Source organism: Rufibacter ruber, from assembly GCF_001647275.1.
Taxonomy (GTDB): domain Bacteria; phylum Bacteroidota; class Bacteroidia; order Cytophagales; family Hymenobacteraceae; genus Nibribacter; species Nibribacter ruber_C.
The window spans coordinates 1-41,780 of record NZ_LRMM01000041.1; the positions used below are offsets into that span (position 1 = coordinate 1).

Here is a 41,780-nt window from a genome sequence, read left to right on the forward strand (position 1 = left end):
CCGTGTTCGGTTTTGACAAAAGCCACTTAAATAACAAGGACAAAACAGACTGTGTCCTTAACTTCGGCAGAATCGCAGCATAAACTGTCCGAAGTATTGCTGAAAAACAGGCCTAAAACAGGAAGAGCCACCTGCTTGCAGGTGGCTCTTCCTTAGATAAGGGGTTGCAGGAAATTACTCCCCTTGGTTGTATTTACCGTTAAACTTCTGATACAGGTACTGCTGCTTATCCGTGAGGTTCAATTGGCGGCCTTGAATAAAGGCGTGGCTCACTTTGTTGGTGCGCATGTCCAGCAGGTCTCCCTCAGACACGACCAAGGTAGCCTCTTTCCCCACTTCTATGGACCCCACTTTGTCCTCAACCCCTAGAATCTTGGCGGCATTATAGCTCACTGAGGCCAGCGCCTGTTCCTTAGGCAGCCCAAAAGCCACGGCGGTTCCGGCAATGAACGGAAGGTTACGGGTCCCGTGCAGGCTGGCGTCATAGTCCAGGCAGAAGAGAATGCCGGCTTGGTGCAGAAGGCCCGGCATCTTGTACGGCAGGTAGACGTCATCTCCGGCACGGGCAGGCAAGGCATGCACACCAGAATAAATCACCGGAATGTTATTCTCCTTCAGGAAGTCAGACACCACCAGCGCATCTGCCCCGCCCACTATCACCATGTTCTTGATGCCTGCCTTCTGGGCGAACCGTACCGCTTCTACCATCTCCTTGCCGTAGTTCACATGAAGGAAGAGTTTTTTGCTGCCGTCAAACAAGCCGGTCAAAGAGGCCAGTTTCAGGTTCTCCTTCTCCCGCGCCTGCTGCTTGTACACAGAGGCATCTGCCAGAAGCGTCTCTAACTCCTGCAACCCTTGCTGCCGGGCCTGCTTGCGTTGTGCCGCCGCGGGGCTTGTATCGCCGCTCTGCAACATGGCCGGCCAGCGCAAATGCAGCCCTCCGTCTGCTTTCACCACGGCGTCTTCCCAGTTCCAGGCATCTAGCTGTACCACAGAAGAAGAACCAGAGATCAACCCTCCCACCGGGGTCACCTGCGCCAGGAGAACGCCGTTGTTGCGCAACGTAGGAACAATGTCTGAATCTGTGTTATACGCCACTACTGACCGCACATTAGGGTTCAGCAGCCCTACCTCCTGCTGGTCTAGGGTAGCCCGCACTGACTCAATCTCTACCAGGCCAATCTGGCTGTTGGGCTGAATCAGGCCTGGATAGATATGTTTACCGGCTGCGTTAATGGTTTCATAGGCGGTGCCTGCGGCTTTAAAACCAGACGCCGGGCCGGCGTAGGTGATTTTACCGTTTTCAAAAGCAACGGTAGCTTTCTCCACCACCTGCCCGTTGCCAACGTGCAGGGTGGCACCGGTTACCGCCACCGCCTTTGTTTGCTTAGCTGCTGGCACCGGAACCTGCGCCCAGGCGGTTGCCCCTGTCAGCAGCGCAGCAAAGAGCAGCGCCGCCTTTCTCATTTTATATGTTGTCTCCACGGAGTTGTATATCAAGTTCATGTGGTTGCCTCCTTATTTCTGACCGTACTCAGACTCATACAGTACTTCCTCAGCGCCATTGTCTACATCTTCACAATGCAGTACCTGCCCAAAGCGGCGGCCGGATGGGGCCGACTGCGTCTTCTCCCCTTTGGCTTTGGCGGCTAGCATCTTGTTGATCAACCGCAGACGCTCCTTCTCCTGTGCCTCCTGCAAGGCTTTGTCTGTTTCCAGGTCAAAGTAGGCAATGCCGTCTACAAAGGTCTTCTCAGGGCGCGCGTAAATAGAGAGCGGGTGTTCGTTCCAAATCACCACATCAGCGTCTTTGCCGGGTTTCAGGCTGCCTACGCGGTTGTCCAGGTGCAGCAGTTTAGCCGGGTTCAGGGTCACCATTTTCAGGGCGTCCTCTTCAGAAACACCGCCGTACTTGATGGTCTTGGCGGCTTCCTGGTTCAGGCGGCGGGCCATCTCAGCGTCATCTGAGTTAATGGCCGTGGTCACACCCACGTTGTGCATGATGGCCGCGTTGTACGGAATGGCATCTTTCACCTCCATTTTATAGGCCCACCAGTCAGAGAAGGTAGAAGCGCCTATGTTACGGGCCTTCATCTTGTCTGCCACTTTGTAGCCTTCCAGAATGTGGGTAAAGGTGTTCACCCTGAACCCCATCTGGTCTGCCACTTTCATGAGCATGTTGATCTCAGACTGCACATAGGAGTGGCACGTGATGAAGCGCTTGTCATTCAGGATCTCCACCAGCGCCTCCAGCTCCAGATCACGGCGCGGTGCGGCGGTTTTGGCTTTCTTAGATTTGGAGAGCTGGTGGTAGTCACCCCAGGCTTTCTGGTATTCCTTTGCCCGTTGGAAGGCATCTACCATCACCTGCTCCACGCCCATGCGGGTCTGCGGAAACCGCACGTTGTACACGGGAGACCGGTTGGAGTGTTTCACGTTTTCGCCCAGGGCGAATTTGATGAACGGGTCTGCGCCCTCAAACATGAGTTTCTCCGGCGCCTGCCCCCAGCGTAATTTAATAATGGCACTCTGCCCGCCAATAGGGTTGGCTGAACCGTGTAATAACTGCGACGTAGTCACGCCGCCGGCCAACTGGCGGTAGATGTTCACCTGCTCATGGTTCACCACATCAGCCATGCGCACCTCAGCGGTTACCGCCTGGGTACCTTCGTTCACGCCGTCTAAGGCAATATGGGAGTGCTCGTCAATGATACCAGGGGTGACATGTTTTCCGGTTCCGTCAATCACCTTGGCCCCGCTGGCGTTCAGGTTCTTCCCCACCTGCGCAATCTTGCCATCGCGCAGCAACACGTCTGCGTTCTCCAGCTTGCCTTCCTTCTCATTGGTCCAGACGGTGGCATTTTTGATGAGTACGGTTTCTGCTTTGGGCAGAGCTGTGCGCCCAAAGGCGGCAAATGGGTAGACCATGCTGCCCAGCTGCAACGGGTCACTGGCTTTGGTCCTGGCAGAGTCACGTTTGGCCTGCTGGGTGGCCGCCTCAGACAAAAGCGCTGTCCATTTCACCATCTGGGCGTCTGGCAGCTGCGCCTCCCCCTGAAAACTCTTACCCGTGTACCAGCCGGTCAGCCGTATGTTTTCTTTGCTGTTCTTAGCCGGGGCAAATGCAAAGGTGAGCATCTCGCCGCTCATGGTCAGAGAGCCTTTGATGGTGTCTGGGGCTACCACTTTTAAGTCTGGCTTTTCGGGCGTGCCCGAAATAATCAGTTTCCGGTCTGGCTGGGCCCCAATCTTCAAGGTGTACACGCCCCTGAAATCTGCCGGCGTCTCGCTGATTCTGTACTCCTGCCCCTGCACCCAGTTGGTGAGCAGCAAGGTAGCAGGGTCAAACAGGGAACCAGAAGTCACCACAAAGTTTGCCTGCCTGCCTTCCTGCAGCGAGCCCACATATTTCTCAGCCTTTACCAGCCGTGCCGGGGTCAAGGTCAATGCCTTTAGCGCCTCCGGCTCAGGCAGCCCGTGCTGAACCGCCTTGCGGAGGTTCGCCAAAAACTTACTTTTATCCCGCAGGTCAGCCGAGGTAAAGGCAATGGTCACGCCTTCTTTGGCCAAAATAGCCGCGTTGGCCGGGGCCATTTCCCAATGTTTGAGGTCATCCAGCTCAATGCGGCGGGTTTCATACGGGTCTTCTACATTGTAAGGGTCTGGGAAGTTCAGACTCAGAATGAACGGGGCCTTGGTGTTCTTGATCTCCGGGAGCATCTGGTACTCATCTCCGTTGCCTTTGAAGATGTACTGGTACCCAAACTCATCACCCACCTTGTCTGCCCTGACCGCATTCAACTTGTTGCTCACCTCAAAGATCTGCGGCAGGCGGTTGGCCTCTGTGAATGCTTTGAGGGAAAGGTTCTGCTCCTTGTCTGGGTTCTGCAGATTCCACTGCGCATCCAGATACGTCTGGCGCAAAAGGGCAATGGCCCCCATCAGGGAGTTAGGGTATTCTTGGGTAGAGGAGCCGCGGTCAAAAGACAGGGCACTGGCGGCTTTGTCCAGCAGGATCACCTGGTTTTCGCGCTTGTTGGCCAAGGAGACCAAAGCCGCCGTTCCGCGGGCAATTCCGTCCTGGTGCACAGAGAGTACCGCGCCGTAGCCCAGCTTTCTCAGGTCATCAGCGGCCTTGTTGTCTACCTTGAACAGCTCTACCGCGTTGATTTCTGGCCTAATGGCCTGGTTCCAGTTGTAGGCTCCCTCTTTCTTAGACTCGGCCTGCGGCGGACTGCCGTAGCTCACCGCCTGACGGCTCACGGCAGGCAGGCCATAATTGCTGTACGGGTCTACAAAGCCGGGGTAGATGGTTTTGCCTTTCAGGTCAGTGACCATGGCTCCCCTGGGAATAGACACTTTGGTGCCTACAGCCGCCACTTTGCCGTCTTTGATGACCAGCGTGGCGTTTTCAAGTTTGGTTTGGTAGTCCACATAGATGGTGGCATTGGTGAACGCCCTCAGGCCGGTGCGCTCATCATACACCCCATTGCGCGGGTACGTCTCCTGCGCCCGGCCCTGCAGCGACAGCGCCGCCACCGCCAGTACGGAGAGAACAATTTTCTTCATGGGTTTAGTAATGTTTGTAGGGTCTGGTGATAGTTTGAAGCACGGAAAGTACGAAAGCAACCGCCTAAAAAAAAGACCCTACCCCACAATCTCTGTTCTTGCCTGTTTTCAGAAAAACAGGCCAAAAACAGCCCGGTAGAATGACACAAAAAAAGCCCGCTGCCTTAGGGGCAGCGGGCTTTCAAATTACAGGTTGAGAAGAAACTACAGGTTGTTTTCCTTCCGGATCACGCTGTGCTTCTTGCCATACGTGAAGTAAATCACAACACCAATGGCCATCCAGCCCAGGAGACGGTACCAGGTTTCGGCCGGCAGACCGGCCATCATGCCCACACATACCAGAATACCCAAAATAGGCACCAACGGCACCAGCGGGGTTTTGAACGGACGCGGACGGTTAGGCTCTTTTACGCGCAGGTACCAAACCCCGGCACACACAATCACAAACGCCAGCAGGGTTCCAATAGACACCAGGTGCCCCAGTTCATCTACAGAGAACGCCCCGGCTACAATGGCACAGATGATACCGGTAAGAATAGTACTTACGTGCGGGGTTTTGAACTTAGGGTGCAGTTTCCCGAAGATAGGAGGAAGCAGGCCGTCATTGGCCATGGTAAAGAAAATACGCGGCTGGCTCATCAACATCACCAGCATGACAGATGACAGACCGGCAATGGCGCCAATCTTGATCATATCCCGCAAAAAGGTATAGCCAGTTTTCTCAATACCCACGGCAATAGGCTCAGCCACGTTCAGTTGGCTGTAGTGCACCATGGCGGTCAGGATACCAGACACCAGAATGTAGAGAATGGTACACACCACCAAAGAACCCAAAATACCGATAGGCATGTCTTTCTGCGGATTCTTCGCCTCCTGGGCAGTGGTAGAAACGGCATCAAAGCCAATGTAGGCAAAGAAAATCACCCCGGCGGCTCTGATCACCCCACTCCAGCCATACTCCCCAAAACCACCTTTGTTCTCAGGCAGGAACGGGGTCCAGTTGGCAGAAGCTTCCTCTGGGTGCCCCAGCAGGTATTTGGCACCCGCCAGAATGAACAGGATCACCACCCCTACCTTAATGATAACGGCAACGTTGTTGAATCTGGCAGATTCACTCATGCCGCGCACCAGCAAAATGGTTACCAAAGCAATAGCCACTGCCGCTACCAGGTTAAACACACCGGTGGCGTGGGGCAACGTGGCAATGTCAATGCCTTGTTCCAGCAGAGAGGCAGACAGCTGTTCTGTAATACGCACCCAGGAATTTGTGCCCGGCAGCTGCACCATCTCCACCCCGGCCGCATTTGACCACTCTGGCGGAATGTTAATATTTAGGTCCCGAAGGAAGGACACCACGTACCCAGACCACCCCACCGCCACCGTGGCGGCCCCAAAAAGGTATTCCAGAATCAGATCCCAGCCAATGATCCAGGCAATGAACTCCCCCAGTGTGGCATAGCCGTAGGTGTAGGCAGAGCCGGCAATAGGAATCATAGAGGCAAACTCAGCGTAGCAAAGACCGGCAAACGCACAGCCAATACCGGCTAAAATGAACGCCAGAATGATAGCGGGTCCGGTGTATTGGGCGGCGGCGCTACCGGTCAGCACAAAGATTCCCGTCCCAATGATAGCCCCAATTCCCAGCGCTACCAGGTTCCCGGGGCCAAGTGTGCGTTTAAGGTTATGTTCCCCCTCAAGGAAGGCGTCTGCGCTCAGTTTGTCTATGGACTTCCTGGCGAAAAGTTGGTTTGCCATAAATGCGAAAAAGTTAGGGATAGTTTGTTTTTAGTTCGTTTGTAAGAAGGCTTGAAGGGGCTAATATAAGTACTTTTCGGTAGAAGCCATGCAGGCGGCGGCTTTTGGCCGCTATTTTCTGGCACCTGCCCAACTCCCCCGCCCCCCTGTTTTTAACCTGTTATTATAAAAATAAGCCAAAAACAGAATTCCGCAGCACGGCCAGGCACCACAATTGGGAGGGCTTTTGTATCTTCGGGGAAACAAACCATGACAGCAGCGGCATGAGGGTATTACACACGGCAGATTGGCATTTGGGGCAGCGGTTGGCCAACCAGGAACGCACCGAGGAGCACCGGCTTTTCCTGAACTGGCTCTGCCAGACCATCTGTGACGAGAAAATTGACCTGCTGCTCATGGCCGGAGACGTGTTTGACACCGGCTTCCCCTCCAACACCGCCCTCAAGCTCTACTATGATTTCCTGCGCGAGGTCAAAGACACCTGCTGCCAGGAGGTAGTGATCATTGGGGGCAACCATGACTCTGTCTCTACCCTCAACGCCCCCGCAGACCTGCTGCGCCACTACAAGGTGCACGTGGTAGGCGGCGCCCCCGCTGACTGCAAAGACCAGGTCATAGCCATTGCTGGGGCAGACGGCCAACCGCAGCTGGTAGTGTGTGCCGTGCCGTTCCTGCGCGACAAGGATGTGCGGCTCTCGGTGCCGGGTGAAACAGCTGAGGAGCGCGAAGCCCGCCTCAAACAGGGCATCTGCGACCACTACGCCCAGCTGGTGCCGCTCATACAAGAGTATAAGCAGCAAGGCATTCCTGTCTTAGCCACGGGGCATTTGTTCGCCGCGGGCAGCAGCGCCTCAGACAGTGAGAAGGAGATTCATGTGGGCAACCTAGGCCAGATTGCGGGAGACCAGTTCCCGGCAGAGTTTGACTATGTGGCCTTGGGGCACCTGCACCGCCCGCAGGTGGTAAACAAGCTGCCGCACATCCGCTACAGCGGCTCCCCCATCCCATTGAGTTTTTCAGAGGTGACAGATAAGAAGCAGGTGGTGATTCTTGATATTGAAGACGGAAAACTTGCCCGCCTTCATGAGAAACCCGTTCCCTGCTGGCGTAAACTGGTGCGTTTCAAGGGTACGATTGAAGAAGTATTCCCCAAAATCCTGGCTTTTGACAACAGCGGCATGGCCTACCCGGCCTGGGCCGAAGTGCAGCTCCAGTATGAACACAACCTGCATGAACAGACGGCCAAGCTGCAGGAGGCGTTTTCCCTGCAACCCAACGTGCAGCTGCTCATTCACCGCCCACAGCGTACTATTTCCACCCAAAGCCTTGACCAGCAAATTGCGCCTGAGCAGGATTTGGCTGACCTCAAGCCCAAAGAGGTTTTCCTGAAGAAATGCGAAGAGGCGCTGGATCTGGAGACGTATCAAGATCTGCTGAGCACCTTTGATGAACTGCTGGAGCTTATGCCGCAGAAAGAAGAGGAGGAGCCCGTGCGCCATGCGCTTGCCTGACACCCTGGATTCCTGTTTTCGGGCTGTTTTTCTGAAAACAGGTCAAAAACGGCTTTCCTCAAGACACCAGAACTTTCCCGTTTACAAGCCCTCTCAGTGTCTTCCAGACCTGGGCGTGCGGCGCCAGTGCGCCATTTGCCAGAGCTCCTGGTAACCTGTTTTATCCCTCCACTCAGAAGATCATTGTGTGCCCAAACGGAGTACGGGCGCGGTGATTGCCTTTCTCTTCTTTTCTGTTTTGGGGCTGTTTTTCTGAAAACAGCCCCAAAACAGAAAAGAAGAGAATAACATGGCTATTCTTCCTTCAGCCACACATCTGCATACTCAAAGGCGTGCCGCTGGAAATGCCTTTTTACAAAGGGGCAAAAGGTGAAGACTTTGAGCTGGTGCTCACGGGCGTGGGCCACCATGGCATCAATGAGGCTGGTTCCCACGCCGCGGCCCTGGGCGCTTTCCAAAACGCCGGTGTGGTAAACAGACAGCACGCCATTCTTGATATCCACGATCATTTCAGCAATACGCTCACCGTTTTCTTCCAGGGCAAAGGCGTCTTTGTCCTGGGGAATGTATGTAATTGAGTTCATTGGCTTTATTGTTTAGCTACCCCTCCAAAGCAAAGGTATTTAATTTCCATGAAGTAGTCCATGCCATATTTAGAGCCTTCGCGCCCAAAACCGCTTTCCTTGATGCCCCCAAACGGGGCCAGCTCAGTAGAGATGAGCCCTTCATTGATGCCCACCATGCCGTATTCCAGGGCTTCGGCCACGCGCCAGCACCGGTTCACATCGCGGCTGTAAAAATAGGAGGCCAGTCCGTACTCGGTGTCATTGGCCATCTGGATGGCTTCCTCCTCGGTTTTGAACCGGAAGATAGGCGCCACCGGCCCAAACACCTCTTCGCGCGCAATGAGCATAGCTGGGGTGGCATTGGCCAGAACGGTGGGCTGGAAGAACAGCCCCTCTATCTTTTCACCGCCGGTGGTGACGGTGGCCCCTTTTTGAACGGCATCCTGGATGTGCTCCTGCACCTTTTTCAGCGCCTTCTGGTGAATCAGCGGCCCCACCTGCACCTCTTTGTCTAGCACGTTCCCGGTTTTTAAGCCCCGCACCGCCTGCGTAAACTTCTCCACAAACGCCTCATACACGCCCTCCTGCACCAGAATGCGGTTCACGCAGACGCAGGTTTGCCCGTTGTGCCGGAACTTAGACACCAGCGCCCCCTGCACCGCCGCCTCCAGGTCAGCATCTTCAAAGACAATAAACGGGGCATTGCCGCCCAGCTCCAAAGACAGTTTCTTGAGCGAAGAGGCGCTCTGCTCCATCAGGATTTTGCCTACGGGGGTAGAGCCGGTGAACGACAGTTTCCGCACCTTCTTGTTCTCACACAGCTCCTTGCCCACCTCGCTGCTGTTAGCCGAGGTCACGGTGTTGTACACGCCTTTGGGGAAGCCCGCTTGCTCAGCCAGGTACGCAATGGCCAAACCGGTCAGGGGGGTTTCTGACGGCACCTTCACCACTACCGGGCTGCCGGCGGCCAGGGCCGGCCCCACCTTTCTGGTGATCATGGCCAGCGGGAAGTTCCAGGGCGTAATGGCGGCCACCACCCCAATAGATTGTTTGATCACCACCAGGCGGCGGTCTTTGGAGTGGGCCGGAATCACATCGCCGTAGGCGCGTTTGGCCTCTTCAGAGAACCACTCAATAAAGGAGGCCCCGTACTGTACCTCACCCAGGCTCTCAGTCATCACTTTGCCAGATTCAATGGTCATCAGGTAGGCCAGTTCCTCCTTGTGCTCTACCATCAAGTCATACCACCGCCGCAGCAGGGCAGCGCGTTCTTTGGCCGTCCGGTCCCGGTAGGCAGGCCAGGCGGCAGAAGCGGCATCAATGGCTTTTTGAACATCAGAGCGGTCCAGGTCTGGTACCGTGGCAATGACTTCGCCGGTGGCGGGATTGGTGACTTCAAAAGTTTTCCCGGAGGCGGCACCGGTCCAGATGCCGTTGATGTATGCCTGGTTTTTAAGCAGATTGGTTTCTTTCATAGGTAGGTTGTCATCAAAGTTCCAGCACTTGCTCCTTTAGGAACTGGAGCGGGTTGGGTCCTAATCTAAACGGTGACAGCTAAAGTAGCGTAACGTTTTAGAGCTATTTTTTAAAAAACAGCCCCAAAACAGTATTACTGGTATAACTCTGAACGTTGAACCGCACCACTTCCCCTCAATTTCCCTTCCCTGCTTTTGCGTTCTACCGTTGTTTCCCCTATCTTACCCTAGAAGGTCAGTCTATCAGAATACATTATAGACAAAATGAATAACTATATAATCATTATTGATTTGATTGATAGTAACAAACCCCAGACCTTTGAGTATAAGAAAGAGCAGCTGGGGCAGCAACGCCCCCCATTCGTCTTTGCCAGAGCCCCCTTTCAGGACACGGCCTTTGGTTTTGCAAATGCTTAAGTCGCGTACGTAAATACACTTTCATTCATCCTCAAACACATCTATTGTATGGTGAACGACAAAAACCAACCTAACAACGGCCAGTCGCAGAACGGCAACGGCGAGGGAAACAATACCCTTACCACCCGCCAGGGCCACCCGGTAACCGACAACCAGAACATCAGGACCCTGGGGAACCGGGGCCCGGCCACGCTGGAAAACTATTCCTTCATTGAGAAGATCTCTCATTTTGACCGTGAGCGGATTCCTGAGCGCGTGGTGCACGCCCGCGGGGCCGGGGCACATGGGGTGTTTGAAGCCTACGGGAAAGTTGGGGATGAGCCTATTGCCAAGTACACCCGCGCCAAACTGTTCCAGGAGAAAGGAAAGCAGACGCCTGTGTTTGTGCGCTTCTCAACAGTTGGCCACGGCGGTCACTCCCCTGAAACCCTGCGAGACCCGCGCGGTTTGCGGTGAAATTCTACACCGAAGACGGTAACTGGGACCTGGTAGGGAACAACCTGAAGATCTTCTTCATCAGAGACGCCATGAAGTTCCCGGACCTGATCCACTCGCAGAAGCCAGACCCGGTGACCAACATCCAGAGCGGCGAGCGTATCTTTGACTTCATTGCCAACACGCCAGAGGCCACGCATATGGCCACATTCCTGTTTTCGCCGTGGGGCATTCCGGCCAACTACCGCCAGATGCAGGGTTCAGGCGTGAACACCTATAAATGGTACAACAAAGACGGGGAGTCTGTGCTGGTGAAATACCACTGGGAACCGTTACAGGGTATCAAAAACCTGACCCAGGCAGAGGCTGAGGCCATTCAGGGCAAAAACTTCAACCACGCCACCCAAGATCTGTTTGAAGCCATCAAGGAAGGAAACTATCCGGAATGGGAACTGTGCGTGCAGATCATGAGCGATGATGATCACCCTGAACTGGACTTTGACCCGCTGGATGACACCAAACTGTGGCCGGTAGATCAGTTTCCGTTCCTGCCGGTGGGCAAGATGACCCTGAACCGCAACCCGGTTGACTACTTCAATGAAGTAGAGCAGTCTGCCTTTGGAACCGGCGTTTTAGTTGACGGGCTGGCGTTCTCAGATGACAAAATGCTGCAGGGCCGTACCTTCTCCTACTCAGACACCCAGCGCTACCGCGTGGGCCCCAACTATCTGCAGTTGCCCATCAACGCGCCTAAAACGCACGTGGCCACCAACCAGAGAGGCGGCCAGATGTCGTTTCACACCGACTTCGCCGAAGGCCAAAACCCGCACATCAACTATGAGCCCACTTTCCTGGGCGGTTTGAAAGAGGCCACGCCCGCAGGCAAAGACTACGCCCCCCGCTACGAAGCCGCCAATCTGGTGCACCAGAAGATTGACCGCACCAATGACTTCAAGCAGGCCGGTGAAACCTACCGCAACTTTGAAGACTGGGAGCGGGATGACCTCATCAACAACCTGGTCAACACCCTGGCTACCGCTGATAAGCGTATTCAGGAGAAGATGATTGAGCACTTCACCCTAGCCGATGAGGACTACGGCCGCCGGGTTAGAGAAGGGTTGGCCAAGACCTCCAAGTCTATGGAGGACAAAGGCCCTAGCGGCGCCACCTCCCCTAAAGAAGGAGTGGAAGACGCCAAAAATAATTCCCACTCTGCGAAACCCTATTAATTTCTATTGGTTCCCTTCAAAAGCCACTCCTCCCGGGGTGGCTTTTTTTGTGAGATAAAGCTGTAAAAAAGAAGCCTCCTTTACATATAATCAAACTTCTGTTTTGGAGCTGTTTTTCTAAAAACAGCTCCAAAACAGAAACTGGCGCAGACGTTTGCAGGTCCTCTAGGTGCAACGAGGTCTTTGGAGCAGGCGGTAAAGTAGTAGCCTGTGTCATAGTCAGGCATGCGTAATGGAGCCCACCCCAGCCCCTCCAGGGAGGGGAGTGATCTGGCCTGCGCGGAACAGCAGGTGTCAACATCCCCCTTCGCCCCCTTCAAAGGGGGAGTATCGGAGTGAGTCCTGAGTCTTGAGTCCTGAGTCCTTTCTTTTCGCCCTAGGCACTTTAGTACGAATGAAGCAGCTACGCCTGGTCTCGCCGCCGCGCCGCGAGGGCAGCCAGAGACCGCCCATCATCAGTAGGCACGAGTCTGGAGACTCACGCCAGCGCGTGAGTATAGAAGGCACGGAAGTATCTTCCGCGCCATAGAGAGGCAGAAGAGAGAGCTATAGAAGGGCAGAGGTAATGTGAAGCTGCCGCCTCATGGAAGCTGGAAGCTTCCGCTATCATAGGTCCAAGTTGGAAACTTGAACCAGAGAAAGCGGCAAACAAGCAGCAATAAGCAAACAAGCAGCAATGAAGAATCAACACTTCTGCTCTGACTGATGTGCGCAGCACGGGCTCGTCTCAGGCTAGCGGAACTACAGCACTTACATGCAAGCAATCTACATCAAGAAAAGCAATAGAAGGAGAGGAACCTAAACCAGTCCTGGCGGTGAGCGCCTCTGTTAATACGGTGCCGCTTTAGCGGCAAGGCCGGAGGGCCTAGTTTTAACAGCAGTGCTCACCCCCAGGACGGGGCCCCGCGGCCGTGAGCGCTTACCAGAGGCAATGAAACAGCAATGGGATTTCGCTCCGGAGCAAACGCCAAAGCCTGGGGAAACAGCAGACTACGGCAGCAGCCCAGCCAAGGGAACAGCAGACCACGTATTCCTAAAATAACGGCACTGCAGCAAGCGGCAAAGGCAAGGGAAACAGCAAACCACGCATTCCTACACCTGCTGCAACAACAATAAAACAGAAAAGCTTTAGAAGCCCTGCTTTCCACCGCACGGCCAAGGCAACAGAGCAAGTTTCCTCCAAGAAAGAAGCTCCTAAAAATGAAGCAAAATCGTTTCCTTTGTACAAGAAACAGCTCCACCCATGCAAAAACAGGACCTCACCGCAACCCACCGCAGAATAAAACCCTACATCCACCGCACCCCGGTACTGACCTCCCGGCTTCTCAATGAGATTGCCGGGGCAGAACTGTATTTTAAATGTGAGAATTTCCAGCGCATGGGGGCCTTCAAAATGCGGGGAGCCGTAAACGCGGTCCTGCAGCTGTCTGAGGAGCAGAAATCCCGGGGCGTGGTGACCCATTCCTCAGGGAACTTTGCGCAGGCACTGGCCCTGGCCGCGCAAAGCATTGGCGTGAAAGCTTACATTGTCATGCCTCAGAATGCACCGCAGGTGAAAAAAGACGCCGTGCGTAGCTACGGGGGAGAGATTATTGAATGCGCCTCTACCCCCATTGCCCGGGAAGAGCGGGCGGCGCAGGTGGAACAGGAAAAAGGGGCTTACTTCCTTCATCCGTCAAACGACCGCGAGGTGATTCTGGGGCAGGGAACGGCGGCGCTGGAACTGCTGGAGGAGCAGCCAGACCTCGCCTACCTCTTCTCTCCCGTGGGCGGCGGCGGACTCATTGCCGGCACAGCCCTGGCGGCCCATTATTTTGGGAAGGACTGCCAGGTCATTGGGGGTGAACCCTTCGGCGCTGATGATGCATACCGCTCGCTCCTCAGTGGCCAGCTTGAAACGAACGATACCACTCACACCATAGCTGATGGCCTGCGCACCCAGTTGGGGGATATTAACTTTCCCGTGATCAAAGAACATGTCACCAGAATCATTCGGGTAGAGGAAGCCGAAATCACCGCTGCCATGCGCCTGCTCTGGGAACGTCTGAAGGTGATTATTGAACCTTCCAGCGCCGTGGCGTTGGCGGCCCTGCTGCGGGAGAAAGATGAGTTCAAGGGCCAGAAGATAGGCGTGCTGCTCTCCGGCGGAAATGTAGACCTGAAGAATCTTCCGTTTTGAGCCTGATTTCAAAAAAACACTTTTCAGCGCCCGTTTCACTTTTGAGTTTGCGGGCCATACTTACCAGCGGGCGGTTCTGGCAAAGAATTTTGGAGCAGAACAGCAGCGCCATGGCGACACAAATAGCAACCACAGGTTCTTCGTCAATTGATTCTGAGTGAAAAAGACAGCTAACCCCATGCTCAACACAAGACCCCACCCCACTTCACCCACCGCTGTATTTAAACCATTTTTTGCCCTTTAGGAAGGCATCTTTCGTACTACTGAATTCAACCTTGATCTAATCTAAAACACAAAACTATGATAGAAACCAAAGGATACGCCGCTTATGACCCAAACCAGCCGCTGGCTCCCTTTAATTTCAACCGCCGCGAAGTAGGGCCGCATGACGTTCTCATTGAGATCCTGTTCTGTGGCGTGTGCCACTCAGACCTGCACACGGCCAAGGCCGAATGGGGCGGTACCCAATATCCGGTAGTACCTGGCCACGAGATTGTAGGCCGCATCACCAAAGTGGGGGACCACGTGCAGAAATTCAAAGTGGGCGACCTGGCCGGGGTAGGCTGCATGGTAGACTCCTGCCAGACCTGCCCCAGCTGCCATGAGGGGCTGGAGCAGTACTGCGAGCAAGGCTTCACCGGCACCTACAACAGCCCAGAGAAAGGCATGGACACCCCCACCTACGGCGGTTACTCCAACCAGGTGGTGGTTACTGAGAACTTCGTCCTTAAGATAAGGGAAGACCAGGACCTTGCCCGGGTAGCCCCGCTCCTTTGCGCCGGCATCACCACGTATTCGCCGCTGCGACACTGGAATGTGAGCCAGGGCCACAAAGTAGCCGTGGTAGGCCTGGGCGGACTAGGCCATATGGCCGTGAAACTGGCGGCCTCTATGGGGGCTGAAGTGACCGTACTCAGCACCTCGCCCGGGAAAGAAGCCGATGCCCAATCTCTGGGAGCCCACAAATTTGTGGTTACCAAAGACCCGGAGGCTCTGAAGCAGGTGCGCGGCTACTTTGACTTCATCATCAACACCGTCTCAGCTAAAGTGAGCCTGGACATGTATGCCAGCCTGTTGCGAAGAGACGGCACCATGATCCTGTTAGGTGTTCCGCCTGAGGCCCCGGAACTGCATGCCGGCACCTTGATCTTCGGGCGGAGAAGCATTGCCGGCTCCCTCATTGGCGGCATAGCCGAGACCCAGGAGATGTTGGATTACTGCGCCGAACACGGCATTCTGTCTGATGTAGAAGTCATTGACATGCACCAGATCAACACCGCCTATGACCGCATGCTGGCCGGCGATGTGAAATACCGGTTTGTCATTGACATGGCTACCTTGGAGCATGTGAATGCTTAATTGATCAATTCATTTTTTACAGCAGCGCCTGCTTCATAAAGAAGCAGGCGCTGCTGTTTTTGGCCTGTTTTTCAGAAACTAAGCCAAAAACAGGTTAGATTTTTGGGCATAGTAGCGGAGGTTTTCTAATGGTTGAGCGAGAAGTTTGAATCTGCCGCCGCCGCAGGGGCCATGTGTAGGCTGAAGTTCCCATGGCTTGGTTGAGGCTGTCATGGCTGTTGCAGAAAGGTGTAGTCTGCTGTTTGCCTTGGCTGAGCTTTTTGATGCTGGGTTTAGTGACTAATTGCTGCTGTTGTGGCAATGCGTAGTCTGCTGCTCCCCTGGCTCTCCCGTTTGCTCCGGAGCGAAATCCCATTGCTGTTGCATTGCCTCCGGTAAGCGCTCACGGCCGCGGGGCCCCGTCCTGGCGGTGAGCACTGCTGTTAAAACTAGGCCCTCCGGCCTTGCCGCTGGTGCGGCACCGTATTAACAGAGGCGCTCACCCCCAGGACTGGTTTAGGTTCCTCTCCTGCTACTTCCTTACTTGCTCATTCTGCCTCTGCAGATAACCGCTGCTGTTCCGCTAGCCTGAGGCGAGCCCGTGCTGCGCACATCAGCCAGGGGCAGAAGTGCTAATTAACCCAGGTGCCACTAGCAGAAGTGTTGATTGTTCATTGTTGTTTGTTTGCTTACTTATTGCTGCTTGCCTGCCGCTTTCTCTGGTTCAAGTTTCCAACTTGGACCTATAATGGCGGAAGCTTTCAGCTTCCATGAGGCGGCAGCCTCACATTACTTCTGCCCTCTATGGCTTCGCTATGGCGCGGAAGTTACTTCCGTGCCTTCTAACGCTACCTGATACTCCCGCGCTGGCGTGAGTCTCCAGACGCGTGCCTACTGATGATGGGTGTTCTCAGCCTGCCCTAGCGGCGCGGCGGCGAGACCAGGCATAGCTTTTTCATTAGTACTAAAGTGCCTAGGGCGAAAAGAAAGGACTCAGAACTCAGGACTCAGGACTCACTTCAATACTCCCCCTTTGAATGGGGCGAAGGGGGATGTTGACACCTGCCGGTCCACGCAGGTTAGATCACTCCCCTCCCGGGAGGGGTTGGGGTGGGTCTCACGCATGGTAAGTTATTTCCCCAACCGAAGCCAAATCTCATGCTTGACTCAGGACTCAAGACTCAGGACAACCTCTAAACCTCCGGAGCGTCCAGAGACCAGCAAACGTCTGCGCCAACTTCTGTTTTCGGGCTACTTTTCCCAAAACAGGTCAAAACCAGAAACCGCCGACTTCAAAAGTTCAACATGGCGGCGTACACGCCTTTCACCACTTCCGCCATTCTATTAAAGTCAAGGGTATCAATGGTGTCGGTTTTCTGGTGGTAGTGGGGGTTTCTAAGGAAAGAGGTGTCATTGATCATGACCGCCTGGTACCCATGCGCCCAGTAGTTGCGGTGGTCAGACAGCGAAACGCCGGGCAAGTCGGGCGGGGCGGCAATAGACTGCACGTCAACGCGTGAATGTTCTTTCATGAACTGCTGTACCCGCTGCACTGTCTTCTCCTGCCCCTGCCGGCCCACCACCACAATAAAATTACCGGTGGTGGGGTACATTTTTTTCATAGATGCATGCTGGAACTCCTGCGAGTTGGGTTTGTCTGTAAAGTACCCTATCATTTCCAGGCACAGCATCAGCCGTACGTCAACCTCGTCCCGCTTCAGGGAAGCGGCGTGTACGGCACTGCCCATTATCTCGGTGGCAAAATACGGCGGCTCCTCAAAGTTGAAGGCCACAAAGTCAATACGGTGTTTGAGCTCCGGTTGCTCTTCATGCAACACCCGCGCCAGTTCCAGCAAACCAGCCACCGCGCTGGCATTGTCATCGGCCCCCGGGGTGTCACCGCACACGTCATAATGCGCCCCCACAATCACCCGCTCCCCTTTTTCCGGCCCCGCCGAAAGCATGATATTCTCAAAGCCCTGGTGCAGCCCCTGCTTGCTCACCCGCCCACTCAGCTTGCAAAACTCCTGTTCCACGTAGGCGGCGGCTTTCCTGAGGGAGGCCGGGTGCCCTATGCTGCGGGGCGGGTGCAGGGTGGTGAGGTAGTGCACATCTTGGTACAGGCGGTCGCGTTGAACAGGCATGGGGGAAGCGAGGTTGGTTACCTTCCTTTTACTGTTTCGCCCTAGCGGGGTTACCATGCCCAGCCACGAATAAATACTCAATATTCTCCGGTTTGCAGTTGGGGAAACAGATGGGAGTACCAACCGGCAATCAACTTCCCGTTTCCCTCCCCGTACCTGAGGGGGAAGACCGTTCCTCCTATGAAAAAAATCATTCTCCTGGCAGTTCTCTCCACCCTCTTCTCGTTTGGCCCATTTGCGCAGGAAGCAGCCCCCGGCTTTGAAACCGACCGCCCCAACCGCACCGAAGCCTCCACTTGGGTCGCCAGAGGCTATCTGCAGCTGGAAACTGGTTATCAATATGAGAAAAAGCGGCAGTCTGGCACGGAGCAAAGGAGTTGGCTCTACCCGCAGGCGCTCCTGCGGATGGGGCTCCTGAAATCAGCAGAACTCCGGCTGGAGGCCACCTACCGCCAGGAAGACCAACGCATGGCCGAGCAGCCGGAAGAACAGGAGAAAGGGCTGAGCACCGTACGGGTGGGAACCAAGGTCAATGTGGTAGCGCCAAAGGGGGCTGTCCCTGAAATATCTGTTTTGGCAATGGCAGAACTGCCTTTGGGGCATGGTTCGTTTAAACCCAGGCATCTGGCACCTGACCTGAAGCTCCTCTTTACCAATGACCTCTCAAAGAAGGTGAAACTCCAGTACAATACCGGCTTCCGGCGCGAAAAGGAAGAAAACACCATGCTAGACCAATTCCAATACTCGGCCTCCCTGAGCTGGAAGATCAGTGAGAAACTGAGCGTGTTTGACGAGTTTTTCGGGGACAAAGTACCTGGCCACCACGCCCAAAACTATCTAGACGGAGGGGTGCAATACCTGCTTTTGCCCAGTCTACAAATAGACGCCCTGGTGGGAACAGACCTCTCTGCACATGCTGCAGAGGTCTTTGTGGGCGGCGGTCTCAGTGTGCGCTTGCCAAAGTAAAGACTGGCTGCGCCGAACCCTAAAAAGTAAGTATGATCTTAGGGAAGCCCTCTTCGCATGGGCCGCTGTTTTAGGCCTGTTTTCTGAAAAACAGGCCTAAAACGGCGGCCCATGCTCGCACAGTTAAAAGGAATCTTTATATTAGAACTTCCTTAAATGATTTTATAACACGAAATCGTTTCCCTGGCACCTTTGACCCCCACCCTATGCTCCTTGAACCAATAAGTATGGATGTGCTGCAAACCTCCCGCCTCACGCTTTGCCATCTGAACCCGCAAGATGCCGCGTTCATGTTTGAGCTCATGAATGACCCCTCCTGGATCAGATACATTGGCGACCGTGGAATCAGAACGGTGGAAGATGCGCGGGCTTACATCCAGAACGGCCCTATGAACAGCTATGAGCAGAAGGGATACGGCTTTTACCTGGTGAAACTGACCAAAGAAGACCTGCCCATTGGCATCTGCGGGTTGGTAAAGCGGGAGTTGCTGGAAGATGTAGACCTGGGGTATGCTTTCCTTCCGGCGCACACGGGCAAAGGATACGCTGTAGAAGCCGCCTCTGCCGTGCTGGAATATGCCATGACCACCCTAAACTTTCAAAGGGTACTGGCCATTACCACCCAGGATAACCAGCGGTCTATCCAGCTGTTAGAAAAAATTGGTTTAAAGTATGAAGGCACCGTAACACTGCCTTCTCAGCAGGAGGAGCTAAAGCTGTTTGGCACCACCTGAAGGGCCACAAAAAAAGCCCCGGCACCGCTTCTTTCAACGTGGCACCGGGGCTTTGGCAAATATGCTCTGAAATTTATCTTACCTGCACCGGATGGTCTTCCAGCTGGGCGTAAAAGAGTTTCCAGGCACCTTTGTCGTTCTTTTTCCAGATCAGCACAAAGTTTCCTTCGCCTTCACCGCGGGGCAGCTGCCGGTCAGTCGGGATCACGTCAACGGTGAACGTACCGCCTTCAAAGGCAATGCTGTCATCTACCCCAGTGGCCACCGGAGAGATTCTCAGGTTTTCAATAGAGCCCAGGGTTTCACGCACCCATTTCTGAGAAACTTCTGATTTGCCGTTGAAATGAACCTCCCCCTGCACAAAATGCACATCTTCTGCTAAGAGAGTGTCTAACTGGGCAGAGTTTCGGCTGTTCCAGGCACCAATGAAGGTCTGGTTCAGTTGCTGCACATTTACAGGCTCCTGCTTCTCTGCCGTCTTGGAACAGGAAGAAAGAAAGGCGACCAAAGCGATTATGATCAAATACGGTTTCATAGTATAGGTTTTAAGTTTGATACCACTCATACTCCCTTTGAATATTAGGAGTTTCAAATATTATCAGTCTTTTATCAAAAACGCAAGTTAAGGAGCTTGGGCGTTTTTGACAGGGGTTTGAAGTGAAGCCGGCTTACCAGCTTTTTCTTCTGTACTCCGTGTTGGAATATGGTTTTGAATAGTCACCATAGTCTTCATTGGGCAAGAAGCTCAGGTTGTTCATGCTCATGATCTGCGGCTGACCGGCGGTATAACCCGTCATCATAGCTGGGGCGGCCGGCGCGGCAGCTTTAGCTGATGAGCTGGCGGCTCTTTTAGCGGTACCGGCAGAACGGTTAGAAGAGCTATAGGCGTAGGCTCTGTTGGCCGCCACGGTTCTGTTGAACTCCGCCTGTTCCTCAGCAGCTTTTTTCTTCTGCTTGTTGTCAATGATCTTACCAATACCGTACCCGGCACCGGCACCTACCACACCGCCTACAACACCCCCAACGGCACGGTTTCTCTTATTGATAATGGCCCCGGCGGCAGCACCAGTACCGGCACCAATCACGGCACCTTTGGCTTGCGGACTCCACTTTTTCTTTTCTTGTGCTTGTACAGAACTGCTTAACACTACTGCAAACATCAGCACCAGGCTTAACATTACACTTACCTTTTTCATAACAGTTTCTTTATAGTGAGAGAAGTTTTTTACTCTGTTGGGGTACTAAACCCAAGTACCGTGCCAACTTTTAAATTTCGTTCCGCAACCCTTTTAGTCGCTGTAGAGGATATTCCAAGTTCCGTGCCAAACTTTCAAGCAGGTACTGAACCCGGTTTTCAAAGCCTTATACTGTTACTTGTCTATTTTAGATGCTTCTTTTACATTAGAGTCTTTAAGATGTTTAGGTAATCAACCCTTTCCCCCTTCTTAGAGCTTGTTTAAATTTTGGTTTTGCGAGGAGCGCCGTGATAACCTAGAGCGTGAGGCTGAATCTCTAAAAATAGGTTGACTCCTGAAACAGGCCCGCGAAGCCAAGCACCTCACGCAGGAGCAATTGGGAAAAATTATTGACAAAAAAAGAACCTACATCTCACGGGTAGAGAACGATGGCAGCAACCTCACCTTGAAAACCCTCTTTGAGATTGTGGAGAAAGGCTTGGGTGGAAAAGTGAGGATTTCTATTAAAATGTAGAGCGCATCTATTCTCTGCAACAGAAAGGCCTGCTCTTATAAGGAGCAGGCCTTTCTGTTTTTGGGCTGTTTTTAGAAAAGTAGGCCAAAAACGGAAAAACAGTGTATTTCAGAAAGCAAATTGATTTATCTTTAAATTAAAAACACTTGTGAGACTCAGACTTCTATTTCCTTTTCTTCTTATTACTTTCTTTTCTTTCGGCCAATCAGTTGCAGTTATAGTTCCCGGAACTAAAATCAGCATGGTTCCACCTAAAGGTTATGTTGTTGCGTCAAATTTTAGTGGGTTTCAAAATAGGGATATAGGAGCTGCAATTATTATTGCTGAATTACCAGATTCTTTTCAAGCTACAAAAGCTACCTTTACCCCTGAGGGATTTAAAACTCAAGGCATGACTTTGCACAACCAAAAACCTGTGACTATTCAAGGTGGTAGAAGTGCAGAACTCTATAGAGCCAGTCAGAATGAAAATGGCACCCAAGTCCAACAACTTCTTTTATTATTTGGTGATGAATCTAAATCTGTACTTTTGAATGCTTCCTTTCTAAATCCTTCAAATGCGACCGAAGAAGAAATCACAAAAGCTTTACTTACAGCATCTTACAATGATAAACAGAGCCTTAATGCGGAGAAATCTGTAAAATTTAAAATCCGAACTGAAGGAACACCATATAAATTCGCATCAATCGTTACTGGCACCTTACTTTATAGTAAAGACGGAAAAGTACCTACTCTATCTCCTGATAAAGCTTTTCTTTTAGTAGGTAACTCTCTCACTGTAATTAAAATGGAAAACCCTGAACAATACAGCTTAAACAGACTTCGGAAATTTCCAGGTTGTGCTGAGGCATTAATAAAAAATGTTCAACCTGTTACTATTGACAAATTAAATGGATATGAAATTGTAGCAGAAGCAAAAGGTACAGAAGGCAAGAATGAGCTAAAATATTTGGTAATGTTATTTGACACCAATGGAGACTATTTACTTATTCATGGCTCTGTCTCTGCTGATTTTAATAACAATTTGAAGACGTTCAAAAGCATAGCACAAACATTTTCTAAAAAGTAGTATAAAGCCACCTCGCAACGCTGACCTCCCGTGAAGATAACCTCTGTCCGTTTCTGTAACCTCAACTCGCTGCAGGGCGAGCACTTTATACCGTTCAACCAGCCGCCGTTGAGCGAGAGCGGGTTGTTTGCCATTACGGGGCCTACGGGCGCGGGCAAAACCACCATTCTGGACGCCATCACGGTGGCGCTGTACGGACAGGTGCCGCGCCATGGCCGCGATGTGGCCGAGATTATGACGCGCCACACCGGCGAGTGCTGGTCTGAGGTGGAGTTTGAGGCCGAGGGGAAAATGTACCGCGCCCGCTGGAGCCTTCGGCGCAGCCGCAGCAAAGCCGACGGTAAGCTACAGAGCCCCGTCATGGAACTCATTGACGCCGCCACGCAGGAAGTGCTGGAGAGCCGCCTCTCTGAGACCCGCCAGCGCATCATTGACCTCTGCGGACTGGATTTCCAGCAGTTTTTGCGGTCTGTGATGCTCAGCCAAGGCGATTTCACCCGTTTCCTGAAGGCCAGCGAAAGCGAGCGCAGCGAACTCCTGGAGAAACTCACCGACACCCGCATCTACTCCCAGATTTCCATGGCCGCCTATGAAAAGGCCAAGGCCGAAAAACAGAAACTGCAGGACATTGAGCAGCGGCTGCAACTGGACCAGCTGCTGTCTGAGGAAGACCGCGCCGCCCTGGAGGCAGAAACCCATCGGCTGAAAGCCGAGGCCCGCCTGGCCCAACAGCAGGTACAGCAGCACCTGCAACAGCAGACCTGGCTGGAGAACCTGCAGAAGCTCACCCAGAAAGAGACGCAGCTGAGCAGCCAACTCGCGCAGGCACAAACCCAGCAACAGGCCTGGCAACCCAACCGCGAGAAACTTCAACGGCACGAGCAGGCCCAGCCGTTCCAGAGCGAGCTGGCGAGGCTGCAGGAGGTACAACGCCAAGGCGAAAGCGTGACTCAAGCCATAGTTGCAATGCAGCAACAGGTGCCCGTGCAGGAACAGAAGGTAGCCGCGAAGACGCAGGCCACCCAGACTGCCCGTACCGCCCACACGCAGGCGCAGCAAACCCTCATAGAGGCCGAACCGCGCCTGGACCAGGTGCTGCAGCAAGACTCGCATATTAGCGCACAGCAGGCCCAATACACCAAAGACCAGCAAGCCGTAACGCAACTGCAGCAGCAGGTGCAGCAGCTTTCCCAACAACAAACGCAACAGCAGAATAGCCTCCAACAACTGGTGCAGGAAGGCAAGCAACTGAACGACTGGCTCAAAGAACACGGGCTGGACGAGGAGCTGTCGCAGACCTTGCACGAAGGGAAATCAGAATTCAGAAATCTGGCCGAGGTGCAGAAACAGCAGGAGAAGCTCCAGAAAGAGCAGGCTGTTTTACGGCAGACTTCAGAAAACGAGGCTAAAAACGAAGCCCTCATAAAACAGCAACTGGCAGCCATCGAAGGGCAACTGCAAGTCCAACAACAGCAGCTTTCTACTTTGCAGGAACAAGCCACCGCTGCCCTGCAAGGCCAGGAGCACGAGGCACTGGAGCAGCTCTGCCAGCGCCTGCCCAGCGTGTGCAGCCAACTGGAGAAGCAGCTGGAGCTGAGCAAAACCTATCTACAGCAGGAAGCCCGTCGGCAAGAATTGCAAGCGCAACTGGCCACCACCACGCAGAACCTGCACCAGCACCGCACCCGCCTTGCCCAAACCAAATCCGAGCGGGAGCAGGCCCAGGACAAGCTCAAAGACCTGCAGCATATTCTGGATTTGCAGCGGCAGATTCAGAAGTACGAAGACGCGCGCGCCCAGCTGCAGCCCGAGCAGCCGTGTCCGCTGTGCGGCTCCACGCACCACCCGCTGGTAGAGGCGCACCAGCCGCAGACCTTAAGCGAGGCCGAGCAGAACCTGCAGCAGCAGCAAACCAAAGTACAGCGCCTGGACGGGCAGGAGCGGGAACTGGCCGCCGCCGTGCATCGCCTGGAACTCGCCGAGCAGCACACGCATGAGCAAATAGACCAAATCACCACGCATACCCAACAGCTGCAAACGCAGTTCGCTGCGCTAAATGCTGCCCTGGAGCTGGCCCATGAGATTGCCGTCTCAGACTCCATTGACCAGTACTGGAACGCCCGCCAAACGGAACTGCAGCAGGCCACCGCCACCTTAGAAAGTTTGCGAGGCCTCCGTACGCAACTGGACCAGGCCCGCGCCACTGAGCAGAAAATACTCAACGAGCAACAGCGTTTTCGGCATGAAATGGAAAAAACAGCCCAAAAACGGACGCAGGCCGACACGCAACTAACTCAACTGCAAGCAGAACTGGAAGATGTAGCCGAACAGGCCAAGGTGATTTCCGAGACCCTGCAAGGCTTCTTCAGCACCTACGGCCTCACCTACACAGGCGCCAACGGCGCAGAATTGCTGGCGCAGCTTGAGACGCGCAGGCAGACGTATGAGCAGAAAAAGGCGCTGCTGCCGGAGCTACGCGTCAACTACTCTGAGGCCAAAGCCGCCGCTGATAATGGCAAAGCCACCTTAGAAGAAAAGCAGACCGAACTCACCCAACGGCAGGCGCACCTGCAAACCGCGCAGGAACAACTGCAGGAACTCCGCACCCAGCGTTATGCGTTGTTACCAGAAGGTGTGCAGCCGCAAGCGGAAAAACAGCGTCTGCAGCAGGCCTTGCAACAGGCGGCACAAGCCCTGCAACAATCAGAAGCTGCCCTGCAGCGCGAGCAGGAGCAACTGAACCTGCTCACCCACCAACTGGCCCAGAAGCAGAAAGAACAGCAGGCGAGCCAGCAAGCGCAACAGGAACTGGAGGCGGCGCTGCTGCTGAAAATTCAGCTGTTGGGCTATACTTCTCTAGCGGAATTGCAGGCCTTGCTGTTGCCAGAATATGAAGCGCGGCAGCTACGGCAGGAACAGGAACGCCTGCAGAAAGCGCTGCATGAGCTGGAGCACAGCCTACAGCAGTGCCGCACGGAGTACCAAACGGAGAAAGAGCGCCACCTCACCGAGTTGACATTGGATGAACTACAGCCGCACATTCAAACGCTGGAAGAAGAGAAAAACCAGCACCTCACCCAGATGGCCCGTCTGGAAATGCAGCTCCAGCAAGACTCTGATTTACGCGAGAAGCACCGCCAACTCACCCAGCAGCTGGACCTGCAGAAAGGCGAAGCAGAACGCTGGGCCCGGCTGGCCAACCTCATCGGCTCTGCCGACGGCAAGAAGTTCAGCAAGTACGCCCAAAGCCTCACGCTGGCGCGGCTGGTAGAACTGGGCAACCGCCACCTGCACCGCCTCAACGACCGCTACCGTATTCTCAAAAGCACAGAGAACGAGCTGGACCTCCAGATTCTGGACACCTACCAAGGCGATGCCGTGCGGTCAGTCAACTCGTTGTCTGGCGGCGAGAGTTTCTTGGTGAGCCTTGCTTTAGCTTTAGGTTTGTCAGATTTGGCCAGCCACAAGGCCCAGATTCACTCGCTGTTCATTGACGAAGGCTTCGGTACGCTGGACGCTGATACCTTGGACATTGCCATGGACGCCCTGGAAAGCCTGCAGGCCACCGGCAAGATGATTGGCATTATCTCGCACGTAGAAGCCCTGAAAGAGCGCATCAGCACGCAGATTGTAGTGGAGAAACTGGCGGGCGGTAGAAGCAGTATCAGGGTGGAGAGTGCCGTGGGAATGGCCGTGTGATTTTTGACCTCGTAGGGTCCGGAGGACCTGCGAGCGTCTTAAAGCGTTGGCATAGACGCTCGCAGGTCCTCCGGACGCTACGAGGTCTTTTGAGCAGTCGTATTTTGCGAGAAATCTGTTTTCGGCTTACTTTTCAGAAAACAGGCCAAAAACGGGAGTCAACCCTAGAGTATAGAGAAGCGAAAGAAGACACTATGAAACCGAAGTTAAAATTCACCACTTTTCAGGAGCAGGATGATAAATGGGAGTTTTGGCTTGGCAAAAGTTTTGAGGAGCGCTAGGCAGAGGCTTTCAGGTTAAATCAAAAGGTATACTGGGAGTTTTATTCCCAACCAAACCCACAGATGTCCAAACGCACCAGACTCTTTATAAAACGGGAAGATGAGACGCTAGAGCAATTCTTCGCCCGTAAGAACGCAGCAAAATAGCCACGCACTTAGTAAATCATTTCCTTATCTCTTATCCATCTAACTGATTTGAAAAAGTACAAGCAGGCCTCTGCCAGACCCAAAGATCTAAATGACCTGGAGCACTTCCCAGAGGTTTGATTTTTGTAGCCTATTTATTTAGAACAATAGCTCCCAACTTTTCCCCAACCTTAGAGCTTGTTTACATTTTGATTTTGCAAGCGAAAACGAGGAGCGAAAGGTTCTTCTATAGCTTTTTTGAGCAGCATACGCCCCGCTATAGGCGAATCAACCGCGAAGTCAGGTTCTTTTGATACCCGTTTGCAGCTCCAAAGACAAATGGGAACATGCTCTTAACGCTTACGAACAAAACAAGTCGAAAGCAGACCTTGTATGAAAAGCTGTCTGTTTTCGGCCTGTTTTCCAGAAAACAGGCGAAAAACGCTACATCTTCTCGTCGTGCTGGGACTGGTCAAGGCCCAATTGCTCCTCTTCTACTGACACGCGGAGCGGTGAAATCAGGTTGGTCACTTTCAACAGAATCCAGGATCCGCCGAAGGCGAAAATAGACACGCCCACCAGGGCCCCCAGCTGCACCAGAAACAATTTGGTTTCGCCAAAGATCAAGCCCTGGTCCGGTATGGCCGGGTTCACGCCTTTACTGGCGAACACACCTGTGAGCAGCATGCCCACCATTCCGCCCACGCCGTGGCACGGGAACACATCCAGCGTGTCATCAATGCTGGTGCGGGACCTGAAATCTACCAGCAGGTTACTCACCACAGAGGCAATCACGCCAATGGCGATGGAATGCGGCAAGGTTACAAATCCGGCGGCGGGCGTAATGGCCACCAGACCCACCACGGCACCAATGCAGGTGCCCATGGCTGAGGGCTTACGGCCTTTCACGGCGTCAAAGAAAATCCAGGCCAGGGCGGCTGCCGCCGAGGCCGTCATGGTGGTGGCCAGGGCCGTGGCCGCCAACGGATTCGCGCCCATGGCTGAGCCCGCGTTAAAGCCAAACCACCCAAACCAAAGCAAGCCCGTACCCAGCAGCACAAAAGTAATGTAGGCCGGGTTGTGGCTCGCCTCGCTGCGGCGTTTCAGGCAGATGGCAGACGCCAGTGCCGCCCACCCCGCTGACATGTGCACCACCGTTCCGCCCGCAAAATCTAATACCCCAAGCTGGAACAGAACACCCTGCGGGTGCCAGGTGGCGTGGGCTAGCGGGGCGTAAATGAAAAGGAAGAACAGCAGAATGAAAATGGTGTAAGACGTAAACCTGATACGCTCTGCGAAGGCACCCGTAATCAAGGCCGGCGTAATGATGGCAAACTTCAGCTGGAACATGGCAAACAAGGCCAACGGAATGGTGGGTGCCAGTTCCCAGGCGGGGCCGTCCAGCACGTTCCGCATCATGAAGAAAGTGGCGGGATTCCCGAAAACACCCCCAATAGAATCGCCAAAGGCCAGGCTAAACCCAAACACCACCCAGATCACCGACAGCATAGCCATACAGATGAAACTCTGCAGCATGGTTGAGATCACGTTTTTCCTGCTCACCATGCCCGCGTAAAAAAAGGCCAGCCCGGGCGTCATGATCAGCACCAGGGCCGCGGCGGTGAGCATCCAGGCGGTATCTGCCGGGTTGAATTCTCCCTGCGCCACCCCTTTGGGCACAGACGGGAATACAAAGGTGAGTACAACGGTGATCACCAACAGAAAGAAGGGAATCTTAGAAAGCTTAGTGGTCATGAAAGGTTTTGTTTGTGAGTTTGTAGTTTACAGGTCGATACAGAAAATTCAGTAAAAATTTAACATCAACAAAAGCATTAACCTAAAATATTTTCAAATAATCCTTATTTCTGCTGTCATTTAATAAATACACATTAAGACTTTTTTAAAGTGAGCGTCTGTAGCCAACCTGATTTACAACTTTCCATAATTCTGACGGCTAAATTTTAGCAAAGTAGTAACTATCATGCCCTTCAGGGCTTTAAACCAGGTTCAGCATTCCTTTGCACTGCAGGTGACCTCTCAGGTTTCGGTCTTCGGACATTTGACATTTTTGTAAGGCAGCCAAGCACGTAAGTGCCGGGCTTTACACTCTATACATTTCTCTCCTCTCTGTCCTCCTGGAAGGATCTTGTGGGCGACTAGATTGTCTCATAAGAAAGCGAACCGCCGCTTGCTACTAAAATTCTTCCAGAAGGATAAAAGAGGAGAAAGGCATCTGGAGCGAGGTAAACTGTAGAGCGTTCGCTTATACTTTAATTCCGCAGGCGGAAATATAGCGAAAGGTGCTTCCAAAGCAATTCTAGAGCAGCAACACGGCCCGCCATGGTGCGTGGTCAGGCCCTTTTTAGGTCCGTATGCAGGGCAAAAGACACAGTTAAACCTGCTCTAATAAAAACTGCTGCGGCACCGGTTACAAAATCAAAACTGGTTACCCCCCTTAGCCGCAGCAGACTTTGCCATAAAGAAAGAACTTGGATTAGAGGAAAGTTAAGCTTCCTGTTTTCGGGCTGTTTTTCAGAAAACAGCGAAAACAGGAAATGAAACCAGCAGGTTTGCGGTGGTACTTCATATCATTCCCGCTATTTTTGCCGTATCTCCTGTAATCAAAACTTCTCCCTTATGCGTTCTGGTCAGCTTCTCTTATTAAAATGTTGGGTATGGCTGTTTCTCTTTGTCTCCTGCCAGCAGGCGCAAAAGCAAGAGCAGCAACCGGAACCGGACCCGCAGACGGGCAACGGCTACAAAGTCATTGCCATCAAAGACGGCGACACCATTGAACTGCTGAAAGACGGGAAGCCGCTGCGGGTGAGGCTCTACGGGGTAGACGCCCCTGAGAAGAACCAGGATTTCGGGACCAAGTCCAGAATGTACACCTCAGAACTGGCCTTCGGGAAATATGTGCAGCTGGTAGAGCACAACCTGGACCGTTACGGCCGCACCGTGGGGGAAATTATTCTGCCTGACGGCCGAAACCTGAACGAGGAACTGGTCAGGAACGGCTTTGCCTGGCATTACGTCGCCTATTCTAAAAGCAAACAGCTGGCCCAGCTGGAAGCAGAGGCAAGAGCAGACAAACGTGGGCTTTGGGCCGGGCCTTCGCCGCAGGCGCCCTGGGAGTTCAGAAACGGGAAAAGGAAAAAAGCCGCAGCGGGTAAAAAGCAGGAGCAATCAGATATCAAAGACGCTGCACAGCCGGGCAGCGCGGGCCGTGTCTTTATCTGTGACAGCAAAAGCGCCAGCACGTACCATGTGCTAAAAGGGTGCCGCGCCCTGGCCTCCTGCAAAAGCCAGGTGCGTACAATCACCTCTGCCCAGGCCGCAGATAAAAACCGCCACCCCTGCAAGGTCTGCGCCCAGTAACACCTGCCAATCACTCCCCTTTTTGCTGGGGCTGCCCCAATCTCACACTGCACCGTTTTCTGTTTTCGGCCTGTTTTTCTGAAAACAGGCCGAAAACAGAAACGTCCCTCCCCCAGCAGCCAATGCTACCACTTTTATCTGCCAACTGGGGCCACACCTGGAGTTATGTATGTTTTGCTTTCAGGGTGATCAGGACTACAGCCAAAACCAGCAAGACACCTGCCACTAAGGTTTGGCCGGTAACGGTTTCATTGGCCAAGGCCCAGCCCAGCAACACCGCAATTACGGGGTTCACGTACGCATAGGTAGAAACCTGCGCCGGCGGGGCCACCCGGGTGAGCCAGCTGTACGCCGTAAAGGCCACTAACGACCCAAAAACCACCAGATAGCCCAGGGCCAACCAGGATTTCAGATGTACCGCTTCCCAGTGGGTGGTCTGCCATTCGCCTGTGGCAAAACCGGTGAGCAGCAGCAAGCCCCCGCCGCACAGCATTTGCATGCCCGTGGTCAGGATGGCGTTGGCCGGCAGGGCTGCTTTGGAAGAATACAACGAACCATAGGCCCAGGCGCCGGCGGCGAAGAAAATGGCCGCCCCTCCCAGGAGGTCCACTCCGCCGGTGATTTCCCAGGGGCTCACCAACACCAGCATGCCTACTATACCCAGCGCCAGCCCCAGCAGCACTCCGCCGCTGGGGCGCTGCCCAGATTTGCCTACCCACTGTAGCAATACAACCCACAGCGGCTCAGTGGTAACCAAAAGCGCGGCAATACCAGAAGCCACCCGCTGCTCTGCCCACACCACGGCACCATTTCCAATGAGCAGCAACAGGGCCCCTATGATAGCGGTGTTACGCCAATGCAGTGCTGTGGGCACCGGCGCGCCACGCCTCCGGGCAAAGGAGAACAAGAGCGCCCCGGCCAGCAAGAAACGCGCTCCCGCCATCAAAAACGGCGGCAGCGTTTCAATGGCGAAGGCAATGGCCAGGTACGTGGAACCCCAAATAACATAAATCGCGGCAAAAGCCGCGATTTTAAGCCAACCGGTGGTACCACCGGAAACAGATGTAAAAGGCATGTGAATTTATTCAGCGTCAGCGTGCAAAACTAACAAAGGTAATTTGGTTTGGTAGGTCATTTTTTCGGCCAGGCTCATTCTGAACAGGTCTTTGAAGAAAGACCGGCGCTTTTTGAGAATAGCCAGCATGTTGCTTTTGGTGCTGCTCAGGTATTCTTTCAGCCCCGTTTCCTCATCTGGGTGCACCACCTCCTGAAAATGCACGTTCAGGTTGCCCAAATCTGTTCTGATGCGCTCAATAAACGCTTTGGCCCGGTGAGTAGACTCGGCGTCTGCGCTTTTGCTCACGTGCACCACCTCTACCTCGGCCTGAAACACCGCCCCCAGCGCCAATACCTGGCCCAGGGCCTGCGAATCTTCGGGCTGGTAATCTGAGGCATACACTATGCGATGAATCTCAGGGAAAGAAGCATTGGAGGGGATGGCCAGTACCGGGCATTTAACCTGGGAGATGACGCTCTCAGTGTTGCTGCCAATCATGATTTCCTCCAGGGCGTTGCCGCCGCCAGTAGTCCCCATCACCACAAAATCAAACCCTTCCTCCTTCACCAGCCGCTCTACGGCATCGGCCAGGAAGGCTTCCTGCACTTTAGAATCCATGACAAAATTGGCCCCGCCCAGTTGCCCGAACAGGCCTTGCAGGTAAAGGGAGAGGGAGTGCAGCTTGTCACCCGAGGTACGGCGCTGCTCGTCCAGCACCTGGCCCGCCATCATGGCTGACTCAGAGGTATCCATGATAGGGAGGTGCAGCACGTGCAGCAGGGTCAACGAGGCGCCGGTGCGCTGGGCTATGTGGGCCGCATATTCGGCGGCTTTATTAGACGTCTTGGAGAAGTCAACGGGACAGATTATCTTTTTCATAGTTTCAAGGATAGATGGTTGCCCAAGTATACAGCAACGGAACCATATTAAGAAACGTGCATATTCTGTCTGGGTTCTGTTTGGGGAATGGCGGGCTACTTTCTTTTCTTTTCCTGCACAATTTCCTCCAGCCACGCCTCTGCGTCTGCCACGTTATCAAAGATATTCAGGGGGATTTTACTTTCCTGGGCCATATCAATGGCATAATCACTCCCGGATTCGTTGAGCCGGTGAACTTCGGCCACATGAGCCAGACCGGCGTTCAAGGTTTTGCGTTGTGCCTCCAGGTGCAGCCATCTCACCTCAGGCGAATGCTCTTTGGCCTCCCTGATGTCAGATAAAATGGTAAACCCAGGCTGCACCAGCCTTAACGCCAGATCCCAATGCTCCAGGTATTGAGAAACTTCGGTTTCACCTCCCCAGCCACCACAAATGTTTAATAAAATCCTATTCTTCCCCTCGTCTACCTTTATGGTGTAGTACGGGTTTTGTGCAATTTTTACCATAACAGAAACAGTCTTCTGCAGATGCACTATCCTGTAGGTGGGGGGAACCGTAGAAATGCAAACTATTTTATATTGAATTTATTGCATAAAGTTATGCACCAATTGCACGCACTACAAGACACGCAACCATTATTTTTTTGTACTATTGAGGTTATACTCCCTTACTTCGGCCCAAGTCCAATACTTTTTGGGCTTTACCTCTCTAAAAACCTCTTCTAAAAAGGCAGAAACCTCCCGTACCATTTGCGCTGGTGTCAAAGATGAAGAATAGACAGGCCGCTCCTGCGGATTGCCGTACCGCTGGGCTTTGCTTAACTCCTGCCCCAGCAGCCTCAACAGTGGCCCGGTGTCTGTGGGACCGTCAGCGGCCCAGCTTCGGCCAGATGTTTCCAGGGAGTTCAGGTGCCGGGCCAGTGGCCTCAGGTCTGGCCTGGGCAAGGTGGGCCGGCTGGCAATATCTACCCAGGTGGTGTATTTGCACTCCACCTCATACCGCTGGTCTTGATAACACGCCAGTACTATGTCAAACCCAGCGGTACGGCTGAACAGAGCATAATAATGCACCGGCTCAGGGGTCTCCAGCACTACCAGACCTAAGGCGGGCAAGGCTGTCAGGTTTGTTTCTGGACCGTGTATTTGTGCGTGCCCTTGCATTACCTGCTCAAACTCCGGTTGCCAGAGGGTGCGGTATTCTTGAGGGTGCAATAGCACCTCTGTAAACGCCTGCAGAAAGAACTCAAATTTGGGAATTGACGCCACCACCTCATTCTCCTCCAGCTCATAGGCGCCAAAGGGTGGGTAAAAGCGGCTTTTTTCCTCGGCATTGATCCAGCAGACCAACTGAAGGGCCTCCTCAGCATGAGGCGCTGACAGGTTCAGTTCCCTGAAATCTCCAATAATGGCCACTTGCCGCAGCAGCTCTTCATGCTGCCCTGCTAAGACTGGGTTCAACAAGGCCCAAACCCCCACCAGGGCATCTATGTCAAAGTGGTTGGCGGTGGCGCGGTGGTATTTTTTTAGTTCCGGCCAGTCCTGCTTAAGGGCCTGGAGCACCATACCGGCGCTGGTATCTTCCCTCAACTCATCAGGGACGGGCGCACCCCGCCAGTGTGACAACACCAGACCGTTAGGGTGAAAACTATCAACCACCACCGCGGGGGTCTTCTTAAGTTCTGGAAAGGGAAGATAGGAATAGGCCATGCGCAAAAATAAGTACGTTTTCTGTTTTCGGCCTGTTTTCCTGAAAATAAGCCAAAAACAGAAACTAAGAATATTGGTCACGAACCCTTACGAAGCAAATGACTGGTATTTCCAACAGAGCTCCCCTTTCTAAAGCTGGTACTATTGAAGGCCTACCGTCTCTCTGAAAATTTTTTCTCAATATCTCACATGCCGTTGAACTCCTTCCCTTTATTCTTGGTTCGCCCTTCAACTCACTCCCTCAGCTATCTATCTAATCATTAATACTTTAGTTTATGGCAGCTAATGTTTACAAAGCCAAAACCCTGACCGCCTTTCAAGTCTGGATGCTGGTGTGGGCGTTCTCCATCTTCTGGAACTCTGCGGCTGTTGCCCAAACGACACCATCTTTCCAAGCCGGCGATTACCGCACCACAACCGCAGGAAACATCAGCCAGACATCTGGCACGGCCCAACTGGAGCAGCTCTCTGTAGACGGAACATGGCAGCCTGCCGCCTACCCCCTCCCGGTGACCTCCACCCTGTATGCCCCACATGCGTTGCAGATTGCAGGGCCCCTTGAGGTAGCCAACCTGGTGGTAACCGCCGCAGCCCCCGTGACCGTGCTTGCCAATGCCCACCTCCGCACTACCGGCAGATTAACAGTTTCCCCTTCCGCCCGTCTGGTGCTGCAGGGCGAAGTAGACAACCGCGGAACGCTCCAACTCCAGGCAAACAGCACGCTCCTGATCCAGTCCCACAATTACCAAGCCACCTCTTCCCTTTGGGCGGGCATTGAAGAAATAGACGCCACTTCTGAGGTTAGAATTGAAAACGCCAACGCCAGCGCCCTCCTGCTCTCTGGCAGCCACCTCACCACGCAACCCCACGGTTTTTGGTTCGGGAAACTGACTATAGCACCCGCCTCTGCTGTAAACTGGCAGTTAACAAACACCAGCGGCTCTATCACGGCCCAGACGGCAACCGTAGTATTACCAACCGGCTCCACCCTTACCCTGGCGGCCGGGATCTCCCTTTCCCTGCAGTTTGGGCAAGGCCTCTCTCTCACCGGCGGCACATATTTTGTCCAAAACCAGGCTAGTGGAACAGCCAATCTTTCCCTGGCCGGAGACCTCGCTCTGAGCAACGCCAGCCTTACCCTGAACCAAACGGCCAGCTCCGGCGCCACCACGTTGGTAGACCTCAAAGGCCATCTCACCCAGGACGCCGGCTCCACTATCAACAACAGCAGCACGGTTACCACCAGCTCCAGCGCAATCAGCTTTACCGGCACCAGCTGGCAGGAAATTGCCGCCGCGGGGTCTGTTAACCATGTTACACTGGGGGTGAAGCCTGGGGCGCAGGTGCGGCTCAAGCAGCATTTAAAACTCAACCCTTCTAACTCTGTTTATGCGGGCACGTTGACCGTAGAGAATGGCGGCACCTTAGATTTTGGCACAGACGCGAACGGAAACGGTTATTCAGTTCAGGGCCAGGGTTATTTCAGGTTAGAGCAGGGCGGGACACTGTTGATCACCAGTGCCCAGGGAATCAATGCCACTGGTTTGGCCGGCAACGTGCAGGTTACTGACAGCCGTCGCACCTTTAACCAGCTGGCCACGTTTGTCTATAGCGGCACCGTGCCCCAGCAAACGGGGAATGCCTTTACCACCACGGCCAATGGCAAAATCCTCATCATAGACAACCCCACGTCTGTCACTCTTACCCAAAGCACCGGTATTTCCAGCAACACCACCCTTTCCGCCGGTGGCGGAAAATTGGAGATCAGACAAGGGGTGTTGATTGCCACCCCCACGGCAGACATTACCAGCTCCGGTAAATTGGTTATGACGGGCGGCACGTACCGTATTGCCATGACTGGCACCACCGTTCCGCTATTATCAGGGGCTTACGAGCTAACGGGTGGCAGCATTGAGCTGGCGGGGAACGGCGATCAGACACTTAGGGGGAAAACTTACCACCAGCTCATCATCAGTGGCAGCAACACTGCCGGCGTCAATGCCAAAACCATTTCCACCACCACTACCGTCAACCAGAAGCTAACTATTCTGCCCCATGCCCTCTTTGATATTGGAAACAAAACTTTGAAAGGTGACGGCGGTTTAACCATGACAGGCGGTTTGCTGCGCTTAGGCAAAAGCAGCGGCACCTTGCCAGAACTTGCGGGCAGAAATGAGCCTTATCAGCTGACCGGCGGCACCATTGAGTTTTACGGCACCACCAACGGCCAGAGCCAATCGCTCAGGGGAACGTATGGCAGCTCCCAAAAGATCACGTACCATCATGTAACCTTGACCGCCACTGAGGCCAATACGCTCAATGAAAATGGCAACCAGCTGCTCAGCGGCAACCTAGATGTCACAGGTACGCTCACGGTCAAGGCCCCGGCGGTTTTACAGATTGCCAGCAACCGTGCCATTGGAGGGTCAGGCAGTTTTGTGTTGGAGACCGGCGCAACCTTGCTTTATGGCTCGCCTCAGGGCATTAAACAAACGGGTACCACCACTTCAGACGGCAATATTAGGGTAAGTGGCCCCAGAAGTTATTCTACCCAGGCTAGCTACGGATTTGTGGGGAACTCAGAAATGGTCTCAGGAGACGGCCTTCCGGCAACTGTAGCCAATTTACTTGTGGCTAAAACCGGGTACGGCGTTACGTTGACCAATTCAGTGGCGGTGAGCGGGGTATTTACCATGAAGAGCAGCCTCTTTAAGACTGGGGCCAATGAGCTTGCCATTAACAGCACGGCCCCTGCCGCAATAGAGTTGGCAGATCCTGCCTTTTACATTCTGGGCAACCTGAGACGGGCCATGGGCAGCAGCGGGACGTACAGCTTTCCGGTGGGCACGCTTAACGGCAAACGCCAGCTGGATATTCAGACCAATGCCTTGGGCGGAAACGGGTTTCAAAGCCTGCTGGTAAGTTTTCAACCCCTCACCCATCACCAGGACGCTGATCTGCAGGTGACAGAAGCCGGCGCCACCTACACGCGCATAGAGCCAGAAGGGGTTTGGGTAGTAGAACCCAATACCCAGCCCACCAGCGGAAGTTACACCGCCTTTGCGTACCTGAACGGGTTTAGCGGCCTCATAGACAATGCCTTTGCTCTGCTGTTACGCCCGCTTACGTCTACCAGTGGCAAAGATTGGAATACCGGCGGCGGCACCTTAGACGCCCCCAACAAAGAAGGCCGAACCTTGGCCAGCGGCTATGCCAAGCGCAACTTTATAAATCAGTTTGGGCAGCTGGCCATAGGCAACCTGGAATCTACCCTGCCTGTTTCCTGGCTGCACGTGAAAGCACAGCGGCAGCAACAGCACGTGCTCCTCACCTGGGCCACCGCCACTGAGACCAACAATGACCGCTTTGAAATAGAATACTCCCTTGACGGAAGGCAGTTTACCCAAGTGGGGGCTTTGCCTGGGAGCGGCCACTCCACCACAATTCAACGGTACCAGTTCCTGCACCCCAACAAAGACCATCACGTGGGTTATTACCGCATCAAGCAAGTTGACTATGACGGGCAGTTTGAGTTCAGTAAGGTGGTCTCAGCAGAGGCTGGTGCGGCACCCAGCGTTTCCGGGCTCCAGCTTTACCCCAACCCCAGTCAGGAAGTCCTGTACATCTCAGGTGTAGACCTGGCTCCAGACGCAGAGATTGAGATCATAGACCTCAGCGGAAGAACCGTACAGCGCGTGATTCCCGTGTTGGGAGGAACCGTGGCAACCATTCAGGTAAAGCACCTACCGGCCGGCACGTATCTCCTTCAGCTACGGCAGGAGAAGCAGGTTCAACGGCAGCGGTTTGTGAAGCAGTAACCCGTTTATGGGCTGTTTTTCTGAAAACAGGCCCAAAATGAACCAGCCCCCATGAGTTCCAACAACCCATGGGGGCTTTTACTGGCTTCTGCAATGGCTGTGGTAACGTTGACCAGCGACACATAATGCCCCGGCCAGCCCTTCAAAATCGCCCATGCCGTCTCTGTTGCTGTCTTTTAAGGGGTAAACCTCCGGGCTGTAGAGCACACTGTTCTTATACCAAAGTTCCTCGTTACAATCATGAGCGGTGTTCTGGGCAAAAGCTGAGGGACCCAGGAGAAATAGGCTGAAAAGGTAACTAACCGTAAAGTCTTTTCAGGGCAAATTGCTTTTGTATCCTTTCGCATTCACCTTGGAAGAAGGTTGGGCCTACCCGTTAGAACTGAATATATCACTACCCAATCTGCCTCCACTGCCTGCCTTTTGGGGCTGTTTTTCAGAAAACAGCCCCAAAACGCAAAAAGGGAGCACTGTTAACCAGCGCTCCCTTTTATATCTTAGCAGGGTGTTAAAATCAATAGAGGTTATATAGTATAAGGAGTTATAGCTACTCAAGTACGTCATTCCGAGCGTAGCCAAGGAAACTAACGTCTCCAACTTGTGCTTTAGACTCGGTTGGGAAACTGCTTCAGCTCAAGTTCTTCTCCTTTAAAACCTTATTTTATACAAGCTCTAGTCTCTTACAAAAGTTGCACCTTAATACGCTCTCCCCGCTTTGTTCTCCATGAAGTTCACAAAAGCACGGTTTACCACTTTCATACCGCCTGGAGTGGGGTAATCTCCGGTGAAATACCAGTCGCCTAAGTGGTTGGGGCAGGCTTCATGCAGACCTTCAATGGTCTGGAAAATCACCTGCACCTCCGCTTTCACATCGGCGGCTTTCACGATCTCGGCCACTTTGGCGCTCACTTCCTCAGGGGTGAACTGCTGGTAGAGTTCCTGCACAAAGTTTTGCTCTCTGGCGGTGCCGGAAGCCAGGCCTGCCACACACTTCTGATATACCTCTTCGGCCAGGCCTTCTTTGCCTTTGTCTTTCAGGAGGCCCATCATGGCCCTGAACGCCACAAACTCCTTCATCTTAGACATGTCAATGCCGTAGCAGTCTGGGTATCTGATCTGCGGGGCGCAGGAAACCACAATGATTTTCTTCGGCTCCAGCCGGTCCAGCATTCTGATAATGCTTTTCTCAAGGGTGGTGCCGCGTACAATGGAGTCATCTATCACCACCACCGTGTCAATGCCTTTTTTCACCACGCCATAGGTGGTGTCATACACGTGGGCGACCAGGTCATCACGGGAGTTGTCATCTGTGATGAAGGTGCGCAGTTTGGCATCTTTGATCACCAGTTTCTCAACCCGGGGCTTAAACGAGTAGATCTTGTCCAGTTTTTCTTCATCAACCCCGGCCTCAGCAATGGCTTTGCGGCGGTAGCTGCGCAGGTAGTCTTCCATCCCGTCCATCATACCCAGGAACGACGTCTCAGCGGTGTTGGGGATATAGGAGAAGACGGTGTTCTCCAGGTCGTATTTCACGGCCTCCAGCACAGTGGGGCACAGCAGTTTCCCCAGCGCCTTCCGCTCGCGGTAGATCTCAGGGTCATTGCCGCGGGAGAAGTAGATGCGCTCAAAGCTGCAGGATTTTTTCTCCAGGGCGGGCAGCACCTCTTTTTCGCTGGCTTCACCGCTTTTGGTCACAATGAGGGCACAGCCGGGAGACACCTCCTTGATCTGGTCATACTCTACCCCGAAGGCGGTTTTGATGGCCGGTTTCTCTGAGGCCACCACCACCACCTCCTCATCTACATAATAATACGCCGGCCTAATGCCAGACGGGTCGCGCACTACAAAGGCGGCACCGTAGCCCGTGAGCCCGGCCATGGAATACCCCCCGTCAAAGTCTTTGCAGGCCCGGCGCAGCACGCGCTGCAGGTCCAGGTTGTCTTCTATGAGGCGGGTGATCTCCTGGTTGTTGTTGTCTGGCTTGTAGTAGTCAAACAGACGCTGGTTCTCCTCATCCAGAAAGTGGCCAATCTTCTCCAGAACCGTCACCGTATCAATCTTCTGGCGCGGGTGCTGGCCCAGGTCAGTCAGCACGTTGAAGAGCTCGTCAACGTTGGTCATGTTGAAGTTACCGGCCACGGCCAGGCTTCTGTTGCGCCAGTTGTTCTCCCTGATCATGGGGTGGCAGTTGTCTACGCTGTTCTCACCGTGGGTCCCATAACGCAAATGGCCCAGGTACACATCGCCTAAAAACGGCAATTGCTCCCGGAGCCATTCAATGTTTTGAGAATCTTTGGGGTTGCGGCGGCGGCACTTGTTGTACTTGATGCTGATCTTCCCGAAGATGGCGTCAATGGCCTTGGTCTTCACGGAGCGGTAGCGGGCAATGTACTCGGTGCCGGGCTTGGCGTTGATGTTGATGCTGGCAAAACCGGCGCCGTCCTGGCCGCGGTTGTGCTGCTTCTCCATGAGCAGGTACATTTTCTGTACGCCGTAGAGGGCAGTGCCGTATTTTTCAACGTAGTATTCTAAAGGCTTTCTGAGGCGGACCAAAGCTATTCCGCACTCATGCTTTATGGCATCACTCATTCTACAGATGGTTAAGAAGGGGGAAAACACGGGTTCAGTGGTTTCCGCGGCCATTCTGCCCTCAAGGCAGAACGGAGATGCAAAGTAAGCCTAAAAACACGTACCCTTCCAAGGGAAAAACTAATTTATGTGCGGTTTCATTCCCTGTAGGCGAAAGAAAGTCAGCCGCGGCCGGCAAACACCTGCCCCACCGTTTCTGGCTTCTGTTTTTGGCCTGCTTTCCTGAAAGTAACCCAAAAACAGCGCGGTTTCTGGAAAGTGCGCGCGCCTGTTGCCTACCTTTGCCGCCATGAGCCAAAAAGTGAAGGTACACGCGGCGCTGTTTCTGGTGGCGCTGATTTACGGGGCCAACTACAGCATTGCCAAAGAAGTCATGCCGGCCTATGTGCAGCCGTTCGGGCTGATTGTGATCAGGGTGGTGAGTGCGGTGCTGGTGTTTGGGGCCATCTCTGCGTTTGTGGTGAAAGAGAAGATTCAGAGCCGGCAGGACTGGGGGCGGCTGGCGCTCTGCGGCTTGCTGGGGATCACACTGAACCAGCTGTCTTTCTTTGCGGGGCTGAACCTGACCTCGCCTATCAATGCCTCCCTCATCCAGACGGTGTCACCGGTGGTAGTGGTGCTGCTGTCTGCGTATCTGCTCAGGGAACGGCTGCAGGCGTACAGGATGGTGGGCATTCTGCTGGCCGGCCTGGGGGCCATGCTGCTCATCTCAGGCAAGGCGGGCAACACCCAGGGGCACGTGCTGGGTGATTTGCTTATTCTTTTCAATGCCGTCTGCTTTGGCGCTTTTCTGGTGCTGGTGAAGCCCTTGATGCAGCGGTACAATCCCATTACAGTGGTTAGCCGTATATTTCTCATTGGCGCGGTGGGCGTGCTTCCGTTTGGGTGGCAGCAGGTGCTGGAGCCGGCGTATGCCGCATTCCCGGCCAGTATCTGGGCGGCCATTGCGTTTGTGGTGATCTGCATGACCATTCTGGCGTACCTGCTCAACGTGTGGGCCATGAAATACGCCAGCCCGGCGCTGGTGGGCGTGTACATTTACCTGCAGCCGGTGTTTGCCATCTTCATTGCGGTGGGGCTGGGCAAAGACGTTTTCACCTGGCAGAAGGCGCTTTACGCCGCCATGATTTTTGGCGGGGTGTATTTGGTGAGTAAGCCCAAAAAAGCGGTGGCGTAAGCGGGAATGGGTACAGATTTTGTTGTTTCGTTTGCACCAAGTTGCCCAAACGGGTGTTCTTGGCTAAACCTGAACTAAGGAGATTATGCTGGAAGAAACGGCACCGTTTGATGCAGATGCGCTGCATCACCTTTTTCTGCAAGTAGAGGCGAAAGACGCCACTTGCATGCTGAACGTGGCGGGGCACCCGCTGCGCATCAGGGAAGTGATTTTCCAGATGGTGGAGAACGGGTGCCGCGTCTGCAAGGTTACCGCTGACCAATACAACACCTTTATCTATGACAAGGAGGTAACAGAGATATATGACTACCTCACCACCATCATCAAAGTAAAGACACTGGTGGGGTGATGTCTGTTTTGGGGCTGTTTTTCAGAAAACAGCCCTAAAACAGACATCACCGCGGCCTGCTGACCAGCAGTTTTACCTTTCTCGCCTCCAGTACCATTACAATCTTTCTTTAAACCAGTTTTCCCGCTGTTTACCTTCGTAAACTACAACTTCAACAACTGGTAAAGACCATGAAAGATCTGAAGATAACGTTGATCATGCTGTGTTCTGTTTTCGTGCTGGGCGGGAGCGTGGCAGACGTACAGGCACAGGACACCAAGAAAAAAGAGAAGAAAGGCTGGAGCCGTAAAGCCAAAGGCGCACTGATTGGAGGGGCCGGCGGGGCCGCCGCCGGCGCAGCGGTTGGCGGCGGCAAAGGTGCCGTGGTAGGCGCTGCCGTGGGTACCGTGACCGGGGGCGCCATAGGCCGAAAGAAAGACAAACAGAAGGACCCTAAGCGCTACAAGCAGTACAGCAAAAAAGACAATGACTAATGATTTGCTGCATGAAATAGAGAAGCCCGTTCCCTTAAAAGGAACGGGCTTCTCTATTTTTTCTATTAAGGTTTTCTGTTTTGGGGCTGTTTTTTTGAAATCAAGCCCCAAACCAAGAAACCTTTTTTAAATTACTGGCCAGCGCCTTCTC

At 53.7% G+C, this 41,780-nt stretch carries 28 protein-coding genes and 1 pseudogene; 15 read left to right on the forward strand and 14 right to left on the reverse strand.

The annotated features are described in order from the left end of the window. Nucleotides 1-174: 174 nt before the first annotated feature. The 3 genes from A8O25_RS14710 to A8O25_RS14720 form a co-directional block, all read right to left on the reverse strand. On the reverse strand, nucleotides 175-1,506 hold the full coding sequence (locus tag A8O25_RS14710; RefSeq protein ID WP_241499038.1) for an amidohydrolase family protein: 1,332 nt from the start codon (nucleotides 1,504-1,506) through the stop codon (nucleotides 175-177). A gap of 12 nt (nucleotides 1,507-1,518) precedes the next feature. Then, entirely contained in the window at nucleotides 1,519-4,569 is a 3,051-nt protein-coding gene (locus A8O25_RS14715; RefSeq protein ID WP_066836201.1) for an amidohydrolase family protein, read from the reverse strand. 204 nt (nucleotides 4,570-4,773) lie between these two features. Beyond that, on the reverse strand, nucleotides 4,774-6,324 hold the full coding sequence (locus tag A8O25_RS14720) for an amino acid permease (protein WP_066836203.1): 1,551 nt from the start codon (nucleotides 6,322-6,324) through the stop codon (nucleotides 4,774-4,776). A gap of 263 nt (nucleotides 6,325-6,587) precedes the next feature. Here A8O25_RS14720 and A8O25_RS14725 point away from each other — a divergent pair, with 263 nt between their 5' ends. Then, nucleotides 6,588-7,835: an exonuclease SbcCD subunit D C-terminal domain-containing protein gene (locus A8O25_RS14725; RefSeq protein ID WP_066836257.1), complete on the forward strand. Its 1,248-nt coding sequence runs from the start codon at nucleotides 6,588-6,590 to the stop codon at nucleotides 7,833-7,835. 293 nt (nucleotides 7,836-8,128) lie between these two features. Here A8O25_RS14725 and A8O25_RS14730 read toward each other — a convergent pair whose 3' ends face one another. After that, complete coding sequence (locus tag A8O25_RS14730) at nucleotides 8,129-8,419, reverse strand: GNAT family N-acetyltransferase (RefSeq protein ID WP_066836206.1); 291 nt, start codon at nucleotides 8,417-8,419, stop codon at nucleotides 8,129-8,131. Between the two features lie 5 nt (nucleotides 8,420-8,424). Beyond that, nucleotides 8,425-9,876 carry an NAD-dependent succinate-semialdehyde dehydrogenase gene (locus A8O25_RS14735; RefSeq protein ID WP_066836208.1) on the reverse strand — a complete coding sequence of 484 codons (1,452 nt, stop codon included), beginning with the start codon at nucleotides 9,874-9,876 and terminating at the stop codon, nucleotides 8,425-8,427. A gap of 264 nt (nucleotides 9,877-10,140) precedes the next feature. Between A8O25_RS14735 and A8O25_RS23260 the strand changes: the two genes are divergently transcribed. The 4 genes and pseudogenes from A8O25_RS23260 (at nucleotide 10,141) to A8O25_RS14750 (ending at nucleotide 15,495) form a co-directional block, all read left to right on the forward strand. Next, nucleotides 10,141-10,293 carry a hypothetical protein gene (locus A8O25_RS23260; RefSeq protein WP_161947754.1) on the forward strand — a complete coding sequence of 51 codons (153 nt, stop codon included), beginning with the start codon at nucleotides 10,141-10,143 and terminating at the stop codon, nucleotides 10,291-10,293. 48 nt (nucleotides 10,294-10,341) lie between these two features. Next, a pseudogene (locus A8O25_RS14740) lies at nucleotides 10,342-11,957 on the forward strand (catalase). 1,243 nt (nucleotides 11,958-13,200) lie between these two features. Continuing rightward, nucleotides 13,201-14,136, forward strand: coding sequence for a pyridoxal-phosphate dependent enzyme (locus A8O25_RS14745; protein WP_066836209.1), 936 nt, complete (start codon nucleotides 13,201-13,203; stop codon nucleotides 14,134-14,136). 300 nt (nucleotides 14,137-14,436) lie between these two features. After that, a complete protein-coding gene (locus A8O25_RS14750; RefSeq protein WP_066836211.1) occupies nucleotides 14,437-15,495 on the forward strand; it encodes an NAD(P)-dependent alcohol dehydrogenase in 1,059 nt (352 codons plus the stop codon). Between the two features lie 1,271 nt (nucleotides 15,496-16,766). Here A8O25_RS14750 and A8O25_RS14755 read toward each other — a convergent pair. Then, nucleotides 16,767-17,618, reverse strand: a complete 852-nt coding sequence (locus A8O25_RS14755; RefSeq protein ID WP_066836216.1) for a M28 family peptidase — start codon at nucleotides 17,616-17,618, stop codon at nucleotides 16,767-16,769. 180 nt (nucleotides 17,619-17,798) lie between these two features. Between A8O25_RS14755 and A8O25_RS14760 the strand changes: the two genes are divergently transcribed. Both A8O25_RS14760 and A8O25_RS14765 read left to right on the forward strand, forming a co-directional pair. Next, complete coding sequence (locus A8O25_RS14760; RefSeq protein WP_066836218.1) at nucleotides 17,799-18,584, forward strand: transporter; 786 nt, start codon at nucleotides 17,799-17,801, stop codon at nucleotides 18,582-18,584. A 206-nt stretch (nucleotides 18,585-18,790) separates the two neighbouring features. Further along, nucleotides 18,791-19,318: a GNAT family N-acetyltransferase gene (locus tag A8O25_RS14765; RefSeq protein WP_241499039.1), complete on the forward strand. Its 528-nt coding sequence runs from the start codon at nucleotides 18,791-18,793 to the stop codon at nucleotides 19,316-19,318. A 73-nt stretch (nucleotides 19,319-19,391) separates the two neighbouring features. Here the strand turns inward: A8O25_RS14765 and A8O25_RS14770 are convergent, their stop codons facing one another. Further along, complete coding sequence (locus A8O25_RS14770; protein ID WP_066836222.1) at nucleotides 19,392-19,853, reverse strand: nuclear transport factor 2 family protein; 462 nt, start codon at nucleotides 19,851-19,853, stop codon at nucleotides 19,392-19,394. Between the two features lie 133 nt (nucleotides 19,854-19,986). After that, nucleotides 19,987-20,514 carry a glycine zipper domain-containing protein gene (locus A8O25_RS14775; protein ID WP_066836227.1) on the reverse strand — a complete coding sequence of 176 codons (528 nt, stop codon included), beginning with the start codon at nucleotides 20,512-20,514 and terminating at the stop codon, nucleotides 19,987-19,989. Between the two features lie 334 nt (nucleotides 20,515-20,848). Here A8O25_RS14775 and A8O25_RS23865 point away from each other — a divergent pair, with 334 nt between their 5' ends. The 3 genes from A8O25_RS23865 (at nucleotide 20,849) to A8O25_RS14790 (ending at nucleotide 25,796) form a co-directional block, all read left to right on the forward strand. Continuing rightward, nucleotides 20,849-21,028 carry a helix-turn-helix transcriptional regulator gene (locus tag A8O25_RS23865; protein WP_277620017.1) on the forward strand — a complete coding sequence of 60 codons (180 nt, stop codon included), beginning with the start codon at nucleotides 20,849-20,851 and terminating at the stop codon, nucleotides 21,026-21,028. Nucleotides 21,029-21,176: 148 nt separating this feature from the next. Further along, complete coding sequence (locus tag A8O25_RS14785; protein ID WP_066836229.1) at nucleotides 21,177-22,097, forward strand: hypothetical protein; 921 nt, start codon at nucleotides 21,177-21,179, stop codon at nucleotides 22,095-22,097. Nucleotides 22,098-22,127: 30 nt separating this feature from the next. After that, on the forward strand, nucleotides 22,128-25,796 hold the full coding sequence (locus tag A8O25_RS14790) for an AAA family ATPase (protein ID WP_066836231.1): 3,669 nt from the start codon (nucleotides 22,128-22,130) through the stop codon (nucleotides 25,794-25,796). A gap of 851 nt (nucleotides 25,797-26,647) precedes the next feature. Here A8O25_RS14790 and A8O25_RS14800 read toward each other — a convergent pair. Then, nucleotides 26,648-27,958, reverse strand: a complete 1,311-nt coding sequence (locus A8O25_RS14800) for an ammonium transporter (RefSeq protein ID WP_066836235.1) — start codon at nucleotides 27,956-27,958, stop codon at nucleotides 26,648-26,650. An 882-nt stretch (nucleotides 27,959-28,840) separates the two neighbouring features. On the opposite strand from A8O25_RS14800, the gene A8O25_RS14805 reads away from it, so the two are divergent. Beyond that, nucleotides 28,841-29,581 carry a thermonuclease family protein gene (locus A8O25_RS14805; protein ID WP_066836236.1) on the forward strand — a complete coding sequence of 247 codons (741 nt, stop codon included), beginning with the start codon at nucleotides 28,841-28,843 and terminating at the stop codon, nucleotides 29,579-29,581. 163 nt (nucleotides 29,582-29,744) lie between these two features. Here A8O25_RS14805 and A8O25_RS14810 read toward each other — a convergent pair whose 3' ends face one another. From A8O25_RS14810 to A8O25_RS14825, 4 genes are all read right to left on the reverse strand, one after another. Beyond that, entirely contained in the window at nucleotides 29,745-30,656 is a 912-nt protein-coding gene (locus A8O25_RS14810) for an EamA family transporter (protein ID WP_066836238.1), read from the reverse strand. Between the two features lie 6 nt (nucleotides 30,657-30,662). Next, the gene (locus A8O25_RS14815) at nucleotides 30,663-31,517 is read right to left on the reverse strand and encodes a universal stress protein (protein ID WP_066836241.1); all 855 of its coding nucleotides are present in this window, start codon (nucleotides 31,515-31,517) and stop codon (nucleotides 30,663-30,665) included. 95 nt (nucleotides 31,518-31,612) lie between these two features. Then, the gene (locus A8O25_RS14820; protein WP_066836244.1) at nucleotides 31,613-32,023 is read right to left on the reverse strand and encodes a hypothetical protein; all 411 of its coding nucleotides are present in this window, start codon (nucleotides 32,021-32,023) and stop codon (nucleotides 31,613-31,615) included. 129 nt (nucleotides 32,024-32,152) lie between these two features. Next, entirely contained in the window at nucleotides 32,153-33,223 is a 1,071-nt protein-coding gene (locus A8O25_RS14825; protein WP_066836245.1) for a DUF6687 family protein, read from the reverse strand. A gap of 275 nt (nucleotides 33,224-33,498) precedes the next feature. On the opposite strand from A8O25_RS14825, the gene A8O25_RS14830 reads away from it, so the two are divergent. Then, entirely contained in the window at nucleotides 33,499-37,041 is a 3,543-nt protein-coding gene (locus A8O25_RS14830; protein ID WP_066836251.1) for a T9SS type A sorting domain-containing protein, read from the forward strand. Between the two features lie 696 nt (nucleotides 37,042-37,737). Here the strand turns inward: A8O25_RS14830 and A8O25_RS14835 are convergent. After that, nucleotides 37,738-39,630, reverse strand: coding sequence for an amidophosphoribosyltransferase (locus tag A8O25_RS14835; RefSeq protein ID WP_066836259.1), 1,893 nt, complete (start codon nucleotides 39,628-39,630; stop codon nucleotides 37,738-37,740). Between the two features lie 289 nt (nucleotides 39,631-39,919). Between A8O25_RS14835 and A8O25_RS14840 the strand changes: the two genes are divergently transcribed. The 3 genes from A8O25_RS14840 to A8O25_RS14850 all read left to right on the forward strand — a co-directional run bounded on the left by A8O25_RS14840 (nucleotide 39,920) and on the right by A8O25_RS14850 (nucleotide 41,629). After that, nucleotides 39,920-40,807 carry a DMT family transporter gene (locus A8O25_RS14840; protein WP_066836261.1) on the forward strand — a complete coding sequence of 296 codons (888 nt, stop codon included), beginning with the start codon at nucleotides 39,920-39,922 and terminating at the stop codon, nucleotides 40,805-40,807. Between the two features lie 85 nt (nucleotides 40,808-40,892). Further along, entirely contained in the window at nucleotides 40,893-41,156 is a 264-nt protein-coding gene (locus A8O25_RS14845) for a hypothetical protein (protein ID WP_066836253.1), read from the forward strand. A gap of 170 nt (nucleotides 41,157-41,326) precedes the next feature. Further along, nucleotides 41,327-41,629, forward strand: a complete 303-nt coding sequence (locus A8O25_RS14850) for a YMGG-like glycine zipper-containing protein (RefSeq protein WP_066836255.1) — start codon at nucleotides 41,327-41,329, stop codon at nucleotides 41,627-41,629. Nucleotides 41,630-41,780: the final 151 nt, after the last annotated feature.

Excerpts from the sequence above, each read along its gene's own strand:
- A8O25_RS14710 (WP_241499038.1), bottom strand. The coding sequence starts at position 1,506 with ATGAACTTGATATACAACTCCGTGGAGACAACATATAAAATGAGAAAG.
- A8O25_RS14715 (WP_066836201.1), bottom strand. The coding sequence starts at position 4,569 with ATGAAGAAAATTGTTCTCTCCGTACTGGCGGTGGCGGCGCTGTCGCTG.
- A8O25_RS14720 (WP_066836203.1), bottom strand. The coding sequence starts at position 6,324 with ATGGCAAACCAACTTTTCGCCAGGAAGTCCATAGACAAACTGAGCGCA.
- A8O25_RS14725 (WP_066836257.1), top strand. The coding sequence starts at position 6,588 with ATGAGGGTATTACACACGGCAGATTGGCATTTGGGGCAGCGGTTGGCC.
- A8O25_RS14730 (WP_066836206.1), bottom strand. The coding sequence starts at position 8,419 with ATGAACTCAATTACATACATTCCCCAGGACAAAGACGCCTTTGCCCTG.
- A8O25_RS14735 (WP_066836208.1), bottom strand. The coding sequence starts at position 9,876 with ATGAAAGAAACCAATCTGCTTAAAAACCAGGCATACATCAACGGCATC.
- A8O25_RS23260 (WP_161947754.1), top strand. The coding sequence starts at position 10,141 with ATGAATAACTATATAATCATTATTGATTTGATTGATAGTAACAAACCC.
- A8O25_RS14745 (WP_066836209.1), top strand. The coding sequence starts at position 13,201 with ATGCAAAAACAGGACCTCACCGCAACCCACCGCAGAATAAAACCCTAC.
- A8O25_RS14750 (WP_066836211.1), top strand. The coding sequence starts at position 14,437 with ATGATAGAAACCAAAGGATACGCCGCTTATGACCCAAACCAGCCGCTG.
- A8O25_RS14755 (WP_066836216.1), bottom strand. The coding sequence starts at position 17,618 with ATGCCTGTTCAACGCGACCGCCTGTACCAAGATGTGCACTACCTCACC.
- A8O25_RS14760 (WP_066836218.1), top strand. The coding sequence starts at position 17,799 with ATGAAAAAAATCATTCTCCTGGCAGTTCTCTCCACCCTCTTCTCGTTT.
- A8O25_RS14765 (WP_241499039.1), top strand. The coding sequence starts at position 18,791 with ATGCTCCTTGAACCAATAAGTATGGATGTGCTGCAAACCTCCCGCCTC.
- A8O25_RS14770 (WP_066836222.1), bottom strand. The coding sequence starts at position 19,853 with ATGAAACCGTATTTGATCATAATCGCTTTGGTCGCCTTTCTTTCTTCC.
- A8O25_RS14775 (WP_066836227.1), bottom strand. The coding sequence starts at position 20,514 with ATGAAAAAGGTAAGTGTAATGTTAAGCCTGGTGCTGATGTTTGCAGTA.
- A8O25_RS14800 (WP_066836235.1), bottom strand. The coding sequence starts at position 27,958 with ATGACCACTAAGCTTTCTAAGATTCCCTTCTTTCTGTTGGTGATCACC.
- A8O25_RS14805 (WP_066836236.1), top strand. The coding sequence starts at position 28,841 with ATGCGTTCTGGTCAGCTTCTCTTATTAAAATGTTGGGTATGGCTGTTT.
- A8O25_RS14810 (WP_066836238.1), bottom strand. The coding sequence starts at position 30,656 with ATGCCTTTTACATCTGTTTCCGGTGGTACCACCGGTTGGCTTAAAATC.
- A8O25_RS14815 (WP_066836241.1), bottom strand. The coding sequence starts at position 31,517 with ATGAAAAAGATAATCTGTCCCGTTGACTTCTCCAAGACGTCTAATAAA.
- A8O25_RS14820 (WP_066836244.1), bottom strand. The coding sequence starts at position 32,023 with ATGGTAAAAATTGCACAAAACCCGTACTACACCATAAAGGTAGACGAG.
- A8O25_RS14825 (WP_066836245.1), bottom strand. The coding sequence starts at position 33,223 with ATGGCCTATTCCTATCTTCCCTTTCCAGAACTTAAGAAGACCCCCGCG.
- A8O25_RS14830 (WP_066836251.1), top strand. The coding sequence starts at position 33,499 with ATGGCAGCTAATGTTTACAAAGCCAAAACCCTGACCGCCTTTCAAGTC.
- A8O25_RS14835 (WP_066836259.1), bottom strand. The coding sequence starts at position 39,630 with ATGAGTGATGCCATAAAGCATGAGTGCGGAATAGCTTTGGTCCGCCTC.
- A8O25_RS14840 (WP_066836261.1), top strand. The coding sequence starts at position 39,920 with ATGAGCCAAAAAGTGAAGGTACACGCGGCGCTGTTTCTGGTGGCGCTG.
- A8O25_RS14845 (WP_066836253.1), top strand. The coding sequence starts at position 40,893 with ATGCTGGAAGAAACGGCACCGTTTGATGCAGATGCGCTGCATCACCTT.
- A8O25_RS14850 (WP_066836255.1), top strand. The coding sequence starts at position 41,327 with ATGAAAGATCTGAAGATAACGTTGATCATGCTGTGTTCTGTTTTCGTG.